This is a genomic window from Hymenobacter sp. B1770 (genome assembly GCF_049896385.1).
Classification (GTDB): Bacteria; Bacteroidota; Bacteroidia; order Cytophagales; family Hymenobacteraceae; genus Hymenobacter.
Map to the genome: position 1 here is coordinate 172495 of NZ_JAFCUF010000006.1, position 56458 is coordinate 228952.

54 protein-coding genes and 1 pseudogene (2 of these 55 running past the window's edge) are annotated in these 56458 nt (G+C 57.6%); 35 read left to right on the plus strand and 20 right to left on the minus strand.

The window, feature by feature from the left end; translation table 11 throughout:
• From ACP7AJ_RS13660 to dnaJ, 6 genes are all read left to right on the plus strand, one after another.
• Positions 1-2187: the 3' portion of a sodium-translocating pyrophosphatase gene (locus ACP7AJ_RS13660; RefSeq protein WP_426060767.1), read on the plus strand. The gene continues 78 nt to the left of window position 1, outside the view; only the last 2187 of its 2265 coding nucleotides appear in the window; the start codon falls outside the window, past its left edge; its stop codon occupies positions 2185-2187.
• A 182-nt stretch (positions 2188-2369) separates the two neighbouring features.
• Positions 2370-2909 carry a hypoxanthine phosphoribosyltransferase gene (hpt, locus tag ACP7AJ_RS13665; protein WP_426060768.1) on the plus strand — a complete coding sequence of 180 codons (540 nt, stop codon included), beginning with the start codon at positions 2370-2372 and terminating at the stop codon, positions 2907-2909.
• 72 nt (positions 2910-2981) lie between these two features.
• A complete protein-coding gene (locus ACP7AJ_RS13670; protein ID WP_426060769.1) occupies positions 2982-3608 on the plus strand; it encodes an adenylate kinase in 627 nt (208 codons plus the stop codon).
• 160 nt (positions 3609-3768) lie between these two features.
• On the plus strand, positions 3769-4818 hold the full coding sequence (gene obgE / locus ACP7AJ_RS13675) for a GTPase ObgE (RefSeq protein ID WP_426060770.1): 1050 nt from the start codon (positions 3769-3771) through the stop codon (positions 4816-4818).
• 236 nt (positions 4819-5054) lie between these two features.
• On the plus strand, positions 5055-5633 hold the full coding sequence (locus tag ACP7AJ_RS13680) for a nucleotide exchange factor GrpE (protein ID WP_426060771.1): 579 nt from the start codon (positions 5055-5057) through the stop codon (positions 5631-5633).
• 41 nt (positions 5634-5674) lie between these two features.
• A complete protein-coding gene (gene dnaJ, locus ACP7AJ_RS13685) occupies positions 5675-6814 on the plus strand; it encodes a molecular chaperone DnaJ (RefSeq protein WP_426060772.1) in 1140 nt (379 codons plus the stop codon).
• A gap of 153 nt (positions 6815-6967) precedes the next feature.
• Here dnaJ and ACP7AJ_RS13690 read toward each other — a convergent pair.
• Positions 6968-7867 (minus strand): annotated as a pseudogene (locus ACP7AJ_RS13690) (TraB/GumN family protein).
• A gap of 42 nt (positions 7868-7909) precedes the next feature.
• Positions 7910-8206 carry a hypothetical protein gene (locus tag ACP7AJ_RS13695; RefSeq protein ID WP_426060773.1) on the minus strand — a complete coding sequence of 99 codons (297 nt, stop codon included), beginning with the start codon at positions 8204-8206 and terminating at the stop codon, positions 7910-7912.
• Between the two features lie 162 nt (positions 8207-8368).
• On the opposite strand from ACP7AJ_RS13695, the gene ACP7AJ_RS13700 reads away from it, so the two are divergent.
• The 8 genes from ACP7AJ_RS13700 (at position 8369) to ACP7AJ_RS13735 (ending at position 16361) form a co-directional block, all read left to right on the plus strand.
• A complete protein-coding gene (locus ACP7AJ_RS13700; protein WP_426060774.1) occupies positions 8369-8878 on the plus strand; it encodes an RNA polymerase sigma factor in 510 nt (169 codons plus the stop codon).
• A gap of 12 nt (positions 8879-8890) precedes the next feature.
• Positions 8891-9511, plus strand: a complete 621-nt coding sequence (locus ACP7AJ_RS13705) for a hypothetical protein (protein ID WP_426060775.1) — start codon at positions 8891-8893, stop codon at positions 9509-9511.
• Between the two features lie 70 nt (positions 9512-9581).
• Complete coding sequence (locus ACP7AJ_RS13710) at positions 9582-10520, plus strand: ABC transporter ATP-binding protein (protein ID WP_426060776.1); 939 nt, start codon at positions 9582-9584, stop codon at positions 10518-10520.
• Between the two features lie 151 nt (positions 10521-10671).
• On the plus strand, positions 10672-12066 hold the full coding sequence (locus tag ACP7AJ_RS13715; RefSeq protein ID WP_426060777.1) for an ABC transporter permease: 1395 nt from the start codon (positions 10672-10674) through the stop codon (positions 12064-12066).
• Between the two features lie 100 nt (positions 12067-12166).
• Positions 12167-13045, plus strand: a complete 879-nt coding sequence (locus tag ACP7AJ_RS13720; RefSeq protein WP_426060778.1) for a ChaN family lipoprotein — start codon at positions 12167-12169, stop codon at positions 13043-13045.
• Between the two features lie 24 nt (positions 13046-13069).
• Positions 13070-13705, plus strand: a complete 636-nt coding sequence (locus ACP7AJ_RS13725) for a hypothetical protein (protein ID WP_426060779.1) — start codon at positions 13070-13072, stop codon at positions 13703-13705.
• A 54-nt stretch (positions 13706-13759) separates the two neighbouring features.
• Entirely contained in the window at positions 13760-14224 is a 465-nt protein-coding gene (locus ACP7AJ_RS13730) for a GNAT family N-acetyltransferase (RefSeq protein ID WP_426060780.1), read from the plus strand.
• A gap of 19 nt (positions 14225-14243) precedes the next feature.
• On the plus strand, positions 14244-16361 hold the full coding sequence (locus ACP7AJ_RS13735; protein WP_426060781.1) for a glycoside hydrolase family 97 protein: 2118 nt from the start codon (positions 14244-14246) through the stop codon (positions 16359-16361).
• 18 nt (positions 16362-16379) lie between these two features.
• On the opposite strand, the gene ACP7AJ_RS13740 is transcribed toward ACP7AJ_RS13735, so the two are convergent.
• Positions 16380-17738: a DUF389 domain-containing protein gene (locus tag ACP7AJ_RS13740; protein ID WP_426060782.1), complete on the minus strand. Its 1359-nt coding sequence runs from the start codon at positions 17736-17738 to the stop codon at positions 16380-16382.
• A gap of 54 nt (positions 17739-17792) precedes the next feature.
• Positions 17793-18200, minus strand: a complete 408-nt coding sequence (locus ACP7AJ_RS13745; RefSeq protein WP_426060783.1) for a hypothetical protein — start codon at positions 18198-18200, stop codon at positions 17793-17795.
• Positions 18201-18541: 341 nt separating this feature from the next.
• Here ACP7AJ_RS13745 and ACP7AJ_RS13750 point away from each other — a divergent pair, with 341 nt between their 5' ends.
• Positions 18542-18814, plus strand: coding sequence for a hypothetical protein (locus ACP7AJ_RS13750; RefSeq protein WP_426060784.1), 273 nt, complete (start codon positions 18542-18544; stop codon positions 18812-18814).
• A gap of 65 nt (positions 18815-18879) precedes the next feature.
• Positions 18880-19164 (plus strand): hypothetical protein, encoded by a 285-nt coding sequence (locus ACP7AJ_RS13755; RefSeq protein ID WP_426060785.1) that lies wholly within the window; start codon positions 18880-18882, stop codon positions 19162-19164.
• Positions 19165-19359: 195 nt separating this feature from the next.
• Here the strand turns inward: ACP7AJ_RS13755 and ACP7AJ_RS13760 are convergent, their stop codons facing one another.
• Together ACP7AJ_RS13760 and ACP7AJ_RS13765 are read right to left on the minus strand one after the other, a co-directional pair.
• A complete protein-coding gene (locus ACP7AJ_RS13760) occupies positions 19360-20331 on the minus strand; it encodes a mechanosensitive ion channel family protein (RefSeq protein WP_426060786.1) in 972 nt (323 codons plus the stop codon).
• Positions 20332-20556: 225 nt separating this feature from the next.
• Positions 20557-20886 (minus strand): four-helix bundle copper-binding protein, encoded by a 330-nt coding sequence (locus tag ACP7AJ_RS13765; RefSeq protein ID WP_426060787.1) that lies wholly within the window; start codon positions 20884-20886, stop codon positions 20557-20559.
• Positions 20887-20997: 111 nt separating this feature from the next.
• Here ACP7AJ_RS13765 and ACP7AJ_RS13770 point away from each other — a divergent pair, with 111 nt between their 5' ends.
• Together ACP7AJ_RS13770 and ACP7AJ_RS13775 are read left to right on the plus strand one after the other, a co-directional pair.
• Entirely contained in the window at positions 20998-21144 is a 147-nt protein-coding gene (locus ACP7AJ_RS13770; protein ID WP_426060788.1) for a hypothetical protein, read from the plus strand.
• A 215-nt stretch (positions 21145-21359) separates the two neighbouring features.
• Positions 21360-21866 carry a phosphoheptose isomerase gene (locus ACP7AJ_RS13775; protein ID WP_426060789.1) on the plus strand — a complete coding sequence of 169 codons (507 nt, stop codon included), beginning with the start codon at positions 21360-21362 and terminating at the stop codon, positions 21864-21866.
• Positions 21867-21982: 116 nt separating this feature from the next.
• On the opposite strand, the gene ACP7AJ_RS13780 is transcribed toward ACP7AJ_RS13775, so the two are convergent.
• Together ACP7AJ_RS13780 and ACP7AJ_RS13785 are read right to left on the minus strand one after the other, a co-directional pair.
• Entirely contained in the window at positions 21983-22171 is a 189-nt protein-coding gene (locus tag ACP7AJ_RS13780; protein ID WP_426060790.1) for a hypothetical protein, read from the minus strand.
• A gap of 51 nt (positions 22172-22222) precedes the next feature.
• Positions 22223-24421 (minus strand): penicillin acylase family protein, encoded by a 2199-nt coding sequence (locus ACP7AJ_RS13785; RefSeq protein ID WP_426060791.1) that lies wholly within the window; start codon positions 24419-24421, stop codon positions 22223-22225.
• 377 nt (positions 24422-24798) lie between these two features.
• Between ACP7AJ_RS13785 and ACP7AJ_RS13790 the strand changes: the two genes are divergently transcribed.
• Positions 24799-25323 (plus strand): DUF421 domain-containing protein, encoded by a 525-nt coding sequence (locus tag ACP7AJ_RS13790; RefSeq protein ID WP_426060792.1) that lies wholly within the window; start codon positions 24799-24801, stop codon positions 25321-25323.
• Between the two features lie 135 nt (positions 25324-25458).
• On the plus strand, positions 25459-26787 hold the full coding sequence (locus ACP7AJ_RS13795) for a DUF2254 domain-containing protein (RefSeq protein WP_426060793.1): 1329 nt from the start codon (positions 25459-25461) through the stop codon (positions 26785-26787).
• An 85-nt stretch (positions 26788-26872) separates the two neighbouring features.
• On the opposite strand, the gene ACP7AJ_RS13800 is transcribed toward ACP7AJ_RS13795, so the two are convergent.
• Positions 26873-27220 carry a HesB/IscA family protein gene (locus ACP7AJ_RS13800; protein WP_092673244.1) on the minus strand — a complete coding sequence of 116 codons (348 nt, stop codon included), beginning with the start codon at positions 27218-27220 and terminating at the stop codon, positions 26873-26875.
• A gap of 227 nt (positions 27221-27447) precedes the next feature.
• Between ACP7AJ_RS13800 and ACP7AJ_RS13805 the strand changes: the two genes are divergently transcribed.
• A complete protein-coding gene (locus ACP7AJ_RS13805; protein WP_426060794.1) occupies positions 27448-27984 on the plus strand; it encodes a hypothetical protein in 537 nt (178 codons plus the stop codon).
• 180 nt (positions 27985-28164) lie between these two features.
• Here ACP7AJ_RS13805 and bshA read toward each other — a convergent pair whose 3' ends face one another.
• From bshA to ACP7AJ_RS13825, 4 genes are all read right to left on the minus strand, one after another.
• Positions 28165-29301: an N-acetyl-alpha-D-glucosaminyl L-malate synthase BshA gene (bshA, locus tag ACP7AJ_RS13810; RefSeq protein WP_426060795.1), complete on the minus strand. Its 1137-nt coding sequence runs from the start codon at positions 29299-29301 to the stop codon at positions 28165-28167.
• 162 nt (positions 29302-29463) lie between these two features.
• Entirely contained in the window at positions 29464-29949 is a 486-nt protein-coding gene (locus ACP7AJ_RS13815) for an outer membrane beta-barrel protein (RefSeq protein WP_426060796.1), read from the minus strand.
• A 29-nt stretch (positions 29950-29978) separates the two neighbouring features.
• Positions 29979-30191: a hypothetical protein gene (locus ACP7AJ_RS13820; RefSeq protein WP_426060797.1), complete on the minus strand. Its 213-nt coding sequence runs from the start codon at positions 30189-30191 to the stop codon at positions 29979-29981.
• Positions 30192-30260: 69 nt separating this feature from the next.
• Positions 30261-33257, minus strand: a complete 2997-nt coding sequence (locus ACP7AJ_RS13825) for a glycoside hydrolase family 3 N-terminal domain-containing protein (protein WP_426060798.1) — start codon at positions 33255-33257, stop codon at positions 30261-30263.
• Positions 33258-33548: 291 nt separating this feature from the next.
• Between ACP7AJ_RS13825 and mutL the strand changes: the two genes are divergently transcribed.
• The 4 genes from mutL to ACP7AJ_RS13845 all read left to right on the plus strand — a co-directional run bounded on the left by mutL (position 33549) and on the right by ACP7AJ_RS13845 (position 38577).
• Positions 33549-35609: a DNA mismatch repair endonuclease MutL gene (gene mutL, locus ACP7AJ_RS13830; protein WP_426060799.1), complete on the plus strand. Its 2061-nt coding sequence runs from the start codon at positions 33549-33551 to the stop codon at positions 35607-35609.
• 100 nt (positions 35610-35709) lie between these two features.
• A complete protein-coding gene (locus ACP7AJ_RS13835) occupies positions 35710-36537 on the plus strand; it encodes a rhomboid family intramembrane serine protease (protein ID WP_426060800.1) in 828 nt (275 codons plus the stop codon).
• A gap of 60 nt (positions 36538-36597) precedes the next feature.
• Positions 36598-37506 (plus strand): rhomboid family intramembrane serine protease, encoded by a 909-nt coding sequence (locus tag ACP7AJ_RS13840; RefSeq protein WP_426060801.1) that lies wholly within the window; start codon positions 36598-36600, stop codon positions 37504-37506.
• Between the two features lie 576 nt (positions 37507-38082).
• Positions 38083-38577 (plus strand): hypothetical protein, encoded by a 495-nt coding sequence (locus ACP7AJ_RS13845; RefSeq protein ID WP_426060802.1) that lies wholly within the window; start codon positions 38083-38085, stop codon positions 38575-38577.
• Between the two features lie 302 nt (positions 38578-38879).
• Here ACP7AJ_RS13845 and mdh read toward each other — a convergent pair whose 3' ends face one another.
• The 3 genes from mdh to tilS form a co-directional block, all read right to left on the minus strand.
• Positions 38880-39818 (minus strand): malate dehydrogenase, encoded by a 939-nt coding sequence (mdh, locus tag ACP7AJ_RS13850; protein WP_426060803.1) that lies wholly within the window; start codon positions 39816-39818, stop codon positions 38880-38882.
• 126 nt (positions 39819-39944) lie between these two features.
• Positions 39945-40409: a hypothetical protein gene (locus ACP7AJ_RS13855; protein ID WP_426060804.1), complete on the minus strand. Its 465-nt coding sequence runs from the start codon at positions 40407-40409 to the stop codon at positions 39945-39947.
• A gap of 44 nt (positions 40410-40453) precedes the next feature.
• The gene (gene tilS, locus ACP7AJ_RS13860; RefSeq protein ID WP_426060805.1) at positions 40454-41785 is read right to left on the minus strand and encodes a tRNA lysidine(34) synthetase TilS; all 1332 of its coding nucleotides are present in this window, start codon (positions 41783-41785) and stop codon (positions 40454-40456) included.
• A 256-nt stretch (positions 41786-42041) separates the two neighbouring features.
• Here tilS and ACP7AJ_RS13865 point away from each other — a divergent pair, with 256 nt between their 5' ends.
• The 8 genes from ACP7AJ_RS13865 to ACP7AJ_RS13900 all read left to right on the plus strand — a co-directional run bounded on the left by ACP7AJ_RS13865 (position 42042) and on the right by ACP7AJ_RS13900 (position 50445).
• Positions 42042-43841 carry an OstA-like protein gene (locus tag ACP7AJ_RS13865; protein ID WP_426060806.1) on the plus strand — a complete coding sequence of 600 codons (1800 nt, stop codon included), beginning with the start codon at positions 42042-42044 and terminating at the stop codon, positions 43839-43841.
• 104 nt (positions 43842-43945) lie between these two features.
• Complete coding sequence (locus tag ACP7AJ_RS13870; protein WP_426060807.1) at positions 43946-44776, plus strand: outer membrane protein assembly factor BamD; 831 nt, start codon at positions 43946-43948, stop codon at positions 44774-44776.
• 20 nt (positions 44777-44796) lie between these two features.
• Positions 44797-45144, plus strand: a complete 348-nt coding sequence (locus tag ACP7AJ_RS13875) for a DNA-directed RNA polymerase subunit omega (protein ID WP_068197730.1) — start codon at positions 44797-44799, stop codon at positions 45142-45144.
• 186 nt (positions 45145-45330) lie between these two features.
• Positions 45331-45909, plus strand: coding sequence for a flavoprotein (locus ACP7AJ_RS13880; protein WP_426060808.1), 579 nt, complete (start codon positions 45331-45333; stop codon positions 45907-45909).
• A 138-nt stretch (positions 45910-46047) separates the two neighbouring features.
• Positions 46048-46698 carry a phosphopantothenoylcysteine decarboxylase gene (locus ACP7AJ_RS13885; RefSeq protein WP_426060809.1) on the plus strand — a complete coding sequence of 217 codons (651 nt, stop codon included), beginning with the start codon at positions 46048-46050 and terminating at the stop codon, positions 46696-46698.
• Complete coding sequence (locus ACP7AJ_RS13890) at positions 46695-47615, plus strand: DUF4835 family protein (protein ID WP_426060810.1); 921 nt, start codon at positions 46695-46697, stop codon at positions 47613-47615. The genes ACP7AJ_RS13885 and ACP7AJ_RS13890 overlap by 4 nt, the downstream gene beginning before the upstream one ends.
• A 112-nt stretch (positions 47616-47727) precedes the next feature.
• Positions 47728-49398 carry a DNA repair protein RecN gene (gene recN, locus ACP7AJ_RS13895; RefSeq protein ID WP_426060937.1) on the plus strand — a complete coding sequence of 557 codons (1671 nt, stop codon included), beginning with the start codon at positions 47728-47730 and terminating at the stop codon, positions 49396-49398.
• Between the two features lie 222 nt (positions 49399-49620).
• The gene (locus ACP7AJ_RS13900; RefSeq protein ID WP_426060811.1) at positions 49621-50445 is read left to right on the plus strand and encodes an enoyl-ACP reductase FabI; all 825 of its coding nucleotides are present in this window, start codon (positions 49621-49623) and stop codon (positions 50443-50445) included.
• Between the two features lie 135 nt (positions 50446-50580).
• On the opposite strand, the gene ACP7AJ_RS13905 is transcribed toward ACP7AJ_RS13900, so the two are convergent.
• Positions 50581-51294, minus strand: a complete 714-nt coding sequence (locus tag ACP7AJ_RS13905; protein WP_426060812.1) for a hypothetical protein — start codon at positions 51292-51294, stop codon at positions 50581-50583.
• Positions 51295-51444: 150 nt separating this feature from the next.
• Here ACP7AJ_RS13905 and ACP7AJ_RS13910 point away from each other — a divergent pair, with 150 nt between their 5' ends.
• Positions 51445-52398, plus strand: coding sequence for a pectinesterase family protein (locus ACP7AJ_RS13910; protein WP_426060813.1), 954 nt, complete (start codon positions 51445-51447; stop codon positions 52396-52398).
• Between the two features lie 4 nt (positions 52399-52402).
• Positions 52403-53374 carry a pectinesterase family protein gene (locus ACP7AJ_RS13915; protein ID WP_426060814.1) on the plus strand — a complete coding sequence of 324 codons (972 nt, stop codon included), beginning with the start codon at positions 52403-52405 and terminating at the stop codon, positions 53372-53374.
• A 141-nt stretch (positions 53375-53515) separates the two neighbouring features.
• Here the strand turns inward: ACP7AJ_RS13915 and ACP7AJ_RS13920 are convergent, their stop codons facing one another.
• The 3 genes from ACP7AJ_RS13920 to ACP7AJ_RS13930 all read right to left on the minus strand — a co-directional run.
• Complete coding sequence (locus ACP7AJ_RS13920) at positions 53516-54451, minus strand: D-2-hydroxyacid dehydrogenase (RefSeq protein WP_426060815.1); 936 nt, start codon at positions 54449-54451, stop codon at positions 53516-53518.
• Positions 54452-54825: 374 nt separating this feature from the next.
• Positions 54826-55647, minus strand: coding sequence for an SDR family NAD(P)-dependent oxidoreductase (locus tag ACP7AJ_RS13925; RefSeq protein WP_426060816.1), 822 nt, complete (start codon positions 55645-55647; stop codon positions 54826-54828).
• Positions 55648-55815: 168 nt separating this feature from the next.
• Positions 55816-56458 carry the 3' portion of a hypothetical protein gene (locus tag ACP7AJ_RS13930; RefSeq protein WP_426060817.1) on the minus strand. 89 nt of this gene lie beyond the right edge of the window, so only the last 643 of its 732 coding nucleotides appear in the window; the start codon falls outside the window, past its right edge; the stop codon is at positions 55816-55818.

Here is a 56458-nt window from a genome sequence, read left to right on the forward strand (position 1 = left end):
TCCAAGCAAGATGCTGGTGACGAACGAATGACCAACATTGCGGGCTACATCGCCGATGGCGCCATTGCATTTCTCAAGGCAGAGTATAAGGTATTGGCCCTGTTTGGGTTGATTGCGGGTGCCTTTCTGTTTTACCTGGGTACCACCAGCGGTAACTCCAGTCCCGTTATTGTCATTGCCTTCCTGATTGGTGCGGTGTTCTCGGCTTTGGCGGGCTTCATCGGAATGAAGATCGCCACCAAAGCCAACGTGCGCACTGCCCAGGCGGCAAAGACCAGTCTGAGTACAGCACTGAACGTGTCGTTTTCCGGCGGCTCGGTGATGGGCATGGGCGTGGCCGGGTTGGCGGTGTTGGGCTTGGGCTCCCTGTTTATTGTATTCTACAAGATGTTCGTGCCCAGCGGCCTTGCCAATGGCGAAGAGATGGTGAAGGCTCTGGAGGTGCTCACTGGCTTCTCGCTCGGGGCCGAAAGCATTGCCCTATTTGCCCGGGTAGGCGGCGGCATCTACACCAAAGCGGCCGACGTTGGTGCCGACCTCGTGGGCAAAGTTGAAGCTGGCATACCAGAAGATGACCCCCGCAACCCTGCCACTATTGCCGACAACGTGGGCGACAACGTGGGCGACGTTGCCGGCATGGGCGCCGACTTGTTTGGCTCCTACGTTGCTACCATTCTGGCTACCATGGTGCTGGGCCGCGAGGTAACGGTCACCAATGACCAGTTTGGGGGGCTTTCGCCTATTTTCCTGCCCATGGCCATCGCAGGCATGGGCATCATTGCCTCGCTGATTGGCATTTTGTGCGTCCGAGTGAAAGAAGGTGGCAATGTGCAGAGCGCGCTTAACACGGGCAATTACATCTCCGTGGTCATATCGGCCATTGCCTCTTACTTTCTCATCATGTGGATACTGCCCTCGGGGAGCTTCACCATCCGGGGCGTGTCGTTCACGGCCATGGGCGTGTTCTATGCCGTGATAGTGGGCTTGGTAGTGGGTACGCTAATGAGCATTATCACGGAGTATTACACCGCTATGGGCAAGCGCCCGGTGAACAGCATCGTGCAGCAGAGCAGCACGGGCCACGCCACCACCGTTATTGGCGGTTTGGCAGTGGGCATGGAAAGCACGGTGCTTCCCATCATCGTGCTAGCCGCGGGCATTGTACTGAGCTACGAGGCGGCGGGCCTTTACGGTGTAGCAATTGCAGCGGCTGGCATGATGGCCACCACGGCCATGCAGCTGGCTATCGACGCGTTCGGTCCAATTGCCGACAATGCAGGTGGTATTGCCGAAATGTGTGAATTGCCTAAGGAAGTGCGGGAGCGGACTGATATTCTGGACGCTGTAGGCAACACCACAGCGGCTACTGGCAAGGGTTTCGCCATTGCCTCCGCAGCCCTGACTTCGCTGGCTTTGTTCGCTGCCTTCATGGGTACAGCCAATATTACCTCTATTGACATTAGCAAGGCGCCCATCCTGGCGGGCGTTTTCGTTGGGGCCATGATTCCGTTCATCTTCTCGTCTTTGGCCATTGCGGCGGTGGGCCGGGCGGCCATGGCCATGGTGCAGGAAGTGCGCCGGCAGTTCCGCGAGATTCCGGGCATTATGGAAGGCACGGGCCGGCCAGAGTATGAAAAGTGCGTCGCTATCAGCACGCAGGCGGCTATTCGCGAAATGATTTTGCCGGGTGCCATTGCGTTGCTCACTCCCATCATCGTGGGTTTTGGCTGCCGGGGGTTGTTCTCCAATGCTTCGTCGGCGGAGGTGCTGGGTGGTTTGCTGGCTGGGGTCACGGTGAGCGGCGTGCTCATGGCCATGTTCCAGAGCAATGCCGGCGGCGCCTGGGATAACGCCAAGAAGTCTTTTGAAAAGGGTGTGCTGGTGAACGGCGTGATGCAGTACAAAGGCTCGGACGCTCATAAAGCCTCCGTGACCGGCGACACGGTAGGCGACCCCTTCAAGGACACGTCCGGCCCGAGCATGAACATCCTCATCAAGCTGATGAGCATTGTGTCGCTGGTCATTGCCCCGCACATTGCAGAGCGTGGCGGCGAGCGCGGTATGGCCCCAGCGAAGGTAGAAAATGAGCGCACCGAAGCAGCTGCACGGCCGCACGTGCGCTATGCTGATACGTTTGCTCCCTCAGCAGCTCGCGTAATTTTCACGATGCTGCGCGAGGTGAAGTAGTATAGCGTTTCAACATTCACAACAGAAAAGGCCACTTCCGGAAGTGGCCTTTTCAAGTTTGAAAAGATTTAACAAAACGTCTGTGAAGGCCATGGAAATTGTAAAATCGGCATGAAACGAAGTTCAGCACAGCCAATCCGTGCTTCAGACAGTAGCTTTGTACCTCATTCTTCCCGCGTCGCATGGGTCACTCCCACATCACCATCCACAACAAAGCTTTTCGGCCATATTTATCGGTCGCTCAACTGGATGAGGCCGTAACGGCCCTGGCCGCCCGCCTCAGTGCCGACTACGCCGGACGCGAGCCGTTATTTGTAGTGGTGCTAACCGGCGCTTTCATGTTTGCCTCCGACCTGCTCAAGCGCATCACCGAGCCCTGTGAGATAGTCTTTATCCGGGTGGCCTCGTATGGGGGCACGGGCAGTAGCGGGGTGGTTCAGGAAATCATGGGGCTGCGTGAAGAGGTGCAGGGACGGCACCTCATCATCGTTGAAGACATTGTTGACACTGGCACCACCATGCACCACTTGGTGCCCAAGCTACAGGCCAACGGGCCGGCTTCGGTCGAGATAGCCACGTTGTTTTTCAAGCCCGAAAGTCTACAGCACGAAATCAACCTGCGCTATGTGGCCCTGGAAATCCCCAACGATTTTGTGGTGGGCTACGGCCTTGACTACGATGGCCTGGGCCGCAACCTGCCCGACGTGTACGTGGCCGTGTAGCGGCCCTTTGTTACCGATTGATTAACTTGCCCAACCCACCTTACTCTTTCCCCTCGCGCAACTTCTCTATTCATGTTGAATATCGTGCTGTTCGGCCCGCCCGGTGCCGGTAAAGGAACCCAAAGCCAAAAACTCATCACCAAGTACAACCTCGTGCACCTGAGCACCGGCGACCTGCTGCGCGCTCAGATAACCCAAGGCACAGAGCTGGGCCTGACCGCCAAGAAGCTCATGGACGAAGGCTTGCTGGTGCCCGACGCCGTAGTAATTGGCATGATAGACAGTGCGCTGCAAGCCAAAAAGGCCACTGCCGGCGGCTTCATTTTTGATGGTTTCCCGCGCACGGTGCCCCAAGCTGCGAGCCTCGACCAGCTGCTGACCCAGCACGACAGTGGCATCAATTGCATGATTGCGCTGGAAGTAGGGGAGGAAGAACTCGTAAGTCGCCTACTGGAGCGTGGCAAAACCAGCGGCCGTCCCGACGACCAGGATGAAAGCAAAATCCGCCGCCGCGTAACGGTGTACAACACCGAAACGGCGCAAGTGGCCGGCTACTACGCCGCTCAGAATAAATTTCACGCCCTCAACGGCATCGGTCAGATTGAAACCATTTTTGACCAAATCTGCACGATAATTGACCAGAACAAGCCTGCTACGCCCGAAAGCCCCACCGAGGCTACCCGCGAGGTACAAGCGTAGTTCACGTTTTTAACACGACTGTCATCCTGAGCACGGCGCAGGACCTTTTTACGTTAGAACAACCGGCTGCAGAACACTCGTTCTGGGGCTAGCCCTAACGCCGAGAGGTCCTGCGCTGTGCTCAGGATGACAGTTCTTTTACCCCTAATTCTCCATTCCTGTGGCTTCTAATAACTTTATCGATTACGTTAAGCTCATCTGCCGCTCGGGCAAAGGCGGCGCGGGCTCGCACCACTTTTTCCGGGCCAAGGGCCTACCCAATGGCGGCCCCGACGGCGGCGACGGCGGCCGCGGCGGTCACATCATCCTCGAAGGCAACTCCCAACTCTGGACCCTGCTGCACTTGCAGTACCAAAAGCACGTGTTTGCTAAAGACGGCGAGGGTGGGGGCGAAAACCTACGCAGCGGCGCTCAGGGCGAAGACATTGTGCTGCAAGTGCCGCTCGGCACCGTGGCCCGTGACCCCGACGGCACCCAGTTGCTTGAAATCACAGAGCACGGCCAGCGGCTCATCCTGGTGCCCGGCGGGCGCGGCGGTTGGGGCAATGACCATTTTAAGAACTCCATCAACCAGGCGCCCACCTACGCGCAGCCCGGCGAGCCGGCCATTGAGGCCATCATCATTTTGGAGCTGAAGCTGCTGGCTGACGTGGGCCTTGTGGGCTTCCCGAATGCGGGCAAGAGTACGCTGCTGTCGGTGGTGTCGGCGGCGAAGCCCAAAATTGCCGACTATGCCTTCACCACTTTGGTTCCTAACCTGGGTGTAGTAGCCTATCGCGACTACAAATCCTTTGTGATGGCCGACATTCCTGGCATCATTGAGGGTGCGGCCGAGGGCAAGGGGCTCGGCACACGCTTCTTGCGCCACATCGAGCGAAATTCTACGCTGCTCTTCATGATAAGCTGCGACAGCCCCGACATTGCGGCAGAGTACCAAGTGCTGCTGTCGGAACTGGAGCAATTCAACCCCGAGTTGCTGGAGAAAAAACGCCTGTTGGCCATCACAAAGTCCGACATGATTGACGAGGAACTTGAAGCCGAAATTCGGGAGACCTTGCCAGCTGATATCCCCTCCGTCTTTATTTCCAGCTTGACCAACAAAAACATTGTACAGCTCAAGGACATGATTTGGAAGGTTCTCGAGGAAAATCGGCGCACCGCTGCTACTCCTGCCCGTCAAGGTTTCGGAGAGGAAGACAGCGAAGAATAAGCTAAGCAATCCCTATTTACTTGGTTTGATGTCCCCAATTCACTTACCGAATTGGGGATATTTTTTGTAGGGTTTGAAAAGTTTGACACACTGGTGGACCTTCTGGAAAGGCTATTTAATCTGTTAAGGGCTGTGTCACTATGTCAGCCAAAAGCCCTTTGGCAAGTTCCTTGCGCCCATAGCTTGACTAACCGGCTAACCCCGTGAAAAACCCATTCCGACGAATCTTTCCCAAAATGGCTGACGATAATAACCTGCCCCAAGACGACAACTTGACCAATGACCCCACGCACGTAGCTGGCGAAATGGCCGACGTTGAAGGTGGCACCGCCGACACTGCGGCCGAACCTACGGCCGCGCCTGCTGCCGAAGCCACCCGCACCGATGCGGAACTGGCGGAGTTGAAGGATAAGTACCTCCGCTTGGCTGCGGAGTTTGAGAACTACAAGCGCCGCACCACCAAGGAGCGAATTGAGCTGTTCAAAACCGCCAACCAGGAGTTGATGACGGCGCTGCTGCCCGTGCTCGACGATTTTGAGCGCGCCCGTAACGCCACCCGCGAAACCACCGATGCCAACGCCGTGCGCGAGAGCATCGAAATTATTCAGAACAAGCTGAACAAAACACTGCAACAAAAGGGTTTGACGGCCATGGAAGCAAAGGGTGGCGACTTTGACGCCGACCTGCACGAGGCCATCACCCAAATCCCGGCGCCCAGCGAGGACCTGGTAGGTAAAATTGTGGACGAGGTAGAAAAAGGTTACTATTTAGGTGACAAGGTTATTCGCCACGCTAAAGTGGTGCTTGGGCAGTAGTAACTTTGTAGACTCTGCCCTGGATAATTTTTTAGAAAACGATGGCAACTAAGCGCGATTATTACGAGATATTAGGTATCGCCAAAAATGCGGCGGCTGACGAAATCAAGTCGGCCTACCGCAAGATGGCCATCAAGTACCACCCCGACAAGAACCCCGACGACCCCACGGCCGAAGACAAATTTAAGGAGGCAGCTGAGGCTTACGAGGTGCTGAGCAACGCCGACAAGCGCGCGCGCTACGACCGCTACGGCCACCAGGGCATGGGCGGCAACGGTGGCGGTCCGCAGAACATGGAAGACATCTTCTCGCAGTTCGGCGACATCTTCGGCGGTGGCGGCGGCTTCGAAGGCTTCTTTGGTGGGCGTCAGGGCGGCGGACGGCGCCAGCGCAAGGGCTCGAACCTGCGCATTAAGCTGAAGCTCGACCTAGAGGAAATTGCCAACGGCGTTGAGAAAAAAATCAAGGTAAAGCGCTACGTGGCGTGCCAGCCCTGCAGCGGCACCGGCGCCAAAAACGGCACCGACCTCAAAACCTGCCAGACCTGCCAGGGCCAAGGCCAAACCAAGCGTGTGGTGAACACCATGCTGGGCCAGATGGTGAGCAGCAGCACTTGCCCCACCTGCAACGGCGAGGGCAAAACCGTGACTGCTACTTGCGACGTGTGCAAAGGCGACGGTCGCCAGCTGCATGAGGAAGTGATTCCCATCAACATCCCTGCTGGCGTGGCCAATGACATGCAGTTGAGCATGAGCGGCAAAGGCAATTTTCCGGAGCGTGGCGGCGTACCCGGCGACTTGCTCATTCAGATTGAAGAAGAGCCGCACGAATTCCTGAAGCGCGACGGCAACAACATCATGTTCGAGCAGTACATCTCCTTCGTAGACGCCGCTCTGGGTGCCAACCTGGAGGTGCCGACCATTGAAGGCAAGGTGAAAATCAAGGTGGACCCGGGCACCCAGCCCGGCAAAATCCTGCGCCTGCGCGGCAAGGGCATCAAGGACATCAATGGTTACGGCCGCGGCGACCAACTCATTCACCTGAACGTGTGGACGCCCAAGCACGTGAGCAGCCAGGAGCGGGAGTTGCTGGAGAAGCTGCGCGACTCGGACAACTTCACGCCGCACCCCGGCAAAAATGAGAAAGGCTTCTTCGAGAAAGTGAAGGAGTATTTCGCTTAGTTGGTCTTGTAGCGTGGGCTTTGAAGGTTTACGTGTCGGACAACTCAAACGTTAATTTGGCAAAAAGCCCGCCTTCCTCAATAGGAAGGTGGGTTTTTTGTTGTGGTGAGGCAATGCTTAGCGCTTTTAGCCTAGTATAAATGCTCTCTAATCCTACAACACAGGTTTTAGCTTGTAGCCTTGCTGACGGAGGAGGGCCCGCACGCCGCTCGGGCCGCCTAGGTGGGCGGCGCCCACGGCAAAAAACGTCGGTTTGCTGGCGGCCTGCTGGGCTATTAGCGGTATCCAGAGCTTGTTGCGGCTGGTGATGAGCATGTCCTCAAATTCCTCCATGCCGAACTTGCTGTCCATCGACAGCTTCAGGAGACCTTCCACGTCCTGGGCTTGGTAAAGCTGAAGCAGGGCCCGGAACTCCTGCTGGGCGTCGGCGCGCTTCACAACCATGTCGGACAGCATGCGGGCCTGTTTTTCGCACGGAATCTTGTCGAATAGACTCAACTGCTCGGCCACCGTTTCGAGGCCGATGACCTCCATTTGCTTGGCCTTGGCCATTTCCACCAAGGTCATTTCGTAGCTCCCCGTTGGGCAGCCCAGCATTTTAGGGTAGAGCAAGGTGAAGAGGATGAAGGGCTTCATGGTGCCCATTTGGGCAAAGGGCATCTTCAACTCGTTGGTATAGTAGTCGTTCACGGCGGCGTATTCCTCCTTAGTCATGCAGCCTTGCACGGTTTGGCCGGCGGGCAGCATCAGCTAACTGCGCATTTCTTCGGCCATGGTGGGGCTGTCCATGTCCAACTCCAGGGCCACTTGCTGGGAGTTAGCAACGGCTGTTTTTAGTGCCTCACTCACTTTGAGGTCATCGGCACAAAGCAGATGGATGGTGCCAAATACGTAAGAAGGCTTGGCGAGCTTATTGCACGAAATCTCACAGAGCAGAGATTTGGTGGCCGCAGGTGCAGCTGCCTTTTTTGAAGCTTTTACTGCCTTTTGGGCCTGGGCTAAGGGGCTGGCCAACAGCAGAGCAGCAGCAAGGGAGAGTTTAAAAAGGCGCATTTTTACAGAAAAAAGGTGAGAAAGATGGTGGTTGTGAGTTGACTATTTAATCGGGGTATTAGCTGTCAGCTTTTGGGTAGCTTGGTATAGAGCGCGGCCAATGTCGTAGCCGAAAAGGGCAATGGAGGCACCCAGCAGCAGGAGGCAAGTAAAGCGGCGCCACGTGGAAAGTGGCACTACAGCAACACGGGCCGTCGGTGGTCTATAGAATGTGTCTGAGAGAATCATGCCACCAGCAAACAGGCCCGTAGCCAGCGCCGCGAAATAGTTGCCGAGTACGAGTTGAGAAGTGCTCCCCAAGCCGAAAGCAATACCGGCAATAATATTTGGTTTTTTCATGATGCAGATGGAGGTGAGAGGAATAGCTTTGGGTCATCTATCGTCCATCTTTGGTGGGCATTACACTCGCATCTGAAAAAAATATCGCAAATATTTTTTTCAGATGCGAGTGTAATGCCTGGGTTCGGCCTGGCGATTAACTGCCCGAAACCACAGCCTCGTATGTCTGCCGCCCCATCTCCTGAATTTGTTGCTGCGCTAAACGAGTACCAGCCGCTGCTGCGCCGCGTGGCCCGGCTCTATTGCCAAGACGCTGACGACCGGCAGAACCTGTTTCAGGAAATGGTGCTGCAACTGTGGCGGGCATGGCCGCGCTATGTGCCGCAGCCGGGCGCTAAGCTCAGTACCTGGCTCTACCGCATTGCCCTGAACGTGGCCATCTCGAACCTGCGCCAGCGCATCCGCCGTCCCGTGTCGGGAGAGCTGTGTGCCGAGGCCCTGGCCGTGGCTCAAGCTCCCGAAGCCGGCCCCGACGCCGAAGACCGGGCGGCGCTCTACCAAGCCATCGACCAACTGTCGGAAGTCGACAAGGCCTTTGTGCTACTTTACCTCGAAGACCGGCCTTATGAAGAAATGGCCGAGATTCTGGGCATTACCCAAAACAATGTGCGGGTGAAAATGCATCGCGTGCAGGAAAAGCTGCGCCAACTTCTACCCGTTACCACCCGCTAATTCTCTCTGCATATGCAACTCGAAGATTTGCGCCGAAGCTGGCTGAACCCGCCTGATGAGATAGCGCCCATTAATTCACATCAGCTCGACAAGCTCCTGGCCAGCCGGCCGGGGCTGGTGGATAAGATGCGCCGCAACGCGCGCTGGGAAACGGCTTTTGCGGCATTTTTCACGGCTGCGGCCCCGTTTATCTGGGTTGCGGCAAAGACACCTCTGTTAAAGCTATACGCCGTGATTGTGCTGCTGGTAGGGGGCGGAATGCTGTATTATTATTACCGCATGTTTGCGGTGCTCAACAGCATGCGGCTGGTGGAAGGCAACGTGCGCGGGCACTTGCAGTGGCAGGCCGCCGGCATGCGGGCCCTGTTGCGGTTTTACTACTGCCTCACGCTGGCAACCGGCCCGCTGCTGATGCTGCTGAACCTGGGCTATTTCGTGGGCAAAGAGCTGGCCCGGCCCGGGCTCTTCCGCTGGGAACTCCTGCTTAAGATGGCGGGCATAACCCTGGTGGCGGGCCTGTTGCTGCAAGTGGCCGCCGTGTACCTCACGCGTTGGTTCATGCAGCGGCTCTACGGCCAGCACCTCGACCGCCTCGAAGCTAACTTGGCCGAGTTAGAAGAGCCAACTAATTGAGCCTGCAGTCATTCCGGACCGGCCAGATATTTCTACATTTACCAACTAACCATCCAACTCCTCTTTTTCTGTGAAACCAATTCTCGAAGCCATTGACGTGCACAAGGCCTACGCCGCGCACGTTGCCCTCAGCGGCGTAAGCCTCTCCATTCCGGAGGGAAGCATTTTCGGCTTGCTTGGGCCCAATGGGGCAGGCAAAACCTCACTCATCCGCATCATCACCCAGATTACGGCAGCCGACGAAGGCGAAATCCGTTTCCGCGGCGAGCGGCTGAACCCTAGCCACATTGGCCAAATCGGCTACCTGCCCGAGGAGCGGGGCCTTTACAAAAAGATGAAAGTGGGCGAGCAGTTGCTTTACCTGGCCCGGCTGCGTGGCCTGACGCGGGCCGACGCCACCCAGCGCATCAAGCAGTGGCTCAATCGGTTTGAGATTAAGGAATGGGCCAATAAGAACGTAGAAGACCTCAGCAAGGGCATGCAGCAGAAGGTGCAGTTCATTGCCACGGTGATGCACCAGCCCAGTTTGATTATTCTCGATGAGCCTTTTTCGGGCTTCGACCCGATTAACGCCAACCTGATTAAGGACGAAATCCTGGAGCTGCGCAAGCAGGGCGCCACCATCATTTTCTCAACGCACCGCATGGAGTCGGTGGAAGAGCTCTGCGACAGCATTGCCCTGATAAACCGCTCGCGGAAGGTGCTGGATGGCCCCATAGGCCTCATTCGAGACCAGTTCAAGACCAATACCTACGCCGTAGAGGGCAAGGGCAAGCTGATAGTGCTGCACCCCGACTTTGAAGTGGTGGAGCAGACGGAGCGCGAAAACGGTCATTTCCACGCACGCGTGCAGCTGCACGCCGGTGTGCGGCCCAACGACCTGCTGCGCTACCTCATCAACAACGTGGAGGTGGATTCTTTCCGGGAGTTGATTCCGAGTATCAACGAGATTTTCATCCGGCGGGTGCGCGAAACCATGCCGGAAACGCTGGCGGAGGAAGCCGTTTAAAGTCAAGCACGTCATGCTGAACGCAATCGAAGCATCTCGCGAGCACTATTAATTCAATCGTACGAACGAGGAACAACAACCCAGGCGAAGTGCTTCGGCTCCGCTCAGCATGACGTGCTGATTGCTGGTTCCTACTTAACCTCCAACCATTATGGCTTCCAAATTCTTACTCGTAGCTCAACGCGAATACCTGACCCGTGTTCGCAAAAAAGCCTTCATTGTGCTTACCCTGGCGGTGCCGCTGCTTATTGCAGCTTTCGGCGCCTTTATGTTCCAAATAGCCAAGTCGGACGATAGCACCGATGTGGTGGAAGTGCGCGACGACAGCGGCCTCAACATAGCGAGCCGCTTGGTGAGCACGTCCCAGCTAGCCTTCATTCCGGCTACCGGTGCCCTCGCCGACGCCAAAAAAGGCTTCCAAAAAGCCAAGCACGACGGCCTGCTCTACTTGCCTGCCGGCCTAGACGTAGAGAAGCCCGACAACGTGCAGTTTTATGGCAAAGGCAACATCAGCCTGAAGAAGCAGCTGGCCGTGGAAAGCGCCCTGAACAAAGCCTTCTCGGACTTGAAGATGCAAAAGTCGGGCCTCTCGCAGGACCAGCTCGACCGGCTGCGCTCCAAAGTCAGCCTGAAAACCATCAGCCTCGACGACACGGGCAAGGAAGCCGATAGCAATGCCTTAGCTACTTCGGGTATTGCCTACGTGCTGGCGTTGGCCATTTATCTCTTCATTTTCATTTATGGCGTGCAGATTATGCGTGGGGTAGGCGAGGAGAAGTCGAGCCGGATTATGGAGGTGATGCTGTCGTCGGTGAAGCCGTTTGATTTGATGATGGGCAAAATCGTGGGCATTGCTGCAGTGGGCCTCACGCAGTTCCTGATGTGGGGGCTGCTGTCATTTGGCGCGTCGTCGGTGCTGCTGCCGCTGCTGGCGGGCGCTGGCATGGAAAAGCCCAAAACCGAAGTTGCGGCTACCTCCAACACCGCGGCCACGGCCATGGACCAGCAAAATGGGGAGGCCAGCAATGCTGGTGAAAGGTTTGACCAGAACGTTAGTCAGCAGGCAAACCCTGCGAATGCTGCTGGCCGCTTCGATATTTTCGCTACGTTGGGCAACCTGCCCATTGGCACCATCCTGTTCGGCTTCATCATCTACTTCCTAGGCGGCTACCTGCTCTACGGGGCGCTGTTCGGGGCCGTGGGCGCGGCCGTGGACGACCAGACCGATACCCAGCAGTTCATGTTTCCGATTACCATGCCGCTCATTTTGAGCTACATCGTGGGTCTGTCGGTGATTTTGCGCAACCCAGACGGCCCGGTGGCCTTCTGGATGTCGATGATACCCTTCACGTCGCCCATTGCCATGGTCATCCGCCTGCCCTTTGGTGTGCCGATGTGGCAGCTGGCGCTGTCTATTTTCCTGCTCATTCTGGGCTTCATCGGCACGGTGTGGGTGGCGGCCCGGATTTACCGCGTGGGCGTGCTCATGTACGGCAAGAAGGTGACGTATAAAGAGCTGGGCAAGTGGATGTTTTATAAAGGGTAGCTAGCAGCAGCGAACTTTGAACGTCATGCGGGGCTTGTCAGAGCGGTTCAGATGCTCTGACAAGCTTCGCATGACGTTCTGTTTTATAAATACCCCATCCATGTTCCGTATTCTCTGCCTCGCTTTTGTTGCTTGCCTACTCACCAGTTTCACCGGCGACCGGCCCGCGTATCGGCTCTTCACCGCCACCGGCCAGCCCGCCGACTACGACCAGATGCTAGGTGAGCTGGCCCAAGCCGATGTAGTGCTCTTTGGCGAGCAGCACAACGACGTGATGGCGCACTGGCTGGAGCTGCAAGTAGCCAAAGACCTGCAGAAGCTTAAGAAGCCCGGCCAGCTGGTGCTGGGCATGGAGATGTTTGAGCGCGACGTGCAGCCCCTGGTGACGCAATATGCGGCCGGCACCCTAGCCGATTCGGCCTTTGAGCGTCAGGCGCGCCCGTGGCCCAACTACGGCACCGACTACCGCCCGCTGCTGCTTTTTGCTAAGGAAAACAAGATTTCGGTGATTGGTACCAACGCACCGCGGCCGTTTGTGAGCGCCGTAGCGCGTGGCAGCCTCAAGGCGCTTGATAAGCTGCCGGCGGTAGACCGGGCCCTGCTGGCCCCGCTGCCACTGAAGGTCGATTACGAGCTGCCGGGCTATAAGAACATGGCCGCCATGTTCGGCGGCGACAGCAAGGCTCACGGCGGCGGGGCCCAAAACATCATTCAGGCCCAGGCCCTGCGCGATGCCACCATGGCCCACTCCATCCGCACGAGCCGGCAGGAGGGACAAACGCTGCTGCACTTCAACGGCAGCTACCACTCCGACTACCACGATGGCATTGTGGCCTACCTGCGCCAGTATGCGCCCAAGCTACGCGTGCGCACCCTGAGCGTGGTGAGCCAGGAGCAGCTGCAGCAACTGGACAAGGAGCAGGTGAACATAGCCGATTTTGTGGTGGTGGTGCCGGCTGACATGATAAAGTCGTATTAGGCGAAACACCTAAATCTCTTCGCCATGATTTCGACCCAAGAATACAGCGCCCTGCCCGACGCCGCTTCCTTAAAACGCCTCAGCAAGGCCCTGGCCGTGCTCGATGCCATCAACTCCCAGGACGTGGAGTACCGCTACTACACCTACAACGCCGCGTGGGGCGAAGGCGAGGAAGTGCTGGAGATGAGCGACGGCGAAGGTGACCAGATGCTCATTCTATTCCGTCCGGAGGGCTGCGTGATAAACGGCTACCTCGATGGCTACGACCAGCCCGACAAAACTCAGGTCACGCGCGGCCTGTCCGAATACTTCGACGATTTTATCTTCGGCGAGCCCGTCAATTCCATTGGCACCACCTTTTGCCTGTGGTACACGGCTGCGCACGGCTGGCAAACCGGCTTGGTAGAAAACGAGGACGACGGCTCCGAAGAGCTGCTTTTCATGCTCGATGGTAACCCCGAGACCTATGCCGAGTGGGCCGACGAGTACTACGGCGAAGAAACCGACCGCTCGCCGATAGACGTGGCCGCCGTAGCCAAAATTTACCAGGGCGAAACGCTGACCAAGGCCATTGTCCTGGGCATTGTAGATGAGTTAGAGAACTGGGCGCAGCTAGAGGAGGACTTGCAAGCCATCGGTTACTCCTACGATTTCAGCTAGGGACGAGCATTTGGCGGAGGCTGTATCTTTAAGCCATTCCCATTGCTTGAATCTATGCTAATTCGAGAAGCCCAGGTTGCTGATATTTCGAAAATGTCGGAGGTGCGTCTTGCAGTGCAAGAGAATGTGCTTAGCACGCCCGGTTCTGTAACCTACGATGATTACGTGGAGTACCTGATGCAGCGCGGCAAAGGCTGGGTGGCGGAAGTTGAAAGCCGCATCGTGGGCATCGCCATCGTTGATTTGCAGGGTCGTAACATCTGGGCGCTGTTTGTGCATCCCGATTTTGACCGGCAGGGGATAGGCCGTGCGCTGCACGACACTATGCTAGCTTGGTATTTTAGCCACACTAATGAGGCCGTATGGTTGGGCACGGAGCCAGGGACGCGGGCGGAGGCATTTTACCGTAAGGCGGGATGGCGGGCTGTAGGAGTGAGGGGAAATGGGGAAATCAAGTTCGAGTTTAAAGCAGGAGAATGGCTACTCCGTGAAAAACAACAGCCGATTGAACCAGTGTAAACGAAAGTGCTTTAACTGCATGCTCACTAAAAACCTGATAACGGCAACGATATTACTTGTTGTAAGTGGCTCCACCCAAGTCCACGCCCAAATCATTCATTCCCCCAGCCGCAAGCTTACGCTGCAATTCCAACTAAGTCAAGCTGGCGAGCCCACCTACCAGCTCCGCTATGGGCGGAAGCCTGTGGTGCTGCCCAGCCGCCTTGCGGTGCTGCTACAAGACCAGCCGGGTTTCGACAAAGGCTTCACCGTTGCCAAGGTTGATTCGAGTAGTCACGACGACACCTGGGCGCCGGTATGGGGCGAAGTCAAGCAGATTCGCAACCACTACCAGGAGCTGGCCGTGACGGTGCAGCAAGCAGCCGAGCAGAACCGGCGGCTGGTGCTGCGCTTCCGGCTGTTTGATGACGGGCTGGGCTTTCGCTACGAATTTCCGGAACAGGACAAGCTGAAGTACTTCACCGTCAGCGACGAGCAGACGGAGTTTAACCTGCCTGCCAACCACAAAACATTCTGGATTCCGGGCGATTACGATTCCAACGAGTACACCTACAGCACCACCCGGCTGAGTGCGGTGAATACCACGCCCATTACACCCATTGAGAAGCGGGCCGCACCCAACCGGGTACAAACGCCGCTCATGCTGAAGTCGGACGACGGTCTGTACATCAACATCCACGAGGCGGCGCTGGTAAACTACCCGGCCATGATGCTGAACGTGAACACCCAGACCTTCGGGCTCAGCAGCCAGCTAGTGCCGGGTGCTACCGGGGCCAAGGCCTACCTGCAAACGCCGGAGCACACGCCTTGGCGCACGATAGTGGTGGCCGATAATGCCCCGGCCATCCTAGCGTCCAAGCTGATTCTGAACCTGAACGAGCCAAGCAAAATCGCCGAAACGGGCTGGATTCAGCCACAGAAATTTGTGGGCGTGTGGTGGGAGATGCACGTCAACAAAAGCAAGTGGAGCTACTCCGACGCCAGCAACCTCAAGCTCAGCGGCACCGATTGGGCCAGCCTCAAGCCTCACGGCCGCCACGGCGCCAACACCGCCAACGTGAAGCGTTACATTGATTTTGCCGCCAAGCATGGCCTTCAAAGTGTGCTGGTAGAGGGCTGGAATGTGGGTTGGGAAGACTGGTACCGCAACTGGAAAGAGGAAGTGTTCGACTTCGTGACGCCCTATCCCGACTTCGACGTGGAAGAGCTGCATCGCTACGCCGCCGCGAAGAACGTTAAGCTCATCATGCACCACGAAACTTCGGCCTCAGTCACGAACTATGAGCGCCGCATGGGTGCTGCCTACCGCTTCATGAAGGAGCATGGCTATGACGCCGTGAAAACCGGCTATGTGGGCCTCATCATCCCCCGCGGCGAGCACCACGACGGGCAGTGGATGGTGAATCACTTCAACCACGCGGCCGAGAAAATGGCCGAGAACCGCATAATGGTCGACATGCACGAATCGGTGCGCCCCACCGGTCTGCACCGCACCTACCCCAACTGGCTGGCCAACGAAGCTGCTCGCGGTAACGAGTTCAACGCCTGGGGCACGGGCAACCCGCCCGAACACGAGACCATTCTGCCCTTCACCCGCCTCATGGGCGGCCCCATGGACTACACGCCCGGTATCTTCCAAATCAAGCTCGAAGGCTGGAACCCGGCCGAGAACAAAGGCAAGCAGGTGCATACCACCCTGGCCAAGCAGTTGGCCTTGTACGTTACCATGTACTCGCCCCTGCAAATGGCTGCCGACCTACCCGAAGCCTACGAGCAACGCCTCGACGCCTTCCAGTTTATCAAAGACGTGCCCGTGGACTGGGACGATACCCACATCCTGGCCGCCGAGCCAGGCGACCACCTCACCATCGCTCGCAAAGCCAAGGGCAAAGACGAGTGGTACCTCGGCAGCATTACCGACGAGCAGGCCCGGCAGCAACCTGTGCAGCTGGATTTCCTCACGCCTGGCACGCGCTACGTAGCCACCATTTACGCCGATGGCAAGCGCGCCGACTGGGAGAAAAATCCCATGGCGTATCAGATTCGGAAGGTCACTGTGACGAGTAAGTCGGCGCTCAAGCTGCAGCTAGCATCCGGCGGCGGTGCAGCCGTAAGCTTTAAGCCAGTAGTGCGATGAGTAGCCAAGAGGCCTGCTTTATTTCACCAGTAGCTGAATCGGGTACTTCTGGCCGGCCCTGATGCGGAGCCACTCCCTAAGGCGCTGTTGCTCCGCGGGGGGTAGGGGGCGGCGGGTACTCACCGAAACCACTACGGTCGTATCGGCGCGCAGAGAGTCGGTGGCTGGCTGCAGCAGACGGCTCAGGCCGAGTTGGCGCACGTTTGGGTGCTCAACCTGAACTTCGCGCAGAAGGATAGGTGCCGTGGGCAGGCCGGTACTCAAGGGACTGTCGGAAGCCGCCAGCATTTGTTGGAACTGCGCCAGCCGGGAATCGTAGCCTGCCATGGTTTGCGCATTGTGGCTGTTCATGTCGTCGAGCAGGCTGTTGCGCAGGCTTCGGGCATCGGCCGAGTCGATACCGGCGATGCCTTGACGAATGGTCAGCTGCGTGTCGTTAGGCAAGCGGTATTCGTTTAGGCGGCTGCGGGCGACTTGTAGCTGTGTGGGCGTCAGGTTCTGGCCCGCCATCAGCACGTTGATGGTGCGGGCATCGGGGTCGATGCGGCGGGTGACCACAAACGAGGCCGGTAAGTTCAACTGCTCTTCCACAAACTGCCGGGCGTTGTGGTTGAAGGTGGTGCGCCGCACAATGCTGGAGGCCAGGTACACGCTGGGTACCGCCGTGAGTAGCGCCACGGCCCAAATGCTGAGCTGCACCCGGCGGGCCTGCAATTTGCTGATGAAGGCATGCGATGGAAAAGGCAGAATGCGCGTGACCAAAAACGTGGCCAGGGTGATGAACACACAATTGATGAAGAACAAGTACAGCGCCCCAAACAAATAGGCCCAATGCGCCGTGGCCAGCCCGTAGCCGGCTGTGCACAGCGGTGGCATAAGGGCCGTAGCAATGGCCACGCCCGGCACCACGTTGCCACGGGCGCGGCGGGTGAGGCCCACGGCCCCGGCCGCCCCGCCAAACAGTGCAATAAGCACGTCCCAGGTAGTGGGCGAGGTGCGGGCCAGCAACTCGGAGCCGGCATCGGTGAGCGGGGTGAGCCGGAAGTAAAGCGCCGACACCGCCAAGCTAATGCCCGCCGCAATAACCAGGTTTTTCAGGCCCCGCCGAATGATGGCGACCTCCATGGTGGCCGCGCCAAACCCTATGCCCACAATGGGCCCCATGAGCGGCGAAATCAGCATGGCGCCAATGATAACGGCCGTGGAATTGACATTGAGCCCAACCGAAGCCACGAGAATGGCAAAGATGAGCACCCACAGGTTGGTGCCGCGGAAGGCAATACCTTCCTCCACACCGGCCAGAATAGCTTCGGGCTCGGCCATGTCGTGCGAGAGGTCGAAGCGCCAGCGCAGCCATCGTAAAAGGGGGAACTTCATTGGTACAGAGTGGGAGTTGACTCCGCAATTTGCACCGTTCAGGTTCCACCGCAGCTACTGCGCGCTGCTAATCCAGGCGGCGGCCTGGTTGAGGTCGTCGAAAACTGACACGTTCACGTAGCGGGCAAGGTCGCGCACTACGCCACTCGTATGCAGGCGGCGGGGGGCATCGGTTGGTATTACCGCATAGCGCGTGAAGCCCGTTTGGGCCACTGTTTCGGGCAGCCATTCACTCAGGAGCCACTTCCGGTCTGTGTCGGCAGGCGCTTCGGGCATGTCGCGGTGGTCGGCCAGGATGGCCGTCAGCCGGTAGCGTTTCAGGAGGTTGCGGGCGTGCGTGTACAAACCGCGGAATTCTATGCTACTCAGTGGAGCACCCGACCAGTGCAAGTACACGTAAGCATCAGGGACAAAATCGACGGACCCCACAGCATTGGAAAAATAATGGCGAGTGGGCTGCACAGGCATTCTGAGGTTGGGGTGAAATACTTGCTATACGCCTTGGCTGCCGGGTTTGGTTTACTATTGCTCACCGGAAAACCGCACGCTTTGCTTTCCGCGCAGCTAAGCCGTTCAGTAAGAGCAATAGACGAAATGCAATGAATAAAGTCGCCGATAATGCTGGGTAACGAAGTTGGGCCTTGCGCGGCAGCGGAGACCAATTTCTTGGTGGGTTGAATAGAGCATGGCCGGTGTTTACACTAGGCCCCAGTAGTTACTAATTCAATCTTAAGCAAACAACCTGTCTCAACCTTCGTACTTTGATGTAATCTCATCTTATAATGTAATTCATTATTAAAGCCATGAAAATTAAAAATATAATCATCGCCTCTGTATTGCTTGCTGGTTCGACATTAAGTGGTTGCTCGCTTGGTAACTCTCTGACATCAGACCTGAATTCCAACAATCCCGCAATAGTTGAACAGGCCCAGCGCGTGCAGGCACTGGAGCAGGAGATGCGCCAACAGAAAGCTATATCCGACGCGGAAAAACAGAAGCTTGAGGGCCTCAAGCAGCAGCTCGAGGGGGCCAAACAAAACTTAAAGGGTATTAAAACCCAGGCCAAAGCGGGCTAGGCGCTACCTTGCTCCCAACGTAGCCCCTTTCGGGGCATTGCCGCTCTTTATTTAGTTCACCTCTCATGAAAACCCTTCCAAGCACCTCGGCCTTGCTGCTTCTTCTCAGCTTGGCTTGTACCAGCTGTCAGTCTACTGGCGACACTTCCTCAGTTGCCGCCGACCTCAACTCGACTAATCCCGCCGTAGCAGTTCAAGCCCAGCGGGTGCAGGAGCTGGAAGGACAAGTAAAGCAGCAAGAAGCAGTTATTGAAGCCGAAAAATCGAAGCTTGAGGCCATGCGTCAGCAACTGGAAGGCGCCAAGCAAACCCTTGAAGGCGTGAAGAATGAGGTAAAAGCTACGCCCTAGTCTGCTTGGTGCTAACTACTTGGCAATCTGCAAGGGCATGAGCCCGTTAGGAGCTGCGACGTCATTATGGACGATGCAGCCCCTAACGGGCTCAACTGGTTTGAGACCGTACGGAACAGTAAACTCCTTCTAAGTACGAAGCTGAAACACTGAGGCTATCTACCTCGAAAAGATGCTGGAACGTAAGAGCGCTGGCTAGTCGCGGTGCTCGTGGTCCCGGGCTTTTTGCTCTTCGAACTCAGCTTGAACGTCGGCGCGTGAGCGGGGCACGTCGCCCTTACCGGCGGGCCAGCCTTCGCGCTGGCGGCTGCGGTCGCCGTCGCCGATTTCGGTTTGGTTGTGCAGCAGGATTTGCTGGGTAGGAAACGGCAGGTCAATGCCGTTAGCCGAAAGCTTATTCTTGATGGCTTCCAGCACCCGGTCCTGCGCGTCGAGCACATCGGCCTGACGGGGCGGGTTCACCCACCAGCGCGCCCTAATGTTGACAGAGCTCTCGGCCAATTCCATCACCAAGGCTTCAGGGCCGGGGTCCTGGAGCACGCCCTCGGTTTCGCGCATGGCTTCGAGCATCAGCGCGCGGGCTTGGGCAATGTCGTCGCCGTAGCCGATGCCCACGTCGTATTGAAGGCGGCGTTGGTCGTAGGCCGTATTCACGGTTACGGCGTTGGTGAATAGCTCGGCATTGGGAATAACTACGCGCCGACCGTCGTAGGTTTTAATGGTAGTGGCGCGGGTCTGGATGAACTCAACCGTGCCCTCAAAATCCTTGTATTTAATCTGGTCGCCAATCTTAAACGGCTCGGTCAGCAACAGCAGGATGCCCGCTAAGAAGTTCTGAAAAATGTCTTTAAAGGCAAAACCAATGGCAATGCCGCCCACGCCCAACGCACTCACCAAGCTGGCCGGTGTGAAACCGGGCAGAATAATGGTCACCGTGACCAGCATTCCTAGAATGAGCATGGCCACGTAAGCCAGCCGACTCAGCAGCAGAGACAAGCTATGGTGTTTGCCCTTACTACGTGTCACCCGTCGTACCACCGCGCGAACCCCGCGAGCTAACAGCGCAAAAACCACGAATATGACTACTCCAATGGCAATATTGGGCAACGCCCGCATCAGGTCACGGCCAATTTCGTTTAGTTTCTGCCAAGCGAGTGAGAAGTCCATAAGGTGGTTTGGGTGGTAAGCGCCAGAGCCGGAGCAGGCTACTAATAATGTTGTGGCGCCAGCTATGGGCAATATTTCATTGCCCTCTCACTGCGCTAAAATCAGGTTGGACACGCTGCCCGGATATGCGAACTTCTAGGGCGCTAAATGGTACCCAGCGTTTAGGTGGCTGGGTACCATTTAGCCCAATTGCAAAGCAGATGGACCGAAAAAATGCTGGCTTGGTTAAGCAGCCATGGCTTGGCGGCAGGCCTGTTCGCAACGGCGGCAAGCTTCGGCGCACTCCTGGCAGTGCTGGTGCTGGTGTTTGGCGCATTCGTCGCCGCAGGCTTTGCAGAGTTCGGCGCATTCGCGTATCAGGTGCTGGGCGTGTTCCGAGCCACGGGCCACGAAGCGGGCGGTCAGAGCGCAGATGTCGGAGCAGTCGCGGTCGAGGGAAATGCAGCGGGCCATCATCTTCACGTGGTCTTCCTGCAGGCAGGCAGAAGCGCAATGTTCGCAGGCGGCCACGCAGGCATTTAGAGCGTCGAGTAATTGCTGATTTTGCTGATGCATAATAAAAGGATTAAGTGAAAGGAAAGCTTGTTATTTTATACTGCTCGCTTACTCAAAAGGTTAACTAAAGCTTGCTGTGCTTCGGTACATTAAAACTTAACGAACTAAAATATGCATGCGCTCAAAATTGATAGCGGCGCCACGCCCAACTTTGTAAATACGGCTTCAACAATGGTTGCTACCCTGCTGGTACCCAGCGCCAGCACCGTTGCCGTGATGCCACTAGCCAACCAGGTTTTCTGCCATACAAAGGCCTAGGTGGCGTAACCAAATGGCCCTATCCCTTAGCGCAGTCCATGCCCCAATGGAAAAGTAAAGCGACTGGGCCACTTCAACTTAAGTGTGCAACTCCATCCCCCTTGGTCACCACGTTTGCTTACTTCTGCGTATGCCGGGTTCCTAAGCGAAGCAAAACCTCCTGCTTGACGCACTCAGACCCTTTACTTTTAACTTTTCCAGATTAAAAACACTTTATGCCCACCACCGACACTGAAAAGGAAGCGCTGTTTCAAAAAGTAGCAGCCCAGCTCCAGCAACAGGGTTTCGCCATCGCTAAAGAAGACCCCACGCGCCCCTGGGGCGGCTTTTTCGTTATCGACGAAGACCAGGCTCAGCAGTTTGCCGATACTTATTTCGACGGCCTATCCGTCGACCAGCTGCGGATATCCGGCAAGCTGAGCCCTAAAATTTTGTTGGTCGCTCCGCACCAGCGCCTGTCCTGGCAATACCACCACCGCCGGGCCGAAATCTGGCAGGTAGTGCAGGGCCCCGTAGGCGTGGCCACCAGCCCCACCGACGAGCAAGGCGAAGTAAAAAACTACCAGGTCGGCGAACGCATCGTGCTGCAGCAGGGCGAACGCCACCGCCTAGTGGGGCTCAAGGAATGGGGAGTGTTGGCCGAAATCTGGCAGCATACCGATGCGAACCAGCCTTCGGATGAAGATGATATCGTGCGTGTGCAGGATGACTTTGGGCGGTAGAAGTTGAATACGCGGGGGGCCTAGCCCCCTGCCCCCTGCCCCGTGCCCGGCAGGGGGCAGGGGGCTAGGCCCCCCGCGCGCAGCTGGCTCCCCGCGCAGCTACTGGAACAAAAATATTACCCTTCGTTCTCCTCCGGCTTCACCTTTTTCATTGCCTCAGTCAGCGACTGCTGCAGTTTAGCTCCAGAGTCAGCCGCGGCTTTTAAGTCAATATTATATTCCTTTTGGAGCCTTTCCCAGTCCTCAATGGAAATAAAAACCCCGGTGATTTTGCCTTTCTCGTCCGACAGATATTTGATGTCCATGGCGTGCTGAATTAAAAGTTAGAGTGAGTTAGCCCGCATACGCAGCGCTACCTACTCGCCCGGGTGATACGTTTTTTCGGCGTTGGCTTTTACGTCTTCTGGGTAAAAACGCACTTCCTTGAAGCGACCATTGGTGAAAAGCTCGGCTTGGTCGGTAAAATGGGGCATGCCGGGGCGGCTGTCTTGGCCGCCCGTCACCACGGACCGCGCTTTGATGCGAGGCCCGAATTCCACCACGGCCACGAAGCTGTTGCCCACAGCGCCGTAGCGTTTCTTGGTGCCGGGGTAGGTGCGGGCTCCGAAGGCTGCCAACGAGCCCCACGCCGAGGACGTGAAGGCCACAGGTAGGCTGGGCTTCTGGTCGTCGTAGCTTTCCTGGATGTTGCCGGTGAGGCGCTGGAAGCGGTTGATGTCGCCCCAAGCGGTTTTCCAAGTGCCGAAATCGCGGGTGAGGTCATCGAGCGCTTCGGTTAGAGCGGCTACTTTTTCCTGCGGGCTGGTATTGGCCATGGCGTACTTGGTGAAGCTGATGTAGTCGAGCTGCGGCTGGGCGGACGGCACGCGGGCCCGGGCCTTGGCCAGGAGCCGCTCGGCCCAATAGATGGCCACGGTTTGAGCCACGGAGGTCTTGCTGTAGTTGTGGTTCCAGGCCCGTAGCAGCTCAATGGCTTCAGTAAGGGCCGGTGCATTGGCCTTCTCAACGGAAGTGGGTTGATACGCCGTAAGCAGCGCCGGCAGCATGTCGTCGAAGGCGGTGAGGTGCGGGTCGTTGGCGGCCGCAATCAAGGTATCGAGCGTGAAGACGCCTTTGCCGCTCAGCACGCGCACGGCGTTGAGGCCCCGGTAGTTTTCGGCATCGGGCGCCATGTATTTAGGGAATTTGGCGGCGGTTGGGCTGGCTGGCCCCGCCACCGTGAACGGCGTAGAATTACAGTTCTGAATGAAGCCACTGGCGGGGTTGTGCACCTGCACCAGCTCATTCACACTGTGTAACCCTTTCCATTCCGTGGAAGGGTTGCTGCCGTCCACGGGTTGGCTCCAGTCAAATTTGGCGTCGCGCCGGGGCATGAAGTTGCCGTGCCAGTAAGCAATGCTGCCCTTGCTGTCGGCAAACACGGTGTTGTTGGTGGCATTGCCGTTGAGCTTCATCACGTCCTGGAAGCTGGCGTAGCCGGTGGCTTTGGTGCGCAGGTAGGACTGCTGCAGCGCCGCCAGCGGCTCGTTCATCATGCGCACTGCGACCCACTGGTTGTCGGCTTTCTGGCCCACGATAGGGCCGTGGTGGGTGCGGTACATGGTGTATTCCTTGCGGAGTATTTTGGTGCCGTCGCGGTAGGGGAGGAGCACCTTCTCCACCTTCACGGGCCTTAGCTTGCTGCCGTATTTGTAGAAGAACTTCCCATCCTTTTTCTCGATGGTTTCGAGGTACTCGTCCATGGAGTCGGCTTGGCTGGAAGTGTGCATCCAGCCGCAGTTTTCATTAAATCCCTGGTATACAAAAAACTGACCCCAGGTCACAGCGCCGTAGGCATTGAGGCCTTGCTGGCTCACCATCTGCACTTCGGAACGAAAATAGAACGATGTGTGCGGGTTGATGAGCAGCAGGGCGTTGCCACTGGCGCTTTTAGCGGGCGCGATGGCAAACCCATTGGAGCCCACGGGTTCTCGCTCGCGCTTCTCGAAGTCAGTGTTTATCCAGGAGCTGGATTTCTTCTGGCTGTAAAACGCCTTCAGCCGTTCGGTGCTTACTACACTGATGTTGCCGCCAATGCTGCCTTCGCTGAACATAAGCGGCATCCAGGGCTGGAAGCGGCGCAGCAGCTTGGGCTTTACAGTGGGGTGGGTGACGAGGTAGTAGTTGGTGCCAGCCGCGAAGGCGTCTAGCAGCTTTTTCATCTCGGGCGGGGTTTTCTTGTAAATGGCAATGGCCTGGGTAGTGTCCATGAACAGGCGGGCGCGCAAGTCGTGGTACAGCGCAGCTTCGCCTTCTACCTCGGCCAGGCGGCCGATGGCGTCGAGGTAGTTCATCTCGACACGGTCAAAGTCGTCTTCGCACTGGGTATAAAGCAGGCCAAACACGGCGTCGGCGTCGGTCTTGCCGTAGATGTGCGGCACGCCATACGTGTCGCGGGTAATGGAAACCTGCTTGGCCTGCTGCTTCCAGGCAGCTATCTCGGCCGGCTTAAAGGCTTGGCCGTGGGCCCCGGCGCAAGCGAAAACAAAAATCAGTGATAGGGAAAGTCTTGGCATAAAGAGCAAGGGTGGGAGTGCGAGGTTCTTCGCTTCGGTTACCAAAGTAAGGCGAACGGTGGGCACGACAAGCCAAGCATAACCGCAGGGCCTTTGCGTGTAGCTTTGTAAATGACTGTAAACAATTAAGTTGCTTGAATGCGAATGCCCATGCTGCTTGAGTATTTGCAATGCGCTTTTACTCGGCCAGCTTTACATGTCAGAAAAAACGCTTGTTAAACCGGATGACTGAGCAGTCGTAAACAGAGGGCCCCCGGACTATGGCAGTGGCAGTCTGGCGCATAGACTGGGCTATGCAAAGCTGCGTTGCCTTGTCCTTGATGGCCCGCCCATCTACGGAGGCTGGGTTATCTGTCGCCGCCTTGCTGTTTTTAATTATGGAACAATTCTTCTTCTCCAGCTGGACCAGTGTAGTTCGCACCATCGTCATTGGCACACTGGCCTACGCAAGCCTGATTTTGCTGCTTCGAATTTCGGGCAAGCGCACCCTGTCGAAGATGAATGCCTTCGACTTTGTGGTGACGGTGGCCATGGGTTCTACCCTGGCATCGGTGCTGCTCAACAAAAGCGTGCCGCTGATTGATGGGATACTGGCCTTTGCGCTGCTCATCGGCCTGCAATTTGCCATCACGTGGCTGGCCGTGCGCTATAAGGCCGTGAGTCGACTGGTAAAAGCCGAGCCAACCCTGCTGGTGTACCAAGGCCAGTACCAACAAGAGGCCATGCGTGTCGAGCGGGTTACGGAAGGTGAAATACTGGCCGGGTTGCGAGAAAGAGGCATTAGCTCGCTTATGGAAGCAGCCGCGGTAATTTTGGAAACCGATGGCACGCTGAATGTGCTCAAGCAGGCCCCGAGTGGCCCGCAGTCGGCGCTGACTCCAGTGACAGGCCTGCCCAAGTAGCACGCAAAATGCTCGCTGATGGGTTCTAAATAGCCCAACCGTTGAGTTTCAACGTAGACTTGAAATTTGCATCCATGCCGCACAAGCAGCACGGTGAGTCAAGGGCCCTTGTAGTCATCGTTACAGCTCCTACTAATGAACAGACTCCGGCTCGCTTGGTCCAACGTCAACTCCAGCCTGTGGTTTGTGCCCACGCTAATGGTGACGGCTGCGTCGGGGCTGGCCTACGGGCTGGTGATGCTGGACGACAACACCGAACATAAGTGGCTACAGGACTATCCCATGCTGTTCGGGGCCGGGGCCGACGGCGCCCGGGGCATGCTCACGGCCATTGCCAGCTCCATGATTACCGTAGCGGGTCTTATTTTCTCGCTCACGCTGGCCACGCTGGCTCAAGTCTCGAGCCAGTACACGCCCCGGGTGCTGCGCAACTTCATGGGCGACCGCGCCAACCAACTGGTATTGGGGTTCTTCGTGAGCATTTTCGTGTATTGCCTGATTGTGCTGCGCACCATTCGGGGCGGCGACGAAGGCCGGTTCATCCCCTCGCTGGCCGTAGCGGGTGGGCTGGTGCTGGCCTTGGTGAGCATTGGGGTGCTCATCTTTTTCATTCACCACATTGCGTCTTCCATTCAGGCGTCTACCATCATTGCCCGGGCGGCGGCCGAAACCCAGGGTGCCTTAGATAACCTGTTTCCAGAGCAGATGGGCCACGAAGCCACCGCCGCTGAGGCCACCGACTGGCGCGAAACCGACCATCATTGGCACGCCATCCTGGCGCTACGCAGTGGTTACGTTCAAGACGTTAATAACGATGCTCTGCTGGACTTTGCCCGTGAAATCAACGGTGTGGTGCGCATGGAACGGGGCATCGGCAGCTTTGTAGCGAAAGAGGCCCCGCTGGTCTCGGTGGCCCGCTACGACGGCCAACCCTTAAGCGCTGCGGATGAGAAAACCCGCCAGCGCCTCTGTGGCACCTACAGCATCGGCGACCTTCGCACCATCGACCAGGACCTGGGCTTTGGTTTCCGCCAATTGGTCGATATCGCCCTGAAGGCCTTATCGCCGGGTATCAACGACACCACCACGGCCATCTTCTGCGTCGACCAATTGGGCGCCCTGCTGAGCCTGCTGGCTGACCGCAAGCTTAACGAGCCGCTGCGGTCCGAAGGCGGTAGGGTGCGCGTGGTAGCCCAAATCCCAACATTCGCCACTTACGCCGCCTTGGCGTTCGACCAGATTCGCAGTGCTGCCGAAGGCAACTTGTCCGTACTCTTGCGCCTGCTCACGGCCATCGAGACCGTAGCTCGCCGCACCCGCAACGAAGACCGGCTGGCGGTACTCCAACAGCAAGCTGACCGGGTGCGCGAGCAGGCGGAGGCGATGCTGCAGTTTGATTACGATAAACAAGCTGTCTTTGCCCGTTACGTAGCGGTTGGCCAGACGCTAAAGGCGGCCGTTTAATGCAAAAGCCCCCACCGGAAGGCGGGGGCTTTTGGCTAATTACAAAGCTGCGCATTCAGGGAAATCCGCAACTAGCTGATAATTATTAAGCCGAGAACGAAGAGCCGCAGCCGCAGGTGCTCTTGGCTTGGGGGTTGTTGAACACAAAGCCACGGGCGTTCAGCCCATCCTGGAAGTCGACTTCCATACCGAGAACGTACATGGCGTGCTTTTTATCCATGATGAGTTTCAGGCCGTCGAGGTCGTAGATTTCGTCGGCATCTTTGGCTTTATCAAAGCCCAGGAGGTAGCTCATGCCCGAGCAGCCGCCGCCCTGCACGCCGATGCGCAGGCCGTAGTCAGCGGGCACGTTCTTTTCCTGAATAATATTTTTCACCTCAACCACAGCGCGGTCAGTGAGGCTAATGGGAGCGAGGGTGGCAACGGAAGCCATAATGAAAGACGGTTTAGAACTAGGTGGACGACAAAGATACAGCGGCTGCCGGAGTAGCTCGCGGCACAGCGTCTGGAGTAGAAACAGCAGTTGGGGGGAGGTGGTTCACGGCGTAAGTTTGCGGCCGTTGCTACCGGCAGTGGCAATCCGGCACGCGCCAGCCGGCAACTATTTCGTTCCCAGGTTCGAATTAGCTTCTCGCCCCTCACTGTCTCACTTCAGGCTTTATGGATTCAACTGCTTATTTCTTCGACCTACTCAAAGTTATTCTACCGGCCCTGCTCGTCGCTGGGTCTATTTACGTGCTTTTTAAGCAGTTTTTGGAGAAAGAGCAGCAACGCCGATTGATTGAGCTGCGGCTGGAGAGCAACAAAACCACGCTGCCGCTACGCCTGCAGGCCTACGAGCGGGTGGTGCTGTTCCTGGAACGCATCTCACCCAACAACATCCTCGTGCGCCTGAGCAGCGCCGGCCAGTCTGCCCCCGACTTCCACCGCCTCCTGCAACAAGAAATCCGGGCTGAATACGAGCACAACCTCTCCCAGCAGCTCTACATCTCCGGCGACGCCTGGACCATGGTGAAGGAAGCCAAGGAAAACGTGCTGACCATGGTAAACCGCGCCTACCACGGCATCCAAAATCCCAGCCAAGCCCGCGGCACCGAACTGGCCAAGCGCATTCTGGAAGGCCTGATGATGGACGGCGCCGAGCCTACCGCCCAGGCGTTGGCTGTAGTGAAGAACGAAGCAGCCGGGCTTTTTTAAGGCAAAAAGCTGTCATTGCGAGGAGGCACGACGAAGCAATCCGTCCTGTAAAAACCAGACACTTCAACGAATCGGCAAGCCCCGGTACTGCGCAGTACCGGGGCTTGGTCACATTATTGGTCTAGTAGCTGAGAACAGGACGGATTGCTTCGTCGTGCCTCCTCGCAATGACAGCACTCACTATACCGCCACGGCAACCGCCTCCGCTGCCTTGCGATAGCAGTCCTCATATAGCGGCACAATCTTCTCCACCGCGAACTCCTCCGCCCGGGCGCGGGCGGCAGCTTTAAAGCGGGGCAGATTCTCGTCGTCAAGCACGTAGAGGGCATTTTTAACCATGTCCTGCACATCGCCGATTTCGCTAATCATGCCGGTCAGGCCGTGCACGTTCAACTCAGGAATGCCGCCGGCATTGGTGCTCACTACGGGCACTTCGCAGGCCATGGCTTCGAGCGCGGCGAGGCCAAAGCTCTCGTTTTCGGAGGGCATCAGAAACAGGTCGCCCACACTTAGCACTTCTTCCACGGCTTCGAGCTTGCCCAGGAAACGCAGGTCGCGGTGCACGTCGAGGTCGCGGGCCAGTTTTTCCATGCGGTTGCGGTCGGGGCCATCCCCCACGAGGAGGAGTTTGGCTGGAATCTGCTCTCGCACGCCCACAAAAATCCGCAGCACATCTTCCACGCGCTTCACGGTGCGGAAGTTACTGGTGTGAATCAGCAGCTTCTCGCCCTCGGGCGCGATGGCGGCGCGGAAATGGCTTTTTTCCTGCTTCTTGAAACGCTGCAGGTCGATGAAGTTGGGGATGACGGCTATGTCCTTCTCAATGGCGAAATACTCGTAGGTCTCACGTCGCAAATCGGCTGATACCGACGTCACGCCATCACTCTGGTTGATGCTGAAGGTGACCACCGGCTCGAAGCTGGCGTCTTTGCCCACCAGGGTAATATCAGTACCGTGCAGCGTGGTCACCACCGGAATCTGAATGCCGCGGGCCCGCAGAATCTGCTTGGCCATGAAAGCCGCCGAGGCGTGCGGAATGGCGTAGTGCACGTGCAGCACGTCGAGCTTCTCGTTCTGAACAATGTCGACCATTTTGCTGGTCAGCGCCAGCTCGTAGGGCGGAAACTGAAAGAGCGGATACGCCGGCACGTAGACCTCGTGGTAAAAGAGGTTTTCGTTGAAAAAGTCGAGCCGCACCGGCTGGCTATAGGTAATGAAATGCACGCGGTGGCCGCGTTGGGCCAGGGCTTTGCCCAATTCCGTGGCTACCACGCCGGAGCCGCCAAACGTGGGGTAACAAACAATGCCGATGTTCATAAAGCAAGTAACGCGGAAATGGGCTGTGCGTTCTGCTTAACCGCAGTTTGGCCGAGATGTTGGGGCCGTCATTCGCGGAATCGCCTAATTATTTGACGCACTAGCCGACATATTAGTTTATAGTCGTCATAATCAAGCAGGAGTTGCTTTAGGAACCGATACTTACAAATTGAAAAAATAGGTGCCTGTTAGCTGCACCACGCGGTTGTAAGCCGCGTCGCGGGCGAAATCGTGTCCATAGTCGTAGAGAAGATACGGCTCAGAATAATGGAGATTGACCAGCCCCAACTGATAAGCCACCTGTACCTGCGTCGGTCCCCGACGATAGCCAACACCAAAATTAACGCCAGCATCTAGGCGTGAATTGTAGGTATCAGACCCGTAACGAATCTTGTCATCGAAATGGTAAGGAGCATACTTAACGAATGGGGAATAACCAAGCGTGGTTCCCCGCTGCTTGCCTCCTACACCCAGCGCCGCGTAAGGTCCTCCGAATACTTGAAAGCTGCGAATGTGATAAACTGCGTTCACGGGAAGCTCCAGCCAGTGGTACCGGTTGGTGCTTCGGGTTTCACTACTGCTTGTTCCAGCGGCTCCGCTGAGAGATGCAGACGTATTGAATCGCTCACCTTTTTGCGAGAACAGCAAAGCCGGCTGCAGAGCAAATTTGCTAAACGCTACTTCCAGCACTGCCCCGCCTGCCAGGCGTAAATAGCTGACTTCTCAGCCGAATATCTGAATGGGCCGTTTTCCTGCGAGTTGCTGGCGGGGTCCAGCGTGGTAGTAGCTCGGTTGATGCCGCCGCGCAAGCCTACTCGGTACGTAGGTTGGGCTATAGATTGGGCACTGCTTAACAGTGCGGCCAGCAGGATAAATGGGAGAGGTTGCATAAAGCAGGTAATTCAGATAGATGAGGACTGCTATCCTGACCGCCTGCTTCACTCAAGGGTTGCGTGGACCTATTTTTTAGGCGTACCCGCCGCCAACGACTTGTAAATCACATCGTGAATCCGCGTGCGGATGTTGTACTGGCGCAGCTTGTTGTTGCCGGCATCAGGGTACACTCGGTTGGAAAGGAAGACGTAGAGAATCTCATTCTCGGGGTCCATCCACACACAGGTGCCCGTGAAGCCGGTGTGGCCAAAGGTGCTGGCCGGCGACAGGTTGCTGGTAGGACCCGTGGGCTTGCGGGGGTCGCCGTGGTCCCAGCCCAAGCCGCGCCGCCCACCGGGCATGGGCCGGGCAAATTCCGTTACGACTGGCGTCTGGAAATAGCGAACGCCGCCGTAGCGGCCATTCTGCATATTCATCTGCATGAGCACGGCCAGGTCGTTGGCAGTAGCAAACAAGCCGGCGTGGCCACCCACGCCACCTACCAGGGCAGCGGTTTGGTCGTGCACACTACCCTGCAACTGCTCGCGGCGGTAGTACGTGTCGTTCTCGGTGGGCGCGATGCAGCTTTTCGGGAAGCGCTGCAGCGGGTTATACGTCATGCTGCCCAAGCCCAATGGACGGTAGAAATTTTCCTGCAGGAAGCCCTCGATAGGCTGCTTCAGAATTTTTTCGCACAAGCGCTTCATCACAATAAAGCTCAGGTCCGAGTACTCGGTGGGGTACCGGCCTTTCACTTTGGGCAGCAGGCTCGAGCGCATGGTCCAGGCCCACACCGAGTCGTCGGCGGCTTTGGTGCTGTATTCGCCGGGCACTACTTCATTGGGAAAGTCGTCGGAGCGGATACTGGCGTAAAAAGTCGGCTTCAGCCCATTGCTGGTGATAGTGCGCTCCCAGGTCGGAATGCCCACCTTTAGGCCCGCTTGGTGCATGAGCACGTCGCGTACGGTCATTTCGCGCTTGTTGGTGCGGTTAAGCTCGGGCAGATAGGCCGCCACTCGCTCGTCCAGGCTCAGCTTGCCTTGGTCTTTGAGATACATCACGGCCTGCAGCGTGCCCGCCACTTTGGTGATGGAAGCCAAGTCATAGAGCGTGCTGTTCGTCACGGGCTGCGACTGGTCGTAGGTGCAGTAGCCGTAACTCTGGTCAAACACCACAGTGCCGTTTTTGGCCACGAGCACCTGACAGCCTGGCGCAGCGGCATAGGTCTGGCTTTCGAGGGCAATGTTGTCAATCTGGGCCAGCACGCGCGAGCTCAGGCCTTGGCTTTCGGGCGTGGCATAGCGCAGACGCTTGAGGTCGGGCGTGGCAATGCCGGTGGTGACTTTCAGTGTGGGCGACACCGTGACGGGCAGCTTGCCCCGGGCAGGCAGCGCGCCAAACAGCACCTGCGGCACCACCAATTGGGCGGCGTAGTGGTCCTCGTAGCCACACACCAGGGTGCGGGCGTTTTCCAGAAATTTCAACCCGTAGGCGTTGCCCATGGCCACCACCACCGTTTTCAGGCGGGGGTTGGCCTGCAGCTGCTTGATGAACCGCAGGGCGCCGTCGCCCATACCGTAGCTATGGCTGGGCGTGTTGTTCATGTTGTGCAGGCTCACCACCACCACATTGTAGCCGCCCAGGCGGGCCGCTATGCGCGTGAAAGTGGAATCATCGGCGTAGCGGTTGGCTACAGCGTACACGGGGCCCGGCTGGTATTTGTTGAAGATGGTGGCGTACGGGCCTTCCGCCTGCGTGCCAATGGTGATGGCCGCAATGCGCAGCGTGTCGAGCCGCTGAAACGGGAGGAGCTTATCGTCGTTCTTCACCACAGTCACGGCGTGCTCAAAAATTGCCTGAGCCACCACCTTCGAAGAAGGCTGGTTGAGGCTGTCGCGCAAAATGGCAGTGCGCACTGGCTTGTATTTGGAGAGGCCAGCCCAGTGCTTCACGCGCAAAATCTTTTTGATGCGGAAGTCCAAATCTGCCTGATTAAGCTTGCCCGCCGTCACGGCTTCCCGAATGCGCAGCAGCGCAGCCGGCACGTCTTCAGAAAACAGCAGCACGTCGTTGCCGGCGGCCAAGGCCATGGCGTCGAGCTCGCCGTCTTTATACAGCTTGCTCACGCTCTTCATGTTGAGCGCATCAGTAAACGTCAGGCCCTTAAAGCCCATCTTGGTCTTAAGTAGGTCGGTAACCAGCGCGCGCGACAAAGTTGTGGTCTTGGCATTGGTCGTGTCGAAGAGCGGCATATAGAGGTGAGCCACCATCACGCCCATCACCCCGGCTTCGAAGGACTGCTGGAACGGCACCAGGTCGACTTTGCTGAGGCGGGCCAAGTCAGTGTTGATGACCGGCAGGGCTACGTGGGAGTCGGTGTCGGTATCGCCATGGCCGGGAAAGTGCTTGGCCACCGCCATCACGCCATTTTCCTGCAGGCCTTTGATGTACTGAACGCCCAGCTTGGCCACCCGCTCCTGGTCCTCGCCAAACGAGCGGTTGCCTATCACCGGGTTGCCAGGGTTCGAGTTCACGTCAATTACCGGCGCGAAGCTGATGTGCACGCCCAAGGCCCGCATTTTGCGGGCAATTTCGCGGCCCATCAGGTACACGTATTTGGGGTCGTCCATGGCGCCCAGCGTCATCTGCTTGGCGAAGTGGGCCGAGGAGTCGAGGCGCATGTCGAGGCCCCACTCGGCGTCCATGGCAATGAGCAGGGGCACCTTGGCGGAGGCCTGCAGGCGGTTGGTCATGTTGGCCTGGCGCTTAGGGCCCCCTTGCAGAAACATAACGCCGCCAATGCTTTGGTTGCGCACCAGCTGCTCGATGCGGTTGAAGTGGGCGCGGTCCTTATTAGAGTAAGCTGCCACCATAAACAGCTGGCCCAGCCGTTGCTCAGGTGTGAGCGAATTAAACACACTGTCGACCCAGGCCGCCTCGGCAGCGGAGGCGGGCAGTGGGTCGGCGGGTAGCTTTGGCACTTCGGAAAACGACAGCAGCAGTCCCGTCACGAGCAGCAGGACAAACAAGCCAAGCTGGAGGGGGATGCGCATCAGCCCCGCAGGGGTGGTGGGTTTGTTCAAGGGGCAAACGGGCCGCAAAGGCCGTACTTTTGTCGTGGGTAGCAGTGGAACCCGACGGTCGGGTTTGGAGGTTCCAAACCTAGCCAGCCGCGGCGTGAAATGATTGTGGCAGTTGCCATAAAATTTCATGCTACAATTCCGCTATTTAGCCGCAAAGGTACGCAGAAAACAGCGGCGTGGGTTGAAAACGCCGCCATTTTCTACTTATTGTCGGGCGCGTTTCCGCTTGTTTGCGTGCCCGTTAGCTCATCCAATTTTCGTTGGCGCAAGCCCCAGCGTGCGCTACTTCCTATGCCTGATATTATTCACCTGCTTCCCGAATACCTCGCCAACCAGATTGCGGCTGGCGAAGTAGTGCAGCGCCCCGCCTCCGTGGTGAAGGAGCTGCTGGAAAACGCCGTCGATGCCGGGGCTACCCAGGTTCAACTCATTGTGAAAGAGGCAGGTAAACAGCTCGTGCAGGTCGTCGACAACGGCGCTGGCATGTCGCCCACCGATGCCCGCATGAGCCTGGAGCGCCACGCTACCAGCAAAATCCGCTCGACCGAAGATTTATTTCGCATCCGCACCCTGGGGTTTCGGGGCGAAGCCCTGGCCAGCATCGCGGCCGTGGCCCAGGTAGAAATCCGCACCAAGCAGCGCGAGCACGACACCGGCACCCTGCTGCTGGTAGAAGGCTCGCAGGTGACCAGCCAGCAGCCCACCGCCTGCCCCGACGGCACCAGCATAGCCGTGAAAAATCTGTTTTTCAACGTGCCTGCCCGCCGCAATTTTCTCAAGAGCAACGCCGTGGAAATGCGGCACATTCTCGACGAGTTTCAGCATGTGGCTTTGGCCAACCCCGGCATTGCCTTCTCGCTCTACCAGAACGACCTAGAGGTGTTTGGCTTACCTGCTGGCAAGCTCAGCCAGCGCATTGTGGCCTTGCTTGGCAACGGCTACAAGGAGCAGCTGGCCGCCTGCGAAGAAGTCACGCACTCCATTTCGGTAAAGGGTTTCGTGGGCAAGCCCGAGTCGTCGAAGAAAAGCCGGGGCGACCAGTTTTTCTTTGTCAATAACCGCTTCATTCGTTCGGCCTACCTCAACCACGCCGTGCTGGCGGCTTATGAAGGCCTGCTGGCCCGCGACACGCACCCGTTCTACGTGCTGTTTCTGGAGCTCGACCCCAAGGCCATCGACATCAACGTGCACCCCACCAAAACGGAAATAAAGTTCGAGGACGAGAAAACCGTGTACGCCGTGGTGCGCGCCGCCGTGAAGCAAAGCCTCGGCCTGCACAACATTGCGCCCTCGCTCGACTTCGATGGCGATGTAAATTTTGCGCCCATCCGCCCGCTTCGCACCGGCAAAGGCACCGGCCAAGTACCCACCGAAGCCGATGACCACTTGCCCGCTGCCAGCTCGGCCGCTCGCGCCGCCAGTAGCGACGGATACCGGCCCGATGCCCTGGCGGCCTCGACTGCCGCAGCGGCCCGTACCCCACCCGGCCCCTCGGGCTTTTCTAACTTCAACGCCGACACCCGCCGCGACGGCTACGAGCGGCAGATTCCGCCGCGCCCCACCGAGCAGGCCCGCCGCGAGCTCGAAGCCTTTTACCGAGAGTTGGGCCAGCCTGTGAAGGACGAGCCCACCCTCGACAGCGCCACCATGCGCAGCTTCGAAACAGCTGCTTCTGCCGAGCCGGCCCCCGTGAGCACCAACGACCTGCCCCTAAGCCTGGGCCTGACCTTACCTGATGCTCAGCCAGCCCGCTCCGCACCCGCCCGAGAGCGGGAGGGCAGCGCGGGCAGCCGGGCGCTGCAGGTGCAGCAGCGCTACGTGCTGGTGCCGGTGAAGTCGGGCGTGCTGCTCATCGACCAGGAAGCCGCCCGCGAGCGGATTCTGTACGAGCAGTACCGCCAGGAGTTGAGCCGGGCCGTGGGCACTTCCCAAACGCTGCTTTTCCCGCGCACCGTCACCTTCAACCCCACTGATTTTGCCGTGCTGCGCGAGCTCACCGAGCCTTTGCACGCCCTGGGCTTTCTCTTCGTAGAGTTCGGCCCCAACACCATTGCGGTAGAAGCCATTCCGGCCGGCATGCCTGCCCAGGACGAGAAGGAACTGCTCGAAAGCCTGATTGAGCAGTATCGTACCACAGCCGGCCCCCTCAAGCTCGACCAGAACGAGAGCCTGGCCCGCGCCCTGGCCCGCCGCGTGGCCGCCGGCACGGCCGCCACGCGCCTGCCCGAAGCCGAACTCAGCGCCCTGGCCGACCGCCTTTTTGCCTGCCAGGTGCCCGGCTACACGCCCGACGGCCGCAAAACCCTCGTGTTGCTGGACGGGCAGCAGTTGGCCGATTTTTTCCGTAAGTAACCTTCTTTGGGGCCTCCTTCTTTTACAGGGAGACGCCCGCTGCCCGTCTTCCACTTGTCGCTAGCTCAGCTGACTCTTCGTTCACCGATTCTCCAACCATATGCGCGCTTTGTGGCCGCTGGTTGGGGCTTTTAACTTCTTCATGTTCAACCTGACCCCCACCGTTCGGACTCTGCTTTTTGCAAACATCTTCTTCTTTGCGGCGCAAACTTATTTCCTGCCTTTGCTCACCCAGATAGGCAGCTTGTACCCTATCGGCTCCCCGATGTTCTTTCCGTGGCAGTTTGCGACTTCCATGTTTTTGCACGGCAGCTGGATGCACCTTATCTTCAACATGTTCGGTCTGATTTCTTTTGGCCCGCTCCTGGAGCAGCGTTGGGGAGGGCAGCGCTTTCTGGTGTTTTGGCTCATCTGCGGCATTGGCGCCAGCATGTTTTACCAGGGCGTGCGCTACTACGAGGTGCACAAGATGGAAGTGGCGCGGCAGGAGTTTCGGCAGGACCCGTCTGGGGCCAACTTTGTCGAGTTTTTTCGGCAGAATTTCCCCGACCAACAAGGCTACGAGCAAGTGGGGGCCGCTATGACCCGCAACCCTGCCGACGCAGAGTACATCAACTCGGCCAATACCACCCTGGATGCCCTCGTCAATCGTAGCTACCAGGTGGGCATGCTGGGGGCGTCCGGGGCGCTCTTTGGCTTGCTCTTCGCCTTCGCTTACTTGTTTCCGAACACCGAATTGTTTCTGCTGTTTATCCCGTTTCCCATCAAGGCCAAGTATTTTGTGTTCTTCTACGCGGCCTACGAACTGTATGCCGGTGTGCACCGCACCCCCGGCGACAGCGTAGCCCACTTTGCTCACTTGGGCGGCCTACTGGTCGGGTTCATTTTGGTGAAATTCTGGGAAGGCGGCCGGGAGCGTTTCTATTAAGGTATTGGTAGGGTTTAGCCCCTTGTTGATAAAATTCGTCACTTTCGCTTAATTCGAGATATGAGCATCGTTCAAGATATCCGCTCTGCTTTCAGCCGTCGCGACAATGCCCTCATGCAGCTCATCCTGCTGAACGTGCTGGTGTTTGCGGTGCTTATTGTGCTGCGCACCATTCTTACTGTGAGCAGCGCCAGTGGCTATTTTCTGCCCGTGATGCGGCAGTTTGAGCTGTCGTCTGCGCTGCCCGTGCTGTTGCGCCACCCTTGGACGCTGCTGACCTACGCCTTCACTCACAAAGGCTTCTTTCATATCCTGTTCAATTTGCTGAACCTGTACTGGTTTGGCCAACTGCTGCGCGAGTACCTGGGCGACCGCCGCCTCGTGAGCCTCTACGTGCTGGGCACACTGGCAGGTGCAGCCATTTTCCTGCTCAGCTTCAACCTTATTCCGGCGTTTCAGCCCGGGGTGGGCACGCCCATGATTGGGGCCTCGGCAGCCGTTACGGCCATCATTGTGGCCGCGGCCACGCTGCTTCCCGACTACACCTTTTCGCTGATTCTTATTGGCCCGGTTAAGATAAAATGGATTGCGGCCGTGCTCGTGCTCATTTCTCTGGCGGGCGTGAACGGGGGAAACGCCGGTGGCGAAATTGCCCACCTGGGTGGCGCGCTGGTTGGCTTTCTATTCATTAAGCAGCTGCAAGCAGGACGCGACCTGGGCCGCCCCGTGCAGGCGGTAGGCAATTTCTTTACTAAACTGTTTGCTCGCAGGCCGGCCATGCGCGTGAGCAGCACGCGCCGCGCCGAGCCCGTTACGGCCGCTGCCTCCAGTGCCGGCAAGAAGCCCGCTGTGGCCGGCCAGCCCCTGCAGGATGAGATTGACAACATCCTCGACAAAATCTCGCGCTCCGGCTACGAAAGCCTGTCCAAAGAGGAGAAGCAGAAGCTGTTTCGGGCCAGCCAGCAGTAGAAAAGGAACGAGTTGCGCAAAAGCGGTATTGTAGAATTCGCATGAGGCTGGCTTAAACTAAGTCACAGATAGGGGCTCTAAGCACCCATCTTCAGCAATCCATGTCAGGCTCCATGCCCTCAAAGCGTTTAAATCTGATAGCATAACGACCATTGCGGGGAGCAATAATTATTCTTGAAATGCCTACGAGCCCGGTACCGCTGGGAAAGTCGACGATGTCGGATTTCTTACGCCGTGCTCGATTAAGTGAGGTGAAAAACAAATAGGGCAGACGGTGTACAGCCTAGCCGCAGCCATCCCTAGACTCGCCTGCCCAATCAATGAGCTAAGTGTGCTTACCGGTTGAGGCGAGCTAGCCGATTACTGATTTTGGTTTAGAATTATTCTGAACAGTAGAGCGGTTTTTAGCTCATCTGTGCGAATGAATTCTGGACTATATACAGAAACGTGTTGTAACTGAGGGTCGGGTTAAGCGTACTATTCAGCAAGCCGTGCCTCCACAGAAATTGTCAGGCACGGACAAGAATATTTCACCAACAGCCGCTGGACAACCCGGCGGCAAACCCACAGCAACTTATGAAAACAGGCCAGGCAGCCCTTTGGGGAATTGTAGCAGGCGCCGCGGGAGTGGCCGCCATGACGCTAGCAGAGAAGGTAGAGCAACAGTTTACGAAGCGCCCCGATTCTTATGTGCCGGCTCACACCCTAGAGCGCCTGCTCGGCCTGCCCCACAAACCCGATGACCAACGCCTGGGCCTAAACTGGACCATGCACTGGGGCCAGGGCATCCTTTTGGGGGCAGTACGCGGCCTTATGGCAGCAAAGGGAGTGCGGGGGCCGGTTGGCTCGTTTCTGTTTATGAACTTCCGCCTGCTCAACGACCAGACGTTAGAAAATGCCACTGGCGTCGGTGCCTTGCCCTGGACTTGGCCCCGCGATGAACAAACCATCGACCTGATTCACAAAGGTATTTATGCTTTCGTGGCTGGTGCGGTAGCCGACCGGCTGGTCAAAGGGCCGTACCGCCCACCCGTTCCTCGCAAAGGTTGGACCATGGGTCAACCTGCATAAAGTACAGCCTAACAACACAGCAACTCAACGCCACACCAAGAGGAGCTGTAGCAACGCTACCTCCTCACATGGGGCATTTGTCATACTGAGCGGAGCATCTTAATGCCGCGGAACGACTCGAAGCAGCGCGATAAGGTGCTTCCCTCTGCTTGGCATGGCAAACGACTTATTTCAACACGGCTCATTTTGCTGCTCCCGTAGCAAGGCAGCAACAAGTACTTTGCTCAAACAAAAATCCATGACATACAAAAGCCCCACCGGAATCTCCGGTGGGGCTTTTGTATAACACTTGACTTGAATGATTAAGCGGGCTGGCCCATCTTGTCCAGGGCGTCCATTACTTCTTTCACGTGGCCGCGCGAGGTTTCGAGCATCTGCTTCTCCTCGTCGTTGAGCTGCAATTCAATCACGCGCTCCACGCCGTTTTTGCCGAGGATAACCGGGGCACCGAGGTACACGCCGTTGATGCCGTACTCGCCTTGCAGCTCGAGGCACACGGGGAATACGCGGCGCTGGTCGCGCACGATGGCTTCTACCATTTGAGCGGCGGCCGCGCCGGGCGCGTACCAAGCCGAAGTACCCATGAGCTTCACCAGTTCGCCACCGCCCACGGCGGTGCGCTGCACAATGGCGTCAAGCTCGGCTTTGCCGATGAGCTCGGTAACGGGGATGCCACCCACGGTGGTGTAGCGGGGCAGGGGCACCATGGTGTCGCCGTGGCCACCCATAAGTACGGCCTGAATGTCTTTGGGGCTCACATTCAGGGCCTCGGCCAAGAAAGCGCGGTAGCGGGCCGTGTCCAAGATGCCGGCCATGCCAAACACCTTTTCGCGGGGCAGCTTGGCGGTGAGGTGGGCCTGGTAGGTCATCACGTCGAGCGGGTTGCTCACCACGATGATGATGGCGTTGGGGGAGTGGGCCACCACTTGCTCAGTCACCGACTTCACGATGCCGGCGTTCACCGAAATCAGGTCGTCGCGGCTCATGCCGGGCTTGCGGGGAAGGCCCGAGGTAATCACCACGACCTCCGAACCAGCAGTGCGGGCGTAGTCGTTGGTGACGCCGACCGTGCGCGAATCGTAACCGATAATTGGGGATTTCTGCCAGATATCAAGCGCCTTGCCTTCGGCAATGCCTTCCTTGATGTCGACCAGTACAATTTCGTTGGCAATTTCACGGGTGGCGAGCACATCGGCGCAGGTTGCGCCTACGTTGCCGGCTCCGACTACGGTAACTTTCATAGGAGAGGGTGTTTGTGTTGAGTTGGGGTTGCTGGGCAAAAGTACCTCCGGGCAAAGGAAGGCACAACTGAAATGGCGCAGCAGCCTCGGCGCGTTTCGCTGGCAGCGTCGCCGCTACGGCAGACTTCAGGGTTTTCGGATGACTATTGATAATTCTGTATTGGGGTCTCCGTTCAGTCTTTTGCCATTATAAAAAACCGAAGCGTATTCGAACTGCGGGTTTTTGCAGTCGTTTCTAAACAGCTTGAATTCCGCCTGAATGGTGTCTTGGTCGGTTCGCGACAGGTAAATTAAAAACCGGCGCGTAGTTGGCTGGCCAAGGGTAAGTGTTTCGCCCGCTTTGAACAGGCGAAAGGAAACAGGGTCGGATTTGTCTGTGGCTACAATGCTGCCTTGCTCATCGGTTATGCGCACTGAGTCTCGGAAGTAGGTGGTTGACCTAGAAGAAAATAAGGACTGGTTGCCAGTGGCAGCCAGATATTGCAGCGAAAAATGCGCATGGGTCGCATCAAGCGCGCCCTCGCATTTATCAATGTTACAGCTTGATAGGGCTGTGCTTATTAGCAGCAGAAGCGGAAAGAGCAGTTTCATTGGTGCTATATAAAGTCTGGTGAGTTTAGCCCCAAGGTAGCCTGCTAAAGCCGCTGCACGGTGAGCACCCGCTCCGTGGTGTCCTCTACTTTAAACCGGTCGTCGACGCGCCAGCCCACCACCCAGCAGATTTTGCCATCGGCCGAGGTCAGCACGCGCACATCATCTTTGAGGTTGAGCGGCACTTTCTGGTCGATGAGGAAGTCGCTGAGCAGCTTTTTGCCTTTCAATCCCAGGGGCATAAACCAGTCGCCTTCTTGCCACTTGCGCAGCGTGAGCGGAAATTTGAGCTTGTCGGCATCGAGCGCGGCGGTGCTTTTTGAGCGGGGAATGATGAAGTGCTTGGCGTCATCGTGCAGCTCGGCTTTCAGGCGCATGCCGTCGGCCAACAGGTCGGTTTGGCCGGCGGCTAGCTGGAAAGTGCCAAACTGCGTGAGGCGCCGCGGCGTGATAACCAGATGCTCCCGGTCTTTTACCAGGCGGTGCGTGGGCGAGTCAAACCGCCGGCCCGACTCGCCGGGGAAGGCCGCCACAATGTCCTTCACCATCAGCCAGGAGAAGCCGAAAGGGCGCAGCATTTCGTGCAGCACCAGGGCCGTGGCGGCGGTTTTTTGTAGGGTGGCTATATTGAGGTAGGTGACCTCGGCGTCGTCGCGGCGGGCTTGGGCGGTGGCGTCTTCCACGTAGCGGCGCACTATTTCCTCGGCCCCGCCCACGCGCTCGGCCGTGCCGTGCATGGTCTGGTCGAGGTTGGGGTTGATTTTGCGCAGCACGGGCAGCACCTCGTGGCGCAGCAGGTTGCGCTGGTACACGGGGCTGTCGTTGCTGTCGTCTTCGCGCCAGCGCAGGCCGCGCTCTACTAAGTACTCGTGTAGGTCGTCGCGGCCCACGCCCAGCAGCGGGCGCACCACGTTTCCGTTTTTCACCTGAATGCCGTGCAGCCCGGCAAGGCCGGTGCCATGGGTCAGGTTCAGAATCATGGTCTCGGCCTGGTCGCGCTGGTGATGGGCCGTGGCGATGTAAGCCAGTCCCTGCGTGGCGCGCACCTGCTCAAACCAGCGGTAGCGCAGGAAGCGGGCCGCCATTTGGGTTGAGATGCCTTCCTGCTCGGCAAATTCCTTGGTCTGGAAAAATTCGGCGAAGTAGGGGAGGCCGTATTGCTTGGCCAACTTGCGCACAAACTGCTCGTCGGCATCGGCGTCTTCGCCGCGCAGGCCGAAGTGGCAGTGCGCCACGGCCACTTGAACCCCGAGCCGGTGCAAAATGTCTAACAATACCACCGAGTCGAGCCCGCCGCTGACAGTGACCAAGACGGCGTCGTTTTCGATGGAAAAAAGGGTGTGCTCCTCAATGAAGCGGCGAACTGTATCGAGCATGGTAAAAAACTTGTTGGGCAAACCTGCTCTGGGAACCTCACCCTTGCCGGGCACGGCCCCTCTCCAGATGAGAGGAGAGCCTAATAATTTTCAACTGAAAATATTGAAAATATCTATCAAAACGACTACTGCGCCGTGGCTCCCCTCTCTTTTGGAGAGGAGCTAGGGGTGGGGTTCCTCGCGTGAGGTTGCCTTTGGGTACTATACCGCAAAGATGGCCGTTAGCGCGGGGCCCGTCCGTACCTTTGACCACCGAATGTCCTCAACACGCATCTTTTTTCTTCTGCTCATTCTGCTGCTGCCTTTGTTGGGGCAGGCGCAGCGCCCCACGCCAGCGCCCACTCGTCCGGCTCCGGGCCGACCCGGAGCAACTGCCGCGGCGCCGCCCAAAGGAGCCCCAATCAAGCTACTGACGGCTGGCACACTGGTTGGTGGCGATTTTAACGGCACCAAAATTCGCAAACTGCTCGGCAACGTCAGCTTTCAGCAGGAAGACACGTTTCTGTACTGTGATTCGGCTTACCAGTACCTCGACCGCAACCAAGTGGAAGCCTTCAGCAACGTGCGCGTGCTGCAGAGCGATACTATGACCATCACGGGCGACAAGGGCTTTTACGACGGCGACAAGCGCACGGCCCGCATGGAAGGCAACGTGGTGATGCGCGACACCCGCATGACCCTGACCACGCCCAGCCTGTTCTATGACCTCAACCGCAAAACGGCCTCTTACACCGAGACCGGCCACCTTACCGACCCGCAAAACACCCTCGACAGCCAGCAAGGCTTCTACGATACCAATTCCAAAGTCTTCGTGTTTACGAACAACGTGCATCTCGTCACGCCCGACTCGGAGCTGAACAACGACCTGCTGCGCTATAATACGGTCTCGAAAATTGCCTACTTCGACGGGCCTACGCGCATCAAAGGCAAGGATGGCAACCTGTACGCCGAGGGAGGGAATTACAACACCATTACCCGGGTGTCGAACTTTCAGAAGAATGCCAAAATCGACACGCCCAACTACCTGCTGGGCGGCGACCGGCTGGTGTACGACGAGGTAAAACAGTACGGCCTGGCCACCGGGCACGTGAGCCTGATTTCCAAAAAAGACAACCTGACCCTGCGCGGCGATGTAGGCCGCTACTGGCGTGGGTTGGGTCGCACCAAGCTCTACGGCGGCCGGCCGGTGGTGCGCAACGTCAGCGAGAAGGACACCTTGTATATGGCCGCCGACACGCTAATAAGCATGGAGGCTCGCCCCGGCCAAACTACCACCCGCACGGTGCTCTACGCCTACCCCAAGGTGCAGATATTCCGGGGCAACCTGCAGGGCATCTGCGATTCGCTGACCTATGACCGGCAGGACAGCATCATTTACCTCAACCGCGACCCCGTGCTGTGGCAGGCCAAGAATCAGCTCACGGCCGATTCGATGCAGATTCGCTCGAAGCGTGGCCGCATCGATGAGATGCGCCTCTACGCCAATGCCTTCGCTGTGAGCCAGGACACGCTGCTTAATTTCAATCAAACCAAGGGTCGTAACATGATGTCCTACTTCCGCGACCGCAAGTTGCGGCGCGTGGATGTGCTTGGCAACGCGGAAAGCATATTTTACGCCCTGGACAACGACACTGCCACCACCGGCATGAACCGGGTGCTGTCGGCCAACATGCGGATACTGTTCGTGGATAGTAAGCTGAACAAAATTTCGGCGCTCACCAACCCGGAAGCCAAATTCTTTCCGCCTCACGAGTTGAAGCCCGACGACGAGCGTCTGAAAGGATTTCAGTGGCGTGCCAAGGAACGGCCCACCCGCCGCCAAGTGTTGGGCAAGCAGTTCGACGACCGGCCCAAAAAGCGGCCTGCTCCTAAGAAGAAGGCCGTGCCAGCTGCTAAGCGCAACCCCAAAGCAAAAATACCACCCGCCAAAGTGCCCGCAAAAGCCACTCCGCGCAAGCCCACGGTACCTCCAAAGCTGGTGAGTTCGCCTGCTAAGCCCGCAGCCATTGCGCTGCCGCCCAGGCAGCCCGCTACCAAGCCCGCGACGCGGCCTTAGCTGCAACCTTTCGCCGCCTTCTGGCACTCTAGGTTCCGGCATCCCAACCCGAAGCGCTGCTCCGCTTGTCTTCGCCGGCTCAAATCGTTACCTTTGCACCCCTTATGCCGATTTCCCGCCTCACGGTTCTTTTTCTGCTCGTTAGTACGTTGGTACTGGGCTCCTGCGCCAGCAGCTACCAGCGTTTGCTGAAGAACCCCGACGTTAATAAAAAGTACGAAGCTGCTATTGCGTACTACGAAAAGGGCGACTACTTCCGAGCCGGCACCTTGCTCGAAGACCTGATTCCGCTACTGAAGGGACGGCCCGAAGCCGAAAAGGCCCAGTTCTACTTTGCCAATACGAACTACAAACAGCGTAACTATGTGCTGAGTGCGTTCTATTTCAAGCAATTCAACGATACTTACCCGACCTCGGCGTACGCCGAGGAATCTGCTTTTCTGAACGCGAAGTCACTTTTTTTGGACTCGCCTGGCTTTGAGCTCGACCAAACCAATACGGTGTCGGCCCTCGAATCCATCCAGGATTTTCTGAACCGCTACCCCGAGAGCAAGTTCAAGCCCGAGACGGAGAACATGTCGCAGGAGCTCCAAAAGAAGCTGGAAAACAAAGCCTTCGAAAGCGCTAGGCTGTACTATCAGCTTCGCTACAACCAGGCGGCCGTGGTGGCCCTTACCAATTTTCAGCAAGATTATCCCGCGTCGGGATTTGCCGAGCAGGCCGCGTTTCTCCGCCTAACGGCCCAGTTCGCATGGGCGCAGGAAAGCATCGAGTCCAAGCAGCGCGAGCGGTTTTCAGAAGCGGTAAGCTTTTATCAGCAATTTCTGGACGCTTACCCCCGCAGCAAAAACCTGAAGGCGGCCCAGGAAATGTACGACGTCAGCCAGGCCCAGATTGTCAAGTTGAAAGCCATGCCAGCGTCGGCCTCTAACTAATTTGTAATTAATATCAGCCCATGAAACCTAATCCTAACACCCCGTCGAGCTCCATCATCACGCGCAACGTGGCCGACATTACCGGCGACAACGGCAACGTGTACGAGGCCATCGCCGTGATTTCCAAGCGTGCCAACCAACTGTCGGTGAAGCTGAAGGAAGAGCTGAACGACCGTTTGGCCGAGTTCGCTTCCACTGTCGACAACCTGGAAGAAGTGTTCGAGAACCGCGAGCAAATCGAGGTTTCCAAGCAGTATGAGCGCATGCCCAAGCCCACCAGCCTTGCCATTGAGGAGTTTCTGCAGGGCAAAATCCAGTACACCACCCCCGAGCCGGAGGAGATTCCGGTTCCCCGCGAGCTGTTCTAGGCTACCGCTTGCCTGGAACAACAGTCGGTTAAGAACGGCTTGTTGAAAGTGAACGTCATGCTGAGCTTGTTGAAGCATCTCGCCCGCAGTAGTAATCAAGGCTGATTGCAACGAAGCGGGCGAGATGCTTCAACAAGCTCAGCATGACGTTCTTATTTTAAATAGTTGTCTGCCAACGAGGCATATATGTCCGAATCAGTACCGAGCAACCCACTGCCTTCTACGCTACAAGGCCGTCGCATTCTGCTGGGCGTCAGTGCCAGCATTGCTGCCTACAAAGCAGCCCTGCTCACCCGCCTGCTTGTCAAAGCCGGCGCCGAAGTACAGGTCATTCTGACCGAAGCCGCCGCGGCTTTCGTCACGCCTCTCACCCTGGGCACCCTCTCCAAAAAGCCTGTGCTGACGGGCTTTTTGCGTGATGCAGCGGCAGGGGAGTGGCACAACCACGTGGAGCTGGGCCTCTGGGCTGATGCCCTGGTAATTGCTCCAGCCAGCGCCAACACCATCGGCCAATTGGCCAATGGCTTGTGTCCCAATCTGCTTTGCGCCGTGTATTTATCGGCCCGCTGCCCGGTTTTTCTGGCCCCAGCCATGGACGTAGATATGTTTGCCCACCCGGCCGTAACGCAAAACCTAGCACGTCTGCGCTCCTTCAGCAATCACATATTCGACTCGCCCAGCGGCGAGTTGGCAAGCGGCCTGAGTGGCCCCGGCCGCATGCTGGAACCGGAAGAGATTGTGGCAGAGTTGGAGCAGTTTTTTTAAAGGAGTTGAAGCTAAATGAACGCCCTGCTAGGCGGTGCATCCAGCTTGTGTGGGCTAAATCCCCATCGTCTGTCATGATGAGCAAGCCAGAGGCGCTGCCCCATCTGACGTTTTTCCGTTTCTCTCTCATCTCATAGAATGCACGTTCTTCTTACTGCGGGCCCCACTTACGAACCCCTCGACCCCGTCCGTTTTCTCGGTAACCGCTCGACGGGCAAGATGGGCTATGCCATAGCAGAGGCCTTCGCTGCCCAGGGCGAGGAGGTGACGCTAATTAGCGGCCCCAGCTATTTGCCAGACCCAGCCAGCCCGCGCATCCGCACCGTGCGGGTGGAAACGGCCGCGGAGATGTTTGCTGCCGCATCGGCAGTGGCTGCGGATGCCGATGTATGGGTGTTTGCCGCTGCGGTGGCCGACTACCGGCCGGTACAGGTGGCCGTGGACAAGATTAAAAAGTCTGGCGAAATCCTTACCCTGGAGCTGGTAAAAAACGTGGACATCGCGGCTACCCTTGGCCAGCGCAAGCGGCCTGAACAATTTGCCGTAGGTTTTGCGTTGGAGACTACAAACGAGCTGGCCCACGCCCAAGACAAGCTACGCCGCAAGAACTTCGACCTCATCGTGCTGAATTCTCTGCGCGATGCGGGCGCAGGATTCGGCCATGATACTAATAAGGTTACCGTGCTGGATGCCGCCGGCCAAATCGTTAATTTTGAGTTGCAGTCCAAAGCCGAGGTGGCCCGCGGACTGGTGAGCCTGATTCTGGCCAAATTGAACCCTGTCCCATGATGCGAAAACTCCTCGCGTTTCTGCCGATGTTGCTGCTGCTGGCAGCTGGGCCCGCGGCCCATGCCCAAGAGCTGCAGGCTGAAGTGCAGGTGACGACCCAAAACGTCACCATCACAGACCCGACGATAGTGACGCAGATGCAGAATGACATCCGCAACTTTCTCAACACCCGGTCCTGGACTACGCAGGCGCACCGGCCCGAGGAGCGGATTCGGCTGCGCATCTTTATCGGCATCACGGGCATCCCCCAGAACGGTACTTACAATTCGACGATGCGCCTGATTTCGACGCGCCCGGTGTATGGTACTGGCTACGAAACCAACGTCATCAGCGTGGTTGACCGAAGCTTTAACTTCAACTACTCGCCGCAAAATCCATTGGACTTTTCGCCCAATAGCTTCGTGTCCAATCTCTCGTCGCTGCTGGGTTATTACGCTTACATGGTCATTGGCATCGACCGCGACACCTTTTCCCGCCTCGGCGGCACACAGTATTATGAGCTGGCCCGCAATGTGGTCAACTACTCGGCGAACCAGACCAGCACCAGCGAGCAGGACGAAGGCTGGCGCGGCACGGGCTCGCGGGAGCGGCATTTTTTGCTTGATAACATCACCGACCCACAGTTTGAGTCTTTCCGCACTGGCCTGTACGGATACTACCGCCAGGGTTTAGACCTGTTTATTGAAAAGCCCGACGAAGCCCGCGCATCCGTTATGACGTCGCTGAGTGGGATTCAGCGCGCCGCCGTAACGCGCCCCGGCACTTTGTTTGCGCGCGCTTTCTTCGACGCTAAGGCCGATGAAATTGCCAACATATTCCGCACCAGTCAGGACCAGCAACTCAAGCAGCAGCTCGTGACCATGCTCACGGAAGTAGACCCGACGAATTCAGCCAAATACCAAACGGTATTAAAATAGATTAATTATAAAGGTCATGCTGAGCTTGTCGAAGCATCCCTACTGCGCAGGTAATTAATTACTCTCGTGGTAGAGATGCTTCAACAAACTCAGCATGAAGACCATGCTTCTTATGTTAGTCGATTTACGAATTAAAAATTACGCTCTTATTGAGCAATTGGAGTTGCGCCCGTCGCCGCTATTAAATATAATTACTGGGGAAACCGGCGCCGGCAAGTCCATTATGCTGGGCGCCATTGGCCTGCTGCTCGGTAATCGCGCCGATTCGCGGATGCTGTTTGACACCGAGCGCAAATGCGTAATTGAAGGCCAGTTTGATATCGCCAATTACCAGCTGCAGGACATCTTCGATGCCGAGGATTTGGACTACGACGTGCAATGCATTCTGCGGCGCGAAATCAGTCCTAATGGCAAGTCGCGCGCGTTTGTGAACGACACGCCGGTGACATTGGAGGCGCTGCGTAAAATCGGCGCCAATTTGATGGACATTCACTCGCAGCACGACACCCTGCTGCTGGGCGATGCCGTGTTTCAGCTTAATCTGCTGGACTTATACGCCGGCCTGGTACCGCAGCGAACTCATTATAGCAACGCTTTCCGCCAGTACCGGAAACTCGAAGCCGACCTGCAAACCCTGGAAAGCCAAGCGGCCCAGGCCAGCAAAGAGCTCGACTACAACAGCTTTTTGCTGAATGAGCTGGAAGAAGCCCGCCTCGACACCGAAGACCAGGACGCGCTGGAGCAGGAAGTGAAGCAGCTCGAGCACGCCGAGGAAATTAAGTACAAGCTGAGCCAAGCCCTGCACGGCCTGCGCGACAGCGAGACCTGCGCCACCGGCAACATGAAAGAGGCTGTGACGCTGCTGGGCCAAGTGGCCAACTACGCCGACAACTTCCAGGAGCTGCGCCAGCGCCTCGACAGCTGCCTGATTGAGCTGCACGACATCGCCGACGAAGTAGAAATTGCCGAGCGCCGCACCGAGGGCGACCCCGCCCGCGCCGAAGAGCTGCAGGACCGCCTCAACGTGCTCTACACGCTGCAGCGCAAGCACCAGGCCCGCGACCTGCCCACTCTGCTGGCCGTGCGCGACAGCCTGCGCCAGAAAGTAAGCTCGGTGCTGAGCCTCGACAAGGAAATAGCCCGTCTGCGCAAAGATTCGGATGCGGCCCTGGCTGCCGTAACCAAGCAGGCTGCCAAGCTCTCGGAGAGCCGCCGCAAGTCGTTCCCCACTTTCGAAAAGCAGCTGGGGCTGCTGCTGGCCGACCTGGGCATGCCGCATGCCCGCATTGTGGTGCAGCACAGCGTTGGGGCACCTGCTACTAGTGGTACCGACGTGGTGAGCATACTCTTCACGGCCAACAAAGGCGCTCAGCCCCAGACGCTGAGCAAAGCCGCTTCGGGTGGTGAATTCTCGCGCCTGATGTTGTGCATCAAATACATGCTGGCCGATAAGACGGCGCTGCCTACGATAGTATTCGACGAAATCGACACCGGTATTTCCGGTGAGATTGCCGTGAAAGTGGGCCGTATGATGCAGCAAATGGCCCAGAAGCACCAGCTGGTAGCCATTTCGCACCTGCCGCAAATGGCCGCGGCCGGCGACGTGCACTACTTCGTGTACAAGGAAGACCGCGCCGACCGCACGGTGAGCCGCATCCGGGAGCTAAACCAGGACGACCGCATCAAGGAAATCGCGCACATGATTGCAGGCGCCAAGCCCAGCGAGAATGCCTTCCAGAGTGCGCGGGAGCTGCTGGCGCTGCGGGGCGAAGTGGCGGCGTAGTTTGTCATTGCGAGGAGGCACGACGAAGCAATCCGTCCTGGTCTGAGCGACCAACTCAAAAGAAGTGACCAGCCAATTCCATTAAGCCCGCTAACTTGCCGGCGCAAATTCAACGGTTGGGTTTGTCACATCCCAAGGCTAGTCGCTGAGACCAGGACGGATTGCTTCGTCGTGCCTCCTCGCAATGACAGGCCACCACCACACATTCCACACCAAACCACCATGCCCAGTAACCTCCTCGCCGGCAAAGTCGGCATCATCTCCGGCGCTCTCAACGACCAATCCATTGCCTGGAAAGTGGCCCAACGGGCCCACGCCGAAGGCGCCCGCTTTGTGCTCACCAACGCGCCGCTGGCCATGCGCATGGGCGAAATCAACAAGCTGAGCGAGGAGTGCAACGCGCCCATCATCCCAGCCGATGCCACGTCGACGGAAGAGCTGGAAGCGCTGTTTTCGGGAGCGCAGGAGCAGCTGGGCGGCAAGATTGACTTCGTGCTGCATAGCATTGGCATGAGCGCCAACATCCGCAAAAAGAAGCACTACGGCGAGCTGGACTACAAATTCTTCCAGCAAACCATCGACGTGTCGGCCATGTCGTTTCACAAGATGATGGCTGTGGCCGAGAAGCAGGACGCCATGAACGAGTGGGGCAGCATCGTGGCCCTGAGTTACATAGCCGCCCAGCGCGCTTTCCTCGATTACACCGACATGACCCAGGCCAAGGCCATGCTCGAAAGCATTGCTCGCAGCTACGGCCAGCGCTTCGGCAAGCTGAAGAAGGTGCGCGTGAACACCGTGTCGCAGTCGCCCACCAAAACCACGGCCGGCACCGGCATCACCGGCTTTGATGCCTTCTACAACTTCGCTGACATGATGTCGCCGCTGGGCAACGCTCCCGCCGAGGCCTGCGCCGACTATTGCATCTCGCTGTTCTCGGACCTGACCCGCTACGTTACCATGCAGAACCTGATGCACGACGGCGGCTTCAGCACCACCGGTATCTCGGCTGAGGTAGTGGAGTTGCTGACGAAGGCCTCGGGCGAGTAATTGATAGCTAGTTCTTTCGTAAGAAGGCGTAGGGAAAGAGGATTAACAGTCGCCAGTATGACGCGCAGGAGGGAGTTGGCAAACTTCCCCTACCCCCTCTCAAAAAAGCCCGGCCAATTGGCCGGGCTTTTTGCGCTAGTAAGTCACAGTATACGTTCTGGTGGCGCCGGCCGGGATGAAAATTGTGTCCGTGGCGCTAGGGCGACCGTTATTGGTGTTTTTAAAATGACGAACCAAAATGGGTTGGTCACCGGGCATTTCGAGAGGGTTTTGCGATGGCAAACCAAACCAATCAATGACGCTTCCGCCTCCCCTGATGGATTGACTGAAAGTAGTATTTCTGCCATAGCAACTATTAAAGTCCGATATGTATGCCCCAAGGCCAGGTATTTGGGTAGAATTGGTAACAACCAATTTAGCAAATGCTTTACGCGGAATTAAATAGTCGGGGGCGGTGAGCAGGGTATCGCGCTTGAAATTAAAAAAAGCAAAATTTTGCTCTCCAATGAGGTAATAGTTTGATTTGCTGGGTTGAAAAACCACCTCTAGTAGGCCATCAGTTAGCTCGTCATCGGTGAGGAAACCACTAACCCGGTAGTGCCCGTTGGCATCGGTTCTACCAACTGCCTTCCGGTGCACCACACCCTTGAGCCCAACGAACCGTACCCATTGTAGGGTAACAAGGGCATCAGGCAATGCAACGGAGCCTGAAGTGAGCAGCCGACCCGTGACGACGGTGCATGAACCCAGGCATTCGGACAATTCCTCTTGTCTCACGCAAGTGGCCAATCCTACGCTGAGCGCAGTCAAAAGGACAAAGCGGCGCAGTTTCAGGGTAGTGGCTTTCATAGTTAAGGCAGAGAGTGTGGAATGAGCATTGCTAAATTACTATATAATTCACCATTGGCTGCCGAGAACGTTACCGGCATCGATTGCGCAGAAAAAACGCGGTTTCAGGCCTGCTAACCGGTAGGTTTACGGAATACTAACCGCTAACCTATGAAGCAGCTTGTGTTGATTGTGGCCCTGTGCTGGTTGGCGCTCGGCCGCGCTGGAGCTTATGATTTTGTGGTGGCGCAGGACGGCAGCGGCAAGTTCCGCACGGTGCAGGAGGCTATCAATGCCGTGCCCGATTTCCGGAAGAAAGTCACCACCATCTTTATCAAGAAAGGCACTTACAAGGAGAAGCTTATTCTGGCAGGCTCCAAGCAGTTTGTGAAGCTCATTGGTGAGGACCGGGACAAGACTATTCTGACCTACGACGACTACAACCAGAAGAAGAACATTTTTGGGGAAGATAAAGGCACGTCGGGCTCCTCGAGCTGTTACTTGTATGGCAACGATTTTTCGGCCGAGAACCTGACGTTTGCCAACTCGTCGGGGCCGGTGGGGCAGGCCGTGGCCGTGTGGGTGGCCGGCGACCGGTCGGCGTTTGTGAACTGCCGCTTTCTGGGATTTCAGGACACGCTCTACACCTATGGGCCCGGCAGCCGGCAATTCTACAAGAACTGCTACATCGAAGGCACCACCGATTTCATCTTCGGCTCGGGCACAGCGTGGTTTGAGGATTGCGAGATTTTCTGCAAAAAGGGAGGCCTTTACATCACGGCTGCCTCGACGCCCGACACTACGCGGTTTGGGTATGTGTTTCGCAACTGCCGCATCACGGGCGACGCCCCAGCCGGCAGTTTTGCACTGGGCCGGCCCTGGCGGCCCTACGCCAAAACTGTGTACCTGAACTGCCACCTCGGCCCCGTGATTGGCCCCGCGGGCTGGGACCACTGGGGCAAGGAAACCAACAAACAGACGGCCTACTACGCCGAGTACAAGAGCCGTGGCCCCGGCGCGGCGCTCAAGCAGCGCGTGCCGTGGTCGCATCAGTTAACGGATGCCGAAGCGGAGCAATACACCCTCCAAAACGTGCTGCACGGTTGGAATCCACAAACAAACTAAGCCCATGAGTCGATTCTTCCTTGCGGGCTTTATCGCCCTCATGACCAACTGCGTTTCCTGGGCCCAGGTAGGGCCGCCCGCCGGCGCTATTATCGTGGCTCAGGATGGCTCCGGTGCTTACCGCACTGTGCAGGAAGCCGTGAATGCCGTGCCCAACCAGCCGCAGAAGCCAGTCACCATCTTCATCAAAAAGGGTACGTACCGCGAAAAGCTGGTGGTGCCTACGCTTAAAGTCCGCCTGCGGCTAGTGGGCGAGGACAGGGACCAAACCACCATCACCTTCAACGACCATACCGGCGACGCGGCCGGGCACAATACCTATAACTCGCATTCGGTGCTGGTGCAGGCCAACGACTTTGCGGCCGAGAACCTCACCTTCGAGAACAATGCCGGCTACACCGCCGGTCAGGCCGTCGCGCTGCACGTAGAAGGCGACCGGGCGACTTTCAAAAACTGTCGCATGGTGGGCAACCAGGACGTGCTTTTTCTGGCCACTGACGGCAGCCGCCAGTATTTCAAGGATTGCTACATCGAGGGCACAACCGACTTCATCTTTGGTGCCAGCACGGCCGTGTTTGACCGTTGCACTATTAAAAGCAAGAAGAACTCCTTTATCACGGCGGCTTCGACCACGGCGCAGCAGCCTTTTGGCTTCGTGTTCCTCAATTGCAAGCTGACGGCCGATACCACGCTCGCCAAAAAGGTTTACCTGGGCCGGCCCTGGCGCCCCAACGCGCGGGTGGTGTACCTCAACACTGAAATGGGCGCCCATATCGTGCCCGCCGGCTGGGAAAACTGGAAGAACCCCGAGAATGAGAAGACAGCTTATTTTGCGGAGTACAAGTCATCGGGCCCCGGCGCTAACCCGAAGGGGCGAGTAGCCTGGTCGCACCAGCTCACGGCTAAGGAGGCCAAGCGTTACAAGCTCAAAACCATTTTTGCAGGAAAAGGGCGATGGGAGCCAGATATGAAATAGCGGCTGGGGGTTAATTCAGCCCGTCTGCCTTGCCATCTGTCATGCTGAGGAACGAAGCATCTTGTCCCAGCTGAACTAACCGTTGGGGCGCGATAAGATGCTTCGTGCTTCAGCAAGACAGAGTAGTGTTTGGCACTCGGGTTAGTACCCGCGGCTCAACTCCACCAGATTCTCTAGCGGCTCACTATTTCGGAATAAGGTCAGGTTGCGGAGCAGCACGTCGACTTTGCCTTCGTCCTCGAAGGGCTGGCCACCGCCGGTGTGTTGGGTGAGCAATACGTTCGGTAGGGTCCAGAGGAGATGGTCGGGTGGGAGGGGCTCGGTGGCCGTTACGTCGAGCACGGCACCGCCCAGGTGGCCGGATTGCAGGGCTGCAACGAGGGCGGGCTCGTCGGTGGTGTTGCCGCGGCCTACGCTGGCGTAGATGCTGCCGGAGCGCATGGCGGCTACCAAATCAGCAGAGAAGAAGCCCTCGGCACTGCCGGGAAGGCAGTTTACCACGATGTCGGTTTCGGGCAGCACAGCTTTTAACTCTTCTTGGGAACGCAACTGCGCTTGCGGGTGGGTGCGGGCCAGCAGCTGCGTGTGGCACTCGAAGCCCGTGAGCTGTTGGCGCACTGCTTGGCCAATGGCTCCGGCCCCTAGGATGACCACGCGCCGCCCCCGCAGCAGCTGGGCGCGGTTGCGAACGTAGGCGCCGCCAACCCACTTGTTCTGGGTTTGCAGCACGGCTAGCTCGGGAATGTGACGGTAGAGCGCCAGCAGGCCCGCCACCATGGTTTCGGCGCAGGGCCAGGCAAAAAAGTCGCCGAGGTTGGCCACCGGGATGCTCAGTTGTAGGTGGCGGTAGCGTTCAAACCCGGAAGAGTCGATTTGCCAGAAGCGGAGCCTGGGAAGCGGGCGACTCAACCAAGCCGGCGGCGGGTTGCCGAGCAGCACTTCCGCGGTTTGCAGAGCGGCTTGCTCCTCCTCCTTGGGCAGGTCCTCGCGGAAAGTAACTTGTACGTCAGCAGAAATCTGGTGCAGCAGGTGCGCGCGGGCAGGGGCGCTCAGGGGAGAGTAAACGAAGAGATGCATGAGGAAACAGCTAAAGCAGCTGTGAACAGTTTAAATGGCTGAAAAGGGCCTGATATACTATACGGCAAAGTTGCTATTGACGAGTCTTACTTGCTGGAAGGCCCGCAGCTTGGCCGAATATTTTTCTTTCCGAACCAAGATGCAGTCTTTAGTTTGTGAACAGTATAGGCTGATGAATAGTATGACCAATAAAAACCCTGGCTCTGCAAGAGCCAGGGTTTTTATTGGTCGTTGAGAGCAGCACAGCAGCACTTCATTGGCTTGGTTCTGCTTGCAATTGCAGGCGGTAATCGTTCGGCTTCCCTCTCTTTTCGAGAAGGGCAGGGACCGAGCCCGGTAGGAGTGAGGTCCTTTTGGGCGAACCTGACTAAGCTTTAGTACCGCGTCCCTTGGTGCGCACTTTCGTCCCCATCCACGGGCGCGCCCATCTTGTGCAGGTTGGCGGCCACCAGGTTGTCAGGAATAATGTTGCTCACTGCCACCTGCACCTTGTTCATGAAGCCGGAAATGACTTTGTCTTTGCCGGCGAGCAGGGCTTCGTAGCCATCCTGGGCTACTTTGGCGGGGTCGGCGCGGCTGCCTTGCACCAGTTTCGAGCGCTCCATGTCGGCTTTGCGGAAGAAGTCGGTGTCGGTGACGCCGGGCAGCAGCGAGGTGATTTTAATGTTGTACTCCTTCACTTCTTCGCGCACAGCTTCGGTGAAGGAAGTGACAAAGGCCTTGGTGCCGTGGTACACTGATTGAAGCGGGCCGGGCAGCTCGCCGCCGATGCTGGATACCTGCAGAATCATGCCGTCGTTGCGGGCCACCATGTCTTGCAGAAAGAGCTTGGTGAAAGTGACGTAGGCGCCGATATTGAGCTGGATGATGTCGAGCTCACGGCCGATGTCGGTGGTGGTAAAAAGGCCGTACTGGCCCTGACCAGCATTGTTTACCAGCGCATCGATGCGGATGCCCCTGTCCCGGACTTCGTCGTATACTTCAAACGGTGCCTCGGGGCGGAAGAGGTCTTTGGCAAGGGGCAATACTTTCACGCCGTATTGCTCGCGCAATTCGTGGGCGGTCCGCTCCAGCTGCTGCTGGTCGCGGGCGATGATGACGAGGTTGTAGCCGTCTTTAGCGAAGCAGTTAGCCAATTCGCGGCCAATGCCACTGGTAGCACCCGTGATGAGGGCGGCTCTGGGATGGTTTGCCATAGTTGTGGAAAGGTTAGGATGAAGCTTATCCTAACGCGGGGAGCACCCAAGCGGTTATAGTCGGGGTTGCAACAGTAGCGCGACCGTGCCCGCGAGTTACGCTCCGCTATCCGCGCGCCAGAATAGGGCGAGGGAACCCTGGGTACGGCGGGCCCGACTTGCGGCCGGTTACTGTTTGCGAATCAAAGGCAATTCAGCTTCCTGCACCACCAGCGTATCGCCGGCGGCGATACGGCCAGGCAGGGCAGCGTTCAGCACGTTGAACAGATTGCCCCCCGTCCCGCAACTTCCGCCACTTACGGTCGCCGAAAAATAGAAAAACATGACGGCGAGGCTCGCTTTCTCGCCACGTAGGTTAAGCACATACACAGGCTTGAATTCGCACTGTGACCCAAAGCCAGTGGATGGAGGCAGCGCTGTGCAAGCGTATACTGGCGAAACGCCTTGAATGTCGCGCACGATGTTAGTGCACTTGCTGGAGTTACTGGATGGAGTAGTAAACGGCCTCGGGTTCTTCGACGTCAGTACAGCTCTTTCAATGGTGAGGCCAGAAAACGTGAGGGGCACGCTGGAACTTTGTGGAGTTCCGCTCGTCGAAGTAGTAGTGTTGAGAATAGCTTCAGAAGGGCTGGTAAAAGCCAGTTCAGCCGCCAGAAACGGCGGAATAACGCCCGTCTTTATAGGCAGGCCGGCGAATTGACGCTCGAAATATCGACGGATTAAGGCATCGTTTTGTATTTCACCGGTTTGGGTAAACATACGCATCGGCCCGGCCTCAGGCGTAATGGAAACGGTATAAGTGCCAGTAGCC

Coding starts and splice junctions, on each gene's coding strand:
- hpt (WP_426060768.1), top strand. CDS start 2,370: ATGGGTCACTCCCACATCACCATCCACAACAAAGCTTTTCGGCCATAT.
- ACP7AJ_RS13670 (WP_426060769.1), top strand. CDS start 2,982: ATGTTGAATATCGTGCTGTTCGGCCCGCCCGGTGCCGGTAAAGGAACC.
- ACP7AJ_RS13680 (WP_426060771.1), top strand. CDS start 5,055: ATGGCTGACGATAATAACCTGCCCCAAGACGACAACTTGACCAATGAC.
- dnaJ (WP_426060772.1), top strand. CDS start 5,675: ATGGCAACTAAGCGCGATTATTACGAGATATTAGGTATCGCCAAAAAT.
- ACP7AJ_RS13695 (WP_426060773.1), bottom strand. CDS start 8,206: ATGAAAAAACCAAATATTATTGCCGGTATTGCTTTCGGCTTGGGGAGC.
- ACP7AJ_RS13700 (WP_426060774.1), top strand. CDS start 8,369: ATGTCTGCCGCCCCATCTCCTGAATTTGTTGCTGCGCTAAACGAGTAC.
- ACP7AJ_RS13705 (WP_426060775.1), top strand. CDS start 8,891: ATGCAACTCGAAGATTTGCGCCGAAGCTGGCTGAACCCGCCTGATGAG.
- ACP7AJ_RS13715 (WP_426060777.1), top strand. CDS start 10,672: ATGGCTTCCAAATTCTTACTCGTAGCTCAACGCGAATACCTGACCCGT.
- ACP7AJ_RS13720 (WP_426060778.1), top strand. CDS start 12,167: ATGTTCCGTATTCTCTGCCTCGCTTTTGTTGCTTGCCTACTCACCAGT.
- ACP7AJ_RS13725 (WP_426060779.1), top strand. CDS start 13,070: ATGATTTCGACCCAAGAATACAGCGCCCTGCCCGACGCCGCTTCCTTA.
- ACP7AJ_RS13730 (WP_426060780.1), top strand. CDS start 13,760: ATGCTAATTCGAGAAGCCCAGGTTGCTGATATTTCGAAAATGTCGGAG.
- ACP7AJ_RS13735 (WP_426060781.1), top strand. CDS start 14,244: ATGCTCACTAAAAACCTGATAACGGCAACGATATTACTTGTTGTAAGT.
- ACP7AJ_RS13740 (WP_426060782.1), bottom strand. CDS start 17,738: ATGAAGTTCCCCCTTTTACGATGGCTGCGCTGGCGCTTCGACCTCTCG.
- ACP7AJ_RS13750 (WP_426060784.1), top strand. CDS start 18,542: ATGAAAATTAAAAATATAATCATCGCCTCTGTATTGCTTGCTGGTTCG.
- ACP7AJ_RS13755 (WP_426060785.1), top strand. CDS start 18,880: ATGAAAACCCTTCCAAGCACCTCGGCCTTGCTGCTTCTTCTCAGCTTG.
- ACP7AJ_RS13760 (WP_426060786.1), bottom strand. CDS start 20,331: ATGGACTTCTCACTCGCTTGGCAGAAACTAAACGAAATTGGCCGTGAC.
- ACP7AJ_RS13765 (WP_426060787.1), bottom strand. CDS start 20,886: ATGCATCAGCAAAATCAGCAATTACTCGACGCTCTAAATGCCTGCGTG.
- ACP7AJ_RS13770 (WP_426060788.1), top strand. CDS start 20,998: ATGCATGCGCTCAAAATTGATAGCGGCGCCACGCCCAACTTTGTAAAT.
- ACP7AJ_RS13775 (WP_426060789.1), top strand. CDS start 21,360: ATGCCCACCACCGACACTGAAAAGGAAGCGCTGTTTCAAAAAGTAGCA.
- ACP7AJ_RS13780 (WP_426060790.1), bottom strand. CDS start 22,171: ATGGACATCAAATATCTGTCGGACGAGAAAGGCAAAATCACCGGGGTT.
- ACP7AJ_RS13785 (WP_426060791.1), bottom strand. CDS start 24,421: ATGCCAAGACTTTCCCTATCACTGATTTTTGTTTTCGCTTGCGCCGGG.
- ACP7AJ_RS13790 (WP_426060792.1), top strand. CDS start 24,799: ATGGAACAATTCTTCTTCTCCAGCTGGACCAGTGTAGTTCGCACCATC.
- ACP7AJ_RS13795 (WP_426060793.1), top strand. CDS start 25,459: ATGAACAGACTCCGGCTCGCTTGGTCCAACGTCAACTCCAGCCTGTGG.
- ACP7AJ_RS13800 (WP_092673244.1), bottom strand. CDS start 27,220: ATGGCTTCCGTTGCCACCCTCGCTCCCATTAGCCTCACTGACCGCGCT.
- ACP7AJ_RS13805 (WP_426060794.1), top strand. CDS start 27,448: ATGGATTCAACTGCTTATTTCTTCGACCTACTCAAAGTTATTCTACCG.
- bshA (WP_426060795.1), bottom strand. CDS start 29,301: ATGAACATCGGCATTGTTTGTTACCCCACGTTTGGCGGCTCCGGCGTG.
- ACP7AJ_RS13820 (WP_426060797.1), bottom strand. CDS start 30,191: ATGCAACCTCTCCCATTTATCCTGCTGGCCGCACTGTTAAGCAGTGCC.
- mutL (WP_426060799.1), top strand. CDS start 33,549: ATGCCTGATATTATTCACCTGCTTCCCGAATACCTCGCCAACCAGATT.
- ACP7AJ_RS13835 (WP_426060800.1), top strand. CDS start 35,710: ATGCGCGCTTTGTGGCCGCTGGTTGGGGCTTTTAACTTCTTCATGTTC.
- ACP7AJ_RS13840 (WP_426060801.1), top strand. CDS start 36,598: ATGAGCATCGTTCAAGATATCCGCTCTGCTTTCAGCCGTCGCGACAAT.
- ACP7AJ_RS13845 (WP_426060802.1), top strand. CDS start 38,083: ATGAAAACAGGCCAGGCAGCCCTTTGGGGAATTGTAGCAGGCGCCGCG.
- mdh (WP_426060803.1), bottom strand. CDS start 39,818: ATGAAAGTTACCGTAGTCGGAGCCGGCAACGTAGGCGCAACCTGCGCC.
- ACP7AJ_RS13855 (WP_426060804.1), bottom strand. CDS start 40,409: ATGAAACTGCTCTTTCCGCTTCTGCTGCTAATAAGCACAGCCCTATCA.
- tilS (WP_426060805.1), bottom strand. CDS start 41,785: ATGCTCGATACAGTTCGCCGCTTCATTGAGGAGCACACCCTTTTTTCC.
- ACP7AJ_RS13865 (WP_426060806.1), top strand. CDS start 42,042: ATGTCCTCAACACGCATCTTTTTTCTTCTGCTCATTCTGCTGCTGCCT.
- ACP7AJ_RS13870 (WP_426060807.1), top strand. CDS start 43,946: ATGCCGATTTCCCGCCTCACGGTTCTTTTTCTGCTCGTTAGTACGTTG.
- ACP7AJ_RS13875 (WP_068197730.1), top strand. CDS start 44,797: ATGAAACCTAATCCTAACACCCCGTCGAGCTCCATCATCACGCGCAAC.
- ACP7AJ_RS13880 (WP_426060808.1), top strand. CDS start 45,331: ATGTCCGAATCAGTACCGAGCAACCCACTGCCTTCTACGCTACAAGGC.
- ACP7AJ_RS13885 (WP_426060809.1), top strand. CDS start 46,048: ATGCACGTTCTTCTTACTGCGGGCCCCACTTACGAACCCCTCGACCCC.
- ACP7AJ_RS13890 (WP_426060810.1), top strand. CDS start 46,695: ATGATGCGAAAACTCCTCGCGTTTCTGCCGATGTTGCTGCTGCTGGCA.
- recN (WP_426060937.1), top strand. CDS start 47,728: ATGTTAGTCGATTTACGAATTAAAAATTACGCTCTTATTGAGCAATTG.
- ACP7AJ_RS13900 (WP_426060811.1), top strand. CDS start 49,621: ATGCCCAGTAACCTCCTCGCCGGCAAAGTCGGCATCATCTCCGGCGCT.
- ACP7AJ_RS13905 (WP_426060812.1), bottom strand. CDS start 51,294: ATGAAAGCCACTACCCTGAAACTGCGCCGCTTTGTCCTTTTGACTGCG.
- ACP7AJ_RS13910 (WP_426060813.1), top strand. CDS start 51,445: ATGAAGCAGCTTGTGTTGATTGTGGCCCTGTGCTGGTTGGCGCTCGGC.
- ACP7AJ_RS13915 (WP_426060814.1), top strand. CDS start 52,403: ATGAGTCGATTCTTCCTTGCGGGCTTTATCGCCCTCATGACCAACTGC.
- ACP7AJ_RS13920 (WP_426060815.1), bottom strand. CDS start 54,451: ATGCATCTCTTCGTTTACTCTCCCCTGAGCGCCCCTGCCCGCGCGCAC.
- ACP7AJ_RS13925 (WP_426060816.1), bottom strand. CDS start 55,647: ATGGCAAACCATCCCAGAGCCGCCCTCATCACGGGTGCTACCAGTGGC.